This window comes from Pseudonocardia sp., from assembly GCF_035305885.1.
GTDB lineage: Bacteria > Actinomycetota > Actinomycetes > Mycobacteriales > Pseudonocardiaceae > Pseudonocardia.
Map to the genome: position 1 here is coordinate 1 of NZ_DATGOP010000084.1, position 45,857 is coordinate 45,857.

General features: G+C 73.9%; 48 protein-coding genes. 21 read left to right on the forward strand and 27 right to left on the reverse strand.

Annotated features, from left to right (window positions below):
- Together VKZ81_RS17725 and VKZ81_RS17730 are read left to right on the forward strand one after the other, a co-directional pair.
- Positions 1–754: alpha-L-arabinofuranosidase C-terminal domain-containing protein (locus tag VKZ81_RS17725; RefSeq protein WP_324242692.1), on the forward strand; the 754-nt coding region annotated here is incomplete at its 5' end.
- Between the two features lie 87 nt (positions 755–841).
- Positions 842–1,363 (forward strand): beta-class carbonic anhydrase, encoded by a 522-nt coding sequence (locus VKZ81_RS17730; RefSeq protein WP_324242693.1) that lies wholly within the window; start codon positions 842–844, stop codon positions 1,361–1,363.
- Between the two features lie 20 nt (positions 1,364–1,383).
- Here the strand turns inward: VKZ81_RS17730 and VKZ81_RS17735 are convergent, their stop codons facing one another.
- The 4 genes from VKZ81_RS17735 to VKZ81_RS17750 form a co-directional block, all read right to left on the reverse strand.
- The gene (locus tag VKZ81_RS17735; RefSeq protein WP_324242694.1) at positions 1,384–1,731 is read right to left on the reverse strand and encodes a hypothetical protein; all 348 of its coding nucleotides are present in this window, start codon (positions 1,729–1,731) and stop codon (positions 1,384–1,386) included.
- Positions 1,732–1,796: 65 nt separating this feature from the next.
- Complete coding sequence (locus VKZ81_RS17740) at positions 1,797–2,072, reverse strand: hypothetical protein (RefSeq protein WP_324242695.1); 276 nt, start codon at positions 2,070–2,072, stop codon at positions 1,797–1,799.
- Between the two features lie 130 nt (positions 2,073–2,202).
- Positions 2,203–3,888: a hypothetical protein gene (locus VKZ81_RS17745; RefSeq protein ID WP_324242696.1), complete on the reverse strand. Its 1,686-nt coding sequence runs from the start codon at positions 3,886–3,888 to the stop codon at positions 2,203–2,205.
- Positions 3,889–4,257: 369 nt separating this feature from the next.
- Complete coding sequence (locus VKZ81_RS17750; RefSeq protein ID WP_324242697.1) at positions 4,258–5,337, reverse strand: LacI family DNA-binding transcriptional regulator; 1,080 nt, start codon at positions 5,335–5,337, stop codon at positions 4,258–4,260.
- Positions 5,338–5,429: 92 nt separating this feature from the next.
- On the opposite strand from VKZ81_RS17750, the gene VKZ81_RS17755 reads away from it, so the two are divergent.
- From VKZ81_RS17755 to VKZ81_RS17790, 8 genes are read left to right on the forward strand one after another with little or no spacing between them, the layout of a single operon-like run.
- Positions 5,430–6,650, forward strand: coding sequence for an amino acid ABC transporter substrate-binding protein (locus VKZ81_RS17755; RefSeq protein ID WP_324242698.1), 1,221 nt, complete (start codon positions 5,430–5,432; stop codon positions 6,648–6,650).
- Positions 6,647–7,531, forward strand: coding sequence for a branched-chain amino acid ABC transporter permease (locus VKZ81_RS17760; protein ID WP_324242699.1), 885 nt, complete (start codon positions 6,647–6,649; stop codon positions 7,529–7,531). The genes VKZ81_RS17755 and VKZ81_RS17760 overlap by 4 nt, the downstream gene beginning before the upstream one ends.
- On the forward strand, positions 7,515–8,534 hold the full coding sequence (locus tag VKZ81_RS17765) for a branched-chain amino acid ABC transporter permease (protein WP_324242700.1): 1,020 nt from the start codon (positions 7,515–7,517) through the stop codon (positions 8,532–8,534). Before VKZ81_RS17760 ends, VKZ81_RS17765 begins: the two co-directional genes overlap by 17 nt.
- Positions 8,531–9,265 (forward strand): ABC transporter ATP-binding protein, encoded by a 735-nt coding sequence (locus tag VKZ81_RS17770; protein ID WP_324242701.1) that lies wholly within the window; start codon positions 8,531–8,533, stop codon positions 9,263–9,265. Before VKZ81_RS17765 ends, VKZ81_RS17770 begins: the two co-directional genes overlap by 4 nt.
- 4 nt (positions 9,266–9,269) lie before the next feature.
- Positions 9,270–10,022 carry an ABC transporter ATP-binding protein gene (locus VKZ81_RS17775; RefSeq protein WP_324242702.1) on the forward strand — a complete coding sequence of 251 codons (753 nt, stop codon included), beginning with the start codon at positions 9,270–9,272 and terminating at the stop codon, positions 10,020–10,022.
- Positions 10,023–10,027: 5 nt separating this feature from the next.
- Positions 10,028–11,164: a Gfo/Idh/MocA family protein gene (locus VKZ81_RS17780; RefSeq protein ID WP_324242703.1), complete on the forward strand. Its 1,137-nt coding sequence runs from the start codon at positions 10,028–10,030 to the stop codon at positions 11,162–11,164.
- The gene (locus VKZ81_RS17785) at positions 11,161–12,330 is read left to right on the forward strand and encodes a dihydrodipicolinate synthase family protein (RefSeq protein WP_324242704.1); all 1,170 of its coding nucleotides are present in this window, start codon (positions 11,161–11,163) and stop codon (positions 12,328–12,330) included. The genes VKZ81_RS17780 and VKZ81_RS17785 overlap by 4 nt, the downstream gene beginning before the upstream one ends.
- A complete protein-coding gene (locus VKZ81_RS17790; RefSeq protein ID WP_324242705.1) occupies positions 12,327–13,220 on the forward strand; it encodes a sugar phosphate isomerase/epimerase family protein in 894 nt (297 codons plus the stop codon). The genes VKZ81_RS17785 and VKZ81_RS17790 overlap by 4 nt, the downstream gene beginning before the upstream one ends.
- A gap of 12 nt (positions 13,221–13,232) precedes the next feature.
- Here VKZ81_RS17790 and VKZ81_RS17795 read toward each other — a convergent pair whose 3' ends face one another.
- The gene (locus VKZ81_RS17795; protein ID WP_324242706.1) at positions 13,233–13,625 is read right to left on the reverse strand and encodes a hypothetical protein; all 393 of its coding nucleotides are present in this window, start codon (positions 13,623–13,625) and stop codon (positions 13,233–13,235) included.
- A 180-nt stretch (positions 13,626–13,805) separates the two neighbouring features.
- Between VKZ81_RS17795 and VKZ81_RS17800 the strand changes: the two genes are divergently transcribed.
- Together VKZ81_RS17800 and VKZ81_RS17805 are read left to right on the forward strand one after the other, a co-directional pair.
- On the forward strand, positions 13,806–14,114 hold the full coding sequence (locus tag VKZ81_RS17800; protein WP_324242707.1) for a hypothetical protein: 309 nt from the start codon (positions 13,806–13,808) through the stop codon (positions 14,112–14,114).
- 224 nt (positions 14,115–14,338) lie between these two features.
- Positions 14,339–15,304, forward strand: a complete 966-nt coding sequence (locus tag VKZ81_RS17805) for an NADPH:quinone oxidoreductase family protein (RefSeq protein WP_324242708.1) — start codon at positions 14,339–14,341, stop codon at positions 15,302–15,304.
- Positions 15,305–15,389: 85 nt separating this feature from the next.
- Here the strand turns inward: VKZ81_RS17805 and VKZ81_RS17810 are convergent, their stop codons facing one another.
- Together VKZ81_RS17810 and VKZ81_RS17815 are read right to left on the reverse strand one after the other, a co-directional pair.
- On the reverse strand, positions 15,390–17,138 hold the full coding sequence (locus tag VKZ81_RS17810; RefSeq protein WP_324242709.1) for a BCCT family transporter: 1,749 nt from the start codon (positions 17,136–17,138) through the stop codon (positions 15,390–15,392).
- Between the two features lie 211 nt (positions 17,139–17,349).
- Positions 17,350–18,255 carry a proteasome assembly chaperone family protein gene (locus tag VKZ81_RS17815; protein ID WP_324242710.1) on the reverse strand — a complete coding sequence of 302 codons (906 nt, stop codon included), beginning with the start codon at positions 18,253–18,255 and terminating at the stop codon, positions 17,350–17,352.
- 122 nt (positions 18,256–18,377) lie between these two features.
- On the opposite strand from VKZ81_RS17815, the gene VKZ81_RS17820 reads away from it, so the two are divergent.
- Positions 18,378–19,691 carry an MFS transporter gene (locus VKZ81_RS17820; protein WP_324242711.1) on the forward strand — a complete coding sequence of 438 codons (1,314 nt, stop codon included), beginning with the start codon at positions 18,378–18,380 and terminating at the stop codon, positions 19,689–19,691.
- Between the two features lie 96 nt (positions 19,692–19,787).
- Positions 19,788–20,738, forward strand: a complete 951-nt coding sequence (locus tag VKZ81_RS17825; protein ID WP_324242712.1) for an ATP-binding protein — start codon at positions 19,788–19,790, stop codon at positions 20,736–20,738.
- A gap of 7 nt (positions 20,739–20,745) precedes the next feature.
- Here VKZ81_RS17825 and VKZ81_RS17830 read toward each other — a convergent pair whose 3' ends face one another.
- Together VKZ81_RS17830 and VKZ81_RS17835 are read right to left on the reverse strand one after the other, a co-directional pair.
- Entirely contained in the window at positions 20,746–21,408 is a 663-nt protein-coding gene (locus VKZ81_RS17830) for a PadR family transcriptional regulator (RefSeq protein WP_324242713.1), read from the reverse strand.
- Positions 21,409–21,530: 122 nt separating this feature from the next.
- On the reverse strand, positions 21,531–22,028 hold the full coding sequence (locus VKZ81_RS17835) for a hypothetical protein (RefSeq protein ID WP_324242714.1): 498 nt from the start codon (positions 22,026–22,028) through the stop codon (positions 21,531–21,533).
- 147 nt (positions 22,029–22,175) lie between these two features.
- On the opposite strand from VKZ81_RS17835, the gene VKZ81_RS17840 reads away from it, so the two are divergent.
- The gene (locus tag VKZ81_RS17840) at positions 22,176–22,541 is read left to right on the forward strand and encodes a YkvA family protein (RefSeq protein ID WP_324242715.1); all 366 of its coding nucleotides are present in this window, start codon (positions 22,176–22,178) and stop codon (positions 22,539–22,541) included.
- A 52-nt stretch (positions 22,542–22,593) separates the two neighbouring features.
- The gene (locus tag VKZ81_RS17845; RefSeq protein ID WP_324242716.1) at positions 22,594–22,980 is read left to right on the forward strand and encodes a tautomerase family protein; all 387 of its coding nucleotides are present in this window, start codon (positions 22,594–22,596) and stop codon (positions 22,978–22,980) included.
- Positions 22,981–23,237: 257 nt separating this feature from the next.
- Here VKZ81_RS17845 and VKZ81_RS17850 read toward each other — a convergent pair whose 3' ends face one another.
- The 9 genes from VKZ81_RS17850 to VKZ81_RS17890 all read right to left on the reverse strand — a co-directional run bounded on the left by VKZ81_RS17850 (position 23,238) and on the right by VKZ81_RS17890 (position 32,327).
- Positions 23,238–24,917, reverse strand: a complete 1,680-nt coding sequence (locus tag VKZ81_RS17850; RefSeq protein ID WP_324242717.1) for a hypothetical protein — start codon at positions 24,915–24,917, stop codon at positions 23,238–23,240.
- Between the two features lie 243 nt (positions 24,918–25,160).
- Positions 25,161–25,367, reverse strand: coding sequence for a hypothetical protein (locus VKZ81_RS17855; RefSeq protein ID WP_324242718.1), 207 nt, complete (start codon positions 25,365–25,367; stop codon positions 25,161–25,163).
- A gap of 116 nt (positions 25,368–25,483) precedes the next feature.
- Entirely contained in the window at positions 25,484–26,407 is a 924-nt protein-coding gene (locus VKZ81_RS17860) for a sulfite exporter TauE/SafE family protein (RefSeq protein ID WP_324242719.1), read from the reverse strand.
- Positions 26,408–26,824: 417 nt separating this feature from the next.
- Positions 26,825–27,583, reverse strand: coding sequence for a sirohydrochlorin chelatase (locus VKZ81_RS17865; RefSeq protein ID WP_324242720.1), 759 nt, complete (start codon positions 27,581–27,583; stop codon positions 26,825–26,827).
- On the reverse strand, positions 27,583–28,890 hold the full coding sequence (locus VKZ81_RS17870; protein WP_324242721.1) for a sulfate adenylyltransferase subunit 1: 1,308 nt from the start codon (positions 28,888–28,890) through the stop codon (positions 27,583–27,585). Before VKZ81_RS17870 ends, VKZ81_RS17865 begins: the two co-directional genes overlap by 1 nt.
- A 2-nt stretch (positions 28,891–28,892) precedes the next feature.
- On the reverse strand, positions 28,893–29,816 hold the full coding sequence (gene cysD, locus VKZ81_RS17875) for a sulfate adenylyltransferase subunit CysD (RefSeq protein ID WP_324242722.1): 924 nt from the start codon (positions 29,814–29,816) through the stop codon (positions 28,893–28,895).
- On the reverse strand, positions 29,813–30,514 hold the full coding sequence (locus VKZ81_RS17880) for a phosphoadenylyl-sulfate reductase (RefSeq protein ID WP_324242723.1): 702 nt from the start codon (positions 30,512–30,514) through the stop codon (positions 29,813–29,815). Before VKZ81_RS17880 ends, cysD begins: the two co-directional genes overlap by 4 nt.
- Positions 30,511–30,666 (reverse strand): PDDEXK family nuclease, encoded by a 156-nt coding sequence (locus tag VKZ81_RS17885; RefSeq protein WP_324242724.1) that lies wholly within the window; start codon positions 30,664–30,666, stop codon positions 30,511–30,513. The genes VKZ81_RS17880 and VKZ81_RS17885 overlap by 4 nt, the downstream gene beginning before the upstream one ends.
- Positions 30,663–32,327, reverse strand: coding sequence for a nitrite/sulfite reductase (locus tag VKZ81_RS17890; RefSeq protein ID WP_324242725.1), 1,665 nt, complete (start codon positions 32,325–32,327; stop codon positions 30,663–30,665). Before VKZ81_RS17890 ends, VKZ81_RS17885 begins: the two co-directional genes overlap by 4 nt.
- A 299-nt stretch (positions 32,328–32,626) precedes the next feature.
- Between VKZ81_RS17890 and VKZ81_RS17895 the strand changes: the two genes are divergently transcribed.
- From VKZ81_RS17895 to VKZ81_RS17905, 3 genes are all read left to right on the forward strand, one after another.
- Positions 32,627–33,262, forward strand: a complete 636-nt coding sequence (locus tag VKZ81_RS17895) for a hypothetical protein (protein ID WP_324242726.1) — start codon at positions 32,627–32,629, stop codon at positions 33,260–33,262.
- A gap of 31 nt (positions 33,263–33,293) precedes the next feature.
- Entirely contained in the window at positions 33,294–34,445 is a 1,152-nt protein-coding gene (hemW, locus tag VKZ81_RS17900; protein ID WP_324242727.1) for a radical SAM family heme chaperone HemW, read from the forward strand.
- A gap of 454 nt (positions 34,446–34,899) precedes the next feature.
- On the forward strand, positions 34,900–36,138 hold the full coding sequence (locus VKZ81_RS17905) for a DUF1565 domain-containing protein (RefSeq protein ID WP_324242728.1): 1,239 nt from the start codon (positions 34,900–34,902) through the stop codon (positions 36,136–36,138).
- On the opposite strand, the gene VKZ81_RS17910 is transcribed toward VKZ81_RS17905, so the two are convergent.
- Positions 36,119–36,598, reverse strand: coding sequence for a MarR family winged helix-turn-helix transcriptional regulator (locus VKZ81_RS17910; protein ID WP_324242739.1), 480 nt, complete (start codon positions 36,596–36,598; stop codon positions 36,119–36,121). The two genes, VKZ81_RS17905 and VKZ81_RS17910, sit on opposite strands and share 20 nt — an antisense overlap.
- Positions 36,599–36,708: 110 nt before the next feature.
- Between VKZ81_RS17910 and VKZ81_RS17915 the strand changes: the two genes are divergently transcribed.
- Positions 36,709–37,119: a DUF5313 family protein gene (locus VKZ81_RS17915; protein ID WP_324242729.1), complete on the forward strand. Its 411-nt coding sequence runs from the start codon at positions 36,709–36,711 to the stop codon at positions 37,117–37,119.
- A 4-nt stretch (positions 37,120–37,123) separates the two neighbouring features.
- Here VKZ81_RS17915 and VKZ81_RS17920 read toward each other — a convergent pair whose 3' ends face one another.
- The 8 genes from VKZ81_RS17920 to VKZ81_RS17955 form a co-directional block, all read right to left on the reverse strand.
- Positions 37,124–37,549 (reverse strand): nuclear transport factor 2 family protein, encoded by a 426-nt coding sequence (locus VKZ81_RS17920; protein WP_324242730.1) that lies wholly within the window; start codon positions 37,547–37,549, stop codon positions 37,124–37,126.
- Positions 37,550–37,562: 13 nt separating this feature from the next.
- Positions 37,563–38,402, reverse strand: coding sequence for a formate dehydrogenase accessory sulfurtransferase FdhD (gene fdhD, locus VKZ81_RS17925; protein WP_324242731.1), 840 nt, complete (start codon positions 38,400–38,402; stop codon positions 37,563–37,565).
- Positions 38,390–39,670 (reverse strand): molybdopterin molybdotransferase MoeA, encoded by a 1,281-nt coding sequence (locus VKZ81_RS17930; RefSeq protein WP_324242732.1) that lies wholly within the window; start codon positions 39,668–39,670, stop codon positions 38,390–38,392. Before VKZ81_RS17930 ends, fdhD begins: the two co-directional genes overlap by 13 nt.
- On the reverse strand, positions 39,667–39,891 hold the full coding sequence (locus VKZ81_RS17935) for a formate dehydrogenase subunit delta (protein ID WP_324242733.1): 225 nt from the start codon (positions 39,889–39,891) through the stop codon (positions 39,667–39,669). The genes VKZ81_RS17930 and VKZ81_RS17935 overlap by 4 nt, the downstream gene beginning before the upstream one ends.
- Positions 39,892–42,717, reverse strand: coding sequence for a formate dehydrogenase subunit alpha (gene fdhF / locus VKZ81_RS17940; RefSeq protein WP_324242734.1), 2,826 nt, complete (start codon positions 42,715–42,717; stop codon positions 39,892–39,894). It abuts the gene before it with no gap.
- Positions 42,714–44,219: a formate dehydrogenase beta subunit gene (locus tag VKZ81_RS17945; RefSeq protein ID WP_324242735.1), complete on the reverse strand. Its 1,506-nt coding sequence runs from the start codon at positions 44,217–44,219 to the stop codon at positions 42,714–42,716. The genes fdhF and VKZ81_RS17945 overlap by 4 nt, the downstream gene beginning before the upstream one ends.
- Positions 44,216–44,701, reverse strand: coding sequence for a formate dehydrogenase subunit gamma (locus VKZ81_RS17950; protein WP_324242736.1), 486 nt, complete (start codon positions 44,699–44,701; stop codon positions 44,216–44,218). Before VKZ81_RS17950 ends, VKZ81_RS17945 begins: the two co-directional genes overlap by 4 nt.
- A 69-nt stretch (positions 44,702–44,770) precedes the next feature.
- On the reverse strand, positions 44,771–45,340 hold the full coding sequence (locus VKZ81_RS17955) for a hypothetical protein (protein ID WP_324242737.1): 570 nt from the start codon (positions 45,338–45,340) through the stop codon (positions 44,771–44,773).
- Positions 45,341–45,425: 85 nt separating this feature from the next.
- On the opposite strand from VKZ81_RS17955, the gene VKZ81_RS17960 reads away from it, so the two are divergent.
- Positions 45,426–45,857: HrcA family transcriptional regulator (locus VKZ81_RS17960; protein ID WP_324242738.1), on the forward strand; the 432-nt coding region annotated here is incomplete at its 3' end.

A 45,857-nucleotide genomic window follows, 5' to 3' on the forward strand; every position in this document is an offset into this window, starting at 1 on the left:
CGCCCGCGACATGGACTCCTTCATCGAGTCCGTCGTCGCCACGGCCGACGCGGTGCGCGCCCGCGGCAAGCACCGCAAGCGCATCAACATCTCCTTCGACGAGTGGAACGTCTGGTACCAGTCGCGCCACCGCGAGTCCGCCATCGCCAAGGGCGAGAGCGAGTGGGAGGTGGCGCCGCGGGTGATCGAGGACGAGTACTCGATCACCGACGCCGTGGTCGTCGGAACCCTGCTCAACTCGCTGCTCCGCCACGGCGACCGGGTCACGGTGGCCTGCCAGGCGCAGCTGGTCAACGTGATCGGCCTGCTGCGCAGCGAGCCGGGCGGCCCGGCGTGGAAGCAGACGATCGCGCACCCGTTCGAGCAGGTCCGCAGGCGGGCAACGGGGGAGATCCTCGACGTCCAGGTCCGCAGCGACCGCTACGAGACGCCCAGCTTCGGCGACGTCGACCTGGTGGACGCGGCCGGCACCTGGGACGCCGAGGAGGGCGTCGTGTCGCTGTTCCTCGCCAACCGCGACCTGGCCGAGGCGGCGACGGTGGAGGTCGGGCTGCGCGGCTTCGGCGAGCTGCGGGTGCGGCACGCCGCGGTGCTCGCCGCGGCCGAGGGCCAGGACCGGCACACGACCAACGACGAGCAGCACCCCGACCGGGTCACCCTGCGCCCGCTCGACGGCGTCGGCGTCGAGGACGGCGCGGCCCACGTCGCGCTGCCGCCGCTGTCCTGGGCCGTCGTCCAGCTCGCCCGCCCCTGACGCCCGCCCGCCGGGCGGCACGTGACGATCCACCCAAATCGGGTGCACGGGCCGCCCGGACCGGGCTCGTCGTGGTTGATTGGTGCGGTGAGCGCCGAGGAGCTTCTCAAGCGGTACGAGGCGGGGGGTGGCCGCCTCGCCGCGGCCAGCGCGGAAGGGCTCGCCGTCCCCCCGTCGCTGCGCACCGCGGTCGTGACGTGCATGGACTCGCGGATCGACGTGTTCGCCCTGTTCGGGATGGACATCGGGGAGACCCACGTGCTGCGCAACGCCGGGGGCGTGGTCACCGACGACGTGATCCGCTCGCTGACGATCAGCCAGCGCAAGCTGGGCACGCGCGACGTGCTGCTCGTCCAGCACAACGGCTGTGGCCTGGCCACGTTCACCGACGACGAGTTCTGCGAGGAGCTCGCGGCGGAGACCGGGATGCGGCCGTCGTGGCGGACGCACGCGTTCCGCGACCCGGCCGAGAGCGTGCGGCGCGACATCGTCCAGCTGCGCCACGACCCGTTCCTGCACCCGGACACCCGGGTGCGCGGGTTCGTGCTCGACATCCACGCGGGCGTGCTCGACGAGATCGTCGTCGACGGCCCGCCGCCGCGGCGGTAGGCCGCGCGGTCACCCGGCGGTCAGGACCGCTCGCACTCGATGGTGATCCGCAGCTTCACGGTCCGGTTGGGGAACTCGGGCTTGATCTGGATGCCGGTGCCGTCCGCGCGCCGCGACCAATCGTCGATGAGGTCCTCGTCGTTGACCCGCCACTCGCGCATGATGTCCTCGTTGTGGCAGGTGACCTCGCAGACGCCGTCCTCGGTGCGGGGCACGATCCTGCGCTCCCCGTCGACGCGCGTCAGCGTCCAGGACCGGCTCACCTTGTAGAACTCGTCGGGGTCGTCGGCGGCGGCCACCCCCGGCGCGAGCAGGCCCGGTGCGAGCAGCACCGCGCCGGCGGCAACGGCCGCGATGATCGTGCGCATGGGCATCACCCGCTCGTGTCCCGCCGTGCTCGCCCAAGTGTGACGCACGTTGCTTGAGCCCGGTCTCAGCGGCTGACCGAGCCGGGGGTGGCCTCGGGCGGCGCCGACTCGGCCCCGGTCACCGCGCCACCGGTGCCGAGCAGCGCGAACGCGGCGGCCAGCAGGGCGAGGGCGATCGCGGCCACCGTCAGCTGCCCGTTCCGGGCCCGGCCGGGCGCGCCGCCCCGCGCGGCGGCCGCCTCGAGCTCGTCGGGGGCGGGTGGGCCGCTGCGCTGCGCCGGGACCTGCACCCAGTGCTTCGGCGCCCCGGACCAGTGGTGGTAGGGGTCGGGCGTGGCCACGTCGGCTCCTTCTTCGTCTGCACCGCTCGTCCGCACCGCGATCGGATGCGGGTGTTCGCATCCGTAGTCGCGCGGCGACGCCGCGGTGTCACGGGGTGGAGCCGGTGTCACCCGATGGGGTGGTGGCTCGCTAGGGGCGGGCGAGCCGCGCGTCGCACTCGACGCGGGGCTGGGCGCCGCTCGCGGGTGCCCGCAGGGCCGCGCTCACCCGCGCCCGCCCGCGGAGCTCCCGCCCCGGCGAGCCGCAGCGCGACAGCGCGAACAGGGCGAGCTCGCGGTGGGTCGGGTCCTCGACCCGCTGCAGGTAGCGCATGATCTCGTGGCTCGCGACGCGCCCGGGACGCGCCCGCACCCACGCGGTGAGCTCGGCCTCGGCCACCTCGCGGCGGACCCCGGCCATGCGCACGCAGACGTACTCGATGTCCTCGTCGGCGAGCTCGCCGACCAGCGGCGCGTGCACCCCGCGCTCGACGAGCATCTCCCGCACCGCCCAGATCCCGATCGGGGTGAGCGCCACCAGGGTGGGGTCGGGGTCGTCGCGCCCGGCGAGCGCGACCAGCTCGGCCATGTCCTCGCCGTTCTCCACGCACGGGGTCTCGGACAGGTGGACCGCGCCGAGCAGCTCCAGCGCGTCGAGCAGCGCGGTGACGTCGCGCCGCCACAGCCGGTGCTCCACGTCGCCCGCGAGGTCGTCGACGACGCAGCCCATCCGCTCGTTGACGGTGTCGCGCACCGCCCGGTGGAACCGCTCCACCGGGATGGGGTCGCCGCCCGCCTCGTAGAGCAGGTACAGCAGGATCGGGTAGGCCTCGCCGAGGCTCATCCCGAACAGCGACGGCGCCCCGTACACGTTGGTGCCGCCGAAGTGCTCGCCGATCCCGCCGATGGCCTCGAACGCGCGCTTCCACAGCTCGATCGGTCGCGACAGCAGCGGCGCCGCGCTGCGGACCTGCACCAGCCGCCCGCGCACCACCCGCACCAGCCGGGCCTCCTTCGCCCAGTGCATGAGCAGGGTGATCTCGGGCAGGTCGTCGGCGGTGCGGGCGCGGTCGCGGGAGAAGTGGTCGAGGTCGAGCGCGTCGGCGACGGCGCGGGCGTCCGACAGCAGCAGCCGCCCCTCGCGGGTGAGCGCGCGGCCCGCGCGCACCCACCGGGTGAAGGCGCGCAGCCGCGCGAGCGCGACCGAGGAGTCGGCGGCGGCGAGCAGCTGCGCCGCGTTCGGCGGCAGCACCGGCGGCAGCTGCGGCTGCGGCGGCTCCGGCTTCTCGTCGGCGTGCCTGCGCTGGATCTCCTCCAGCGCCGCGCGGTCGATCTCCAGCTCGCCCGCGTCGACCTGCTGCAGGAACTTCGCGACGGCGGCCGGGTCGGCGGTGGGCACGCCGTGGCGCAGCATCTGGACGGCCCAGAACGTCCCCAGGTCGTGGTTGCGCTCGTCGTCGAGGGCGTCGTGCAGGGCCGGGGTGGAGTCGCGGATCTGCTCGTGCAGCTCGGACGCGGGCGCCGAACGGGAGTCGAGCCACTCGTGGTCGTCGAGGAAGCCGATCAGGGCGTGCAGCGCGGTGGGGACGGCGTCGCGGTCGTCCTCGAGCAGCGCGACGGTGCGGGGGAACCAGACGGCGAGCGCGTCGGCGATGTGGCGTCTCGTCCAGTGGCCCAGCCGGCCGTCGACGCTGTGCTTGTGGTCGAGGGCGGCCGCCACCAGCGACGGCTCCACCGCGATCCCCCGCCTGCGGGCCCACGCGACGATGTGCAGCCGCAGGCGGTCACGGACGGCGGAGTACTCCTCCAGATCGTCGGGGCCGAACACGAGTCGCACTCGGCCAACCATGGCAGGTCCGAAAAGTTCCCGATCGAGGGGGCCCCCTACTGAAGATCGCCCGATGGGGTGGCGGCCGCTGACCGCGGCTGATGCGCCGAGGGGGCGGGAGCGGCGCGGCCCGCGCTCCGGCACCCGTCGTCGGACCGCGCGCCTGCTACGAGCCCGGCGTCCTGGTCCGATGCACCCCGCGGTGGCGGCACGCCTCCAGCGCGGCCTCCCACCTCGCGGGGTCGACGCCCTCGGGTGCGGGCGGGACGGCGCGACGGGTCACGGGCGGGCCGTCCGGTGGCGCGGGTCGGCCGCGGACCCTCGCCGCGGCCGGCGCCGACCCGTGCGGACGAAGCCGGGGATGAGCTCTCGGCGCGATCAGCGCGAGCTGGGCTTCGACCCGGCCGACGTCCCGGCGGGTCGACGGCCGCGCGGGGCCGGGCCGGTCGAGTCGCGCACGATCAGCTCGTGCCCGGTGTTCTTGCGCCGCCTGCGCGCGGACGGCGGCTTGAGCGCCATGGTCAGCGCCAGCTCTCCCATCTCGGTCATCGGCAGCCGCACGGTGGTGAGCCCGGGGGCGAGGTCGGCGGCGACCGCGACGTCGTCGATGGAGGCCACTGACACCTGCTGCGGTACCGCGATCCCGCGGGAGCGCAGCACCGACAGCACGCCGATCGCCATCAGGTCGTTCAGCGCGACGAGCGCGGTGAGGTCCGGGTGGTCGGCGAGCAGCTTCTCCGCCCCGCTCGCCCCGCCGTTGCGGGTGAAGTCGGTGTGCACGACCGGCACGTCGTCGAGCGTGAGCCCGTGCGGGGCGAGCGCCCGCCCGACGCCGGCGAGCCGGTCGGCCACGGTGGTGAGGATCGCAGGCCCGGCGATCACCCCGATCCGCCGGTGCCCGAGCTCGAGCAGGTGCGCGGCCACGGCGGCGCCGGCGGGCTCGTTGTCGGGCCGCACGGCGTCGGCGGAGAGGTGGTGGCGGCCGATCACGGCGACCCGCCCGCCGCTCTGCTGGAACGCGGTGAGCACGGCGTTGGACTCCGCCTGCAGCGCGGGGTCGGTGTAGCCGGAGCCGGCCACGATGATCGCGTCGGTGCGGTGGGCGATGAGCGTGCGGATCTGGTGCAGCTCGGCCTCGGGGTCGCGCCCCGAGTGGCAGATCTGCACGGTCAGCCCGCGCTGGGCGGCGACCCCGATGACCCCGCTCGCGATCTCCGAGAAGTAGGGGTCGCCGATCTCGTGCACGACCAGGCCGACGGTGGAGGTCGCGCCGCCCGCGAGCGTGCGCGCGTGGACGTTGGCGACGTAGCCCATCTGCATCGCCACCTCGCGCACGTGCGCGGCGACCGCCTCGCTGACGCCCGCGCGGCCCGCCAACGCCCGCGACGCCGTGGCGATCGAGACGCTCGCGCGCGCCGCGACGTCGGCGAGCCGGGGCGCCGAGCGGGGTTTGGGCATCGGTTCTCCTTGCCAGGCGGCGGGGGCGTCCGTAGTCTACGCAAACGCTTACGGAAAGCGCTTACGTTCCTCGACGAGGAGGAGATCCCCCGATGAACGCCCGCACCGCCCTCCGGCTGGGATGCCTCGCCGGTGCCGCTGCGCTGGTCCTCACCGCGTGTTCCGGCGGAGCTGGGACGGGCGGCGAGGACTCGTCCGACCCGATCACGATCGGCATCTCGCTGCCGCTCACCGGGGACTTCTCCGAACCGGGCAAGGGCGTCCAGCGCGGGTACGAGGCCTGGGCCGCCGCCGTGAACTCCTCCGGGGGCCTGCTGGGCAGGCAGGTCGAGCTGCGCATCCTCGACGACCAGTCCAACGCCGACCGCGTGGTGGCCGACTACGAGCAGCTCATCGCCCAGGACCAGGTCGACCTGGTGTTCGGGCCGTTCTCCACCCGCCTCGTCGTGCCCTCGGCGCGGGTGGCACAGGAATACGGGATGCTGTTCGTCGAGCCGGCGGGCGCCGCGGCCGAGGTGTTCGAGCAGGGCTTCGACAACCTCTTCTACGCCGCCCCCGCCGTCGCCAACGACCACTACAACCACCTGGCCGACGCGATCCTCGCCATGCCGGAGGGCGAGCGGCCCCGCACCGCGGCCTACGCCGCGATGGACGACCCGTTCGCGCAGGGCACGGCCTACGGGCTGAAGGAGAAGCTCGAGGCGGCGGGCATCCAGACCGTGGTCGACGAGGTCTACCCGCCCAACACCACCGACTTCTCCTCGATCGCGGCCCAGATCGCCGACTCGCAGGCCGACGTCGTGGTGGGCGGCACCCAGTACCAGGACGCGGTCAACCTGATCGTCGCGCTGCGCCAGCTGGGCTACCAGCCGAAGCTCGCCGCGTTCAGCACCGCCCCGACCAGCTCCGAGTTCGCCGAGGCCATCGGCGGGGCGACCGAGGGGATCGTCGCGCCCACCGGGTACACGCCCGAGGCGCCCTACCCGTCGAACGTCGAGTTCGTGCAGCGCTTCACCGCGCAGTTCGGCACGCCGCCCGGCGAGGACGAGGCGAACGCCTACACCACCGGGCAGGTCGTGGCCGCCGCCGTGGAGGCGGTCGGGTGCGCCGAGCAGGGCGAGTGCCAGCAGCGGCTGATCGACTGGCTGCGCACCAACACCGTGGAGACGGTCGTCGGCCCGCTGTCCTGGGACGCGCAGGGCCGCCCGCAGAGCGCCCACCTCATCCAGCAGTACGTCGACGGCCGGATCCGGATCGTGCTGCCGGCCGAGGCCGCCGAGGCCGGGTTCACCTACCCGAAGGCGCCCTGGTGAGCGGCTCCCTCCTCGTCCAGGGCCTCGTGCTCGGCATCCTGCTGGGCGGGCTCTACGCGCTGCTCGCCGCCGGGCTCACGCTGTACTTCGGCGTGATGCGGGTGGTGATGATCGCCCACGCCGCGTTCCTCGTGCTCGCCGCCTACCTCGCGTGGGACGCGAACGTGCGCTTCGGCGTCGACCCGCTGGCGTCGCTGATCGTCACCGTTCCGCTGTTCTTCGCCGTCGGCGTCGGGTTCCAGCGGCTGCTGATCGCCCGGCTGCGCCCGGCCACCGTGACGATGATGTCGGTCCTGCTGACGTTCGCCGTCGCCCTCGTCATCGAGGGGATGCTCGGGTTCGTCTACACCGGCACCCAGCGGCGGGTGCAGCTGTCCTACGGCGCGGCGAGCTTCGAGCTGTTCGGCGCCCAGGTCGCGGTGGTCAAGCTGATCGCGTTCGGGCTGGCGGCGCTGTCGCTGCTCGCGCTGTACCTGCTGCTCACCCGCACCCGGTTCGGGCAGGCTCTGCGCGCCACGATCCAGCACCCGCAGGCGGCCCGGCTGATCGGGATCGACACCGACAAGGTGGCGGGCTACGGCTTCGGGCTGGGCCTCGCCACGGCCGCGGTCGGCGGGGCGGCGCTGTCGCTGGACTCGACGATCTACCCGTCGCTGCACTGGCACTGGATCGGCCCGCTGATGGCGATCATCGTGGTCGGCGGGCTCGGCAGCATCCCGGGTGCGGCCGTCGCGGCGATGCTGCTCGGCATCGTGCAGAGCCTGCTGCAGCTGCCGCTCGGCACGACCTGGGCGCAGACGGTCTTCTACCTCGCGCTGTTCGTCACCCTGCTGGTGCGCCCGCAGGGCTTCTTCGGAGGTCGCCTTGCGCAGCGCTTCTAGCCGGGCCCACCGGTGGATCGCGCTCCTCGTCGGCGCGGCGGCGGTGCTGTCGTTCCCGCTCTGGAGCCCGAACCCCTACATCCTGTCCGCGGGCGTCGTGGTCCTGTCGTACGCGGTGCTGTCGACCTCGTGGAACTTCGTCGGCGGGTTCACCGGCTACGTGTCACTCGGCCACGCCGCCTGGTTCGGCCTCGGCGCCTACGGCACCGGCCTGCTGATCGTGCGGGCGGGCGTGCCGAGCTTCCTCGCGCTCGGCCTCGCGGGGCTGATCGTCGCGGCGCTCGCCGTGCCGATCGGGATCGCCGCGCTGCGGGTGCGCGGCGCCTCGTTCGTGATCGTCTCGATCGCGCTGGTGCTGGTGCTGCTGCTGGTGTTCCAGAGCTGGCGGGACTTCACCGGCGGCTCGGAGGGGCTGTCGGTGCCGCGGCCGTTCCCCGACCTGCTGCGCCCGCAGCACCACGCCGTCTTCTTCTACCTGTTCGCCGCGCTGCTGGCGGTCGCGCTGCTGGCCTGGTGGACGATCGACCGCTCCCGGTTCGGCCTCGGGCTCAAGGCGATCCGGGAGGACGAGGACAAGGCCCAGTCGCTCGGCGTGCCGACGTTCGCCTACAAGCTCGTGGCGTTCGTCGTCTCGGCCACGTTCACCGCGCTCGGCGGCGGGGTGTACGCGCTGTGGTTCGGCGACCTCGACCCGATCTTCCAGTTCTCCATCCTGCTCGGCTCCTACCTGGTGCTGATGGCGCTGCTGGGCGGGGTGCGGCACCTGTTCGGGCCCGCGCTGGGGGCGCTGGTCGTCGGCACCGCGATCGAGTACTTCAAGGTCTCCTACGGCGACACCCAATTCCACCTGGTCGCGACGGGGCTGCTGCTCGGGGCCGTCGTGCTGTTCATGCCCGACGGCGTGATCCCCGCCGGGCACGCGCTGCTCACCCGGTTCCGCCCGCAGCAGAGCTCGATCCGCGAGGTCACCGCGGCCGAGCTCAGGGAGCAGGTGAAGCTGTGACCCCGAACCTCGCGACGACCGGTCTCACCAAGTCCTTCGGCGGCGTCCGTGCCGTCGACCACGCCACCGTCGAGTTCCACGACGGGAAGATCAACGCGGTGATCGGGCCCAACGGCTCGGGCAAGACCACGTTCTTCAACTGCGTCACCGGGATGATCCGGCCCGACTCCGGCACCGTCCGCTACCGCGGCCGCGACATCACCGGCAAGGCGCCCCACCGGATCGCCGCGGCGGGCATCGGTCGCAGCTTCCAGCTCTGCCGGGTCTTCCCGCGCATGACCGTGCGGGAGAACGTGCTCGCCGCCGTCCGCCCGCGCGGCCTCGCCGGCCTGCTGCGCTCGGCGCACGACGAGGGCGACGTCGAGCGGGCGCGCGGCTGGCTGCGGCGGGTGGGCCTGGACCACCTCGAGGACGTCGAGGCCCGCAACCTCTCCTACGGCCAGCAGAAGCTGCTCGAGCTCGCCGGGGTGCTGATGGCCGACCCCGAGACGATCATGCTCGACGAGCCGGCGGGCGGGGTGAACCCCGCGCTGATCGACCGGATCGCCGTGCTCGTGCGCGAGCTCAACGCCGAGGGCCGGACCTTCATCGTCGTCGAGCACAACATGGAGCTCGTCATGAACCTGTCCGACCACGTGGTCGTGTTCGACCGCGGTCGGCCGATCGCCGAGGGCCCGCCGGACACCGTCCGCGCCGACCCGGCCGTGTTGGAGGCGTACCTCGGTGTCTAGCCCGGTGTCCGAAGAACCGCTTCTCGAGCTCCGCGACGTCGAGGCCGGCTACGGTCGCGCCGCGCTGGTGCTGCGCGGGCTCTCGGTCAGCGTCCCCGCGGGCCGCGTGGTCTGCCTGGTCGGCCCGAACGGGGCCGGCAAGTCCACCGTGCTGAAGGTGGCGAGCGGGATGCTCGTCCCGCGCTCGGGCAGCGTCCGCGTCGCGGGCCAGGACGTCACCGGCCATTCGCCGCAGCGCATGCTCGCCGCGGGCGTCGCCCACGTGCTGCAGGGCCACAGCGTGTTCCCCGAGATGACCGTGGCCGAGAACGTCACGCTCGGGGCCTACACCGTCTCCGACGAGGAGCGGGTGGCCGAGCGGATCGCGTTCGTGCAGGAGCTGTTCCCGGTCGTGCGCCAACGCTGGCGCTCGCTCGCCGGGCTGCTGTCGGGCGGGCAGCAGAAGCAGGTGGAGTTCGCCCGCTCGCTGATGGTGAGCCCCAAGGTGCTGCTGCTCGACGAGCCGTCCATGGGCCTCGACCCCAAGGCCACCGGCGTCGTGTTCGACCAGGTCCTCGCCATGCGCGAGGCGGGCCTGGCGATCCTGCTCGTCGAGCAGAACGCCCGCCGCGCCCTGGAGACCGCCGACCTCGGCTGCGTCCTCGACCTCGGCCGCGTCCACATCAGCGGCCCCGCCCCCGAGCTCCTCGCCGACCCGCAGCTCGCCGAGCTGTACCTCGGTGGACGTCCCGCAGTTCGACCGGAAGAAAGCAGGTAGTACGCATGCGCATCGTCATGAACGGCGTGACCGGGAGGATGGGCTACCGCCAGCACCTCGTGCGGTCCATCCTCGCGATCCGCGACGACGGCGGTGTGCTGCGGCCCGACGGCACCCGCCTCCCCGTCGAGCCGATCATCGTCGGCCGCAACCGGGAGAAGCTCACCGAGATCGCCCGCAAGCACGGCATCGAGACCGTGCACACCGACCTCGACGCCGCGCTCGCCGAGGACGACGTGCAGGTCTACTTCGACTCGCTCGTCACCAGCGAGCGCAAGAAGACGATCCTGCGCGCCATCGCCGCGGGCAAGCACGTCTACACCGAGAAGCCCATCGCGGAGTCCGTCGCCGAGGGCGAGGAGCTCGTCGAGGCCGCCCGCTCCGCGGGCATCGTCAACGGCGTCGTGCACGACAAGATCTACCTGCCCGGGCTGATCAAGCTGAAGCGGCTGATCGACTCCGGGTTCTTCGGGCGGATCCTGTCGGTCCGCGGCGAGTTCGGCTACTGGGTGTTCGAGGGCGACCTGATCCCCGCCCAGCGGCCCAGCTGGAACTACCGGGCCGAGGACGGCGGCGGCATCGTCCTCGACATGTACTGCCACTGGAACTACGTGCTCGAGCACCTGTTCGGTGGCGTCGAGGCCGTGATGACCAAGGCCGTCACCCACATCCCGCAGCGCTGGGACGAGAAGGGCCGCCCCTACCAGGCCACCGCCGACGACGCGGCCTACGGGATCTTCGAGCTGCCCGGCGGCGTCATCGCCCAGATCAACTCCTCGTGGGCGGTGCGGGTGGACCGCAAGGAGCTGGTGGAGTTCCAGGTGGACGGCACGCACGGCTCGGCGGTCGCGGGCCTGTTCGGCTGCCGCGTGCAGCACCGCGTCCGCACCCCGATGCCGGTGTGGAACCCGGACCTGCCGACCGAGCAGGACTTCCGCGCGCAGTGGGAGGAGGTCCCCGACAACCAGGAGTTCACCAACGGCTTCCGCGCGCAGTGGGAGCGGTTCCTGCTCGACGTCGAGGCGGGCCGCCCGCACCCCTACGACTTCGCAAGCGGCGTGCGCGGGCTGCGGCTGGTCGAGGCGGCGCTGCGCTCCAACGCCGAGGGCGTGCGGGTCGAGCTGCGCGGGGCGGCCCGATGACCGCCGTCGACACGAGCATCGAGCTGCCCGCCGCGGGCGGGGGCTGGCGCACCGTCGAGCTCGCCGCCCCGCGCCGGTGGGAGCCGCACCCCGGGCCGTACCGCAGCCGGGTGGCGTTCGCGGCCGCGCACGTCGTGGGCGACCCGTGGGGCGAGAACGTGCCGGGCGCGCCCGCCGTCGTCGACTGGGACTCGACGCTGGAGTTCCGCAGGCACCTGTTCTCCTACGGCCTCGGCGTGGCCGAGGCCATGGACACCGCCCAGCGCAACATGGGCCTCGACTGGCCCGCGGTGCAGGAGCTGGTGCGCCGCAGCGCCGAGCAGGCGCACGAGCACGGCGCCCGGATCGCCGCGGGCGCCGGCACCGATCACCGCGCCGAGCTCGCGACGGTGGACGACGTGCTCGCCGCCTACACCGAGCAGGTCGAGCACGTCGAGGGCACCGGCGCCCAGGTGATCCTCATGGCGTCGCGCCAGCTCGCCGCCGTGGCGGCGGGCCCGGACGACTACCTGCGCGTCTACTCCGAGCTGCTGCGCCAGGTGCGCGAGCCGGTGATCCTGCACTGGCTCGGCGAGGCGTTCGACCCGCAGCTCGCCGGCTACTGGGGCTCGTCGGACGTGGACGCGGCCACGACGACGTTCGTGCAGCTCGTCGAGGCCCACGCGGACAAGGTCGACGGCGTGAAGGTCTCGCTGCTGTCCGCGGAGCACGAGGTCGGGCTGCGCGCCCGGCTGCCCGAGGGCGTGCGGCTCTACACCGGCGACGACTTCCACTACCCGGAGCTGATCCGCGGCGACGGCACGCACCACTCCGACGCCCTGCTCGGCGCGTTCGCCGCGATCGCGCCGGCCGCGTCGGCGGCGCTGGCCGCGCTCGACGAGGGCGACCTGGAGCGCTACGACGCCGAGTTCGCCCCCACCCTGCCGCTGTCGCGGAAGGTGTTCGAGGCGCCGACCTTCTACTACAAGACCGGCATCGCGTTCCTGTCGTGGCTCTGCGGGCACCAGCCGGGGTTCACGATGGTGGGCGGGCTGCAGTCGGCCCGGTCGGTGGTGCACCTGTCGGAGGTGTTCGCGCTGGCCAACGCCGCCCGGCTGTTCCCGGACCCCGAGGCGGCGGCCGCGCGGATGCGCAGCCTGCTCAGCGTGGCCGGGGCGGTGCGGTGACCGCCCTCGACGTCCCGAGCGGGACCCCGGCGCGGGTCGACACGCCCGCCCCCGGCGACGCGCGGCTCGCCCGGCTCTCGCTCAACCAGCGCACCACCGCGAACTGGAGCCTCCGCGAGGCCGTCGAGGGCGCCGCCGCCGCGGGGCTGCCCGCGATCGGGCTGTGGCGCGAGCCGGTGGGCGAGGTCGGCGTGGAGACCGCCCGGCGCATCGTCGACGACGCCGGGCTGCGGGTGTCCTCGCTGTGCCGGGGCGGGTTCTTCACCGCCTCCGACCCGACCGAGCGGGCCAAGGCCCACGACGACAACCTGCGCGCCCTCGACGAGGCGGCCGCGCTCGGCACGACCGTGCTCGTGCTGGTCCCGGGCGGGTTGCCGCCCGGCGACAAGGACCTCGCCGGGGCCCGTCAGCGCGCCGCCGAGGCGGTCGCCGCGCTCGTGCCGGCCGCGGTCGAGCGCGGCGTGACGCTCGGGATCGAGCCGATGAACCCGATCTACGCCGCCGATCGCGGGGTCATCTCCACGCTCGCGCAGGCGCTCGACATCGCCGAGGGCTTCGCGCCGCACGAGGTCGGCGTCGTGGTCGACACGTTCCACCTGTGGTGGGAGCCCGGCGTGCCCGAGCAGCTCGCGCGGGCGGGGGAACGGATCGTGGCCTACCAGGTGTGCGACTGGATCACCCCGCTGCCGGCCGACTCGCTGCTCGCCCGCGGGATGATGGGCGACGGGCACATCGACTTCCCGGCCTTCACCCGGGCCGTCGCCGCGGCGGGCTACACCGGGGACGTGGAGGTCGAGATCTTCCACGCCGACGTGTGGGCGGCGCCGGGCGAGGAGGTGGTGGCCACGATGGCCCGCCGCTACGTGGAGCTGGTGCAGCCCCACCTGTGACGGGCGCGCCGCTCAGGCGTGGGAGCGGGACCGCACGGCCGCGGCGATCACCACCGCGATGAGCAGCAGCAGGACCAGCAGCACCGTCACCGGCAGCAGCAGCACCGCCAGCACGAGGGCGACGACGAGCGCGGCCTTCGCGCCGGGGTTGAGCGCGGAGAACGCGCCCACGATCGCGCCCCACACCGGGTTGCGGCCGGCGGCGGCCGCCCGGACGCCGCCGAACAGCGCGCCGATCTTGTAGCCGCCGCGGGCGGCGACGTCGTCGAGCGTCTGCGCCAGCCGCTCCACGGCGTCCAACGCGACGCCGAACGCGCGGTCGAGCACCGTGGCGAGGAGCTCGCGCAGCGCCGCCTTGAGCCGTTCGCCCGCGTCGGCCGGCTCCCACTCCGTGTCGGTGGTCATGCCGATCCCCTCCCGGTCGTCGAGCGGTGCGCGGGCGCGGCGCAGCCTGCCGGCGGCGTACCACCGGCGGAGATCGGCTATTCGGGAAGGCCGCACGGCGCGGTGCGTCGCAAGGCTTCCCCCGCGGGGGTGCTGGGCCTTACGGTCAGCGGTGATGCCCGTCACGTGAGGGGGAACGCCATGCACCCACACCGGCTGCAGCAGCTCGTGGCGTCCGTGCCGGACAGCGTGGACGCCGAGCAACGCGCGAGGCTCCTGGCGCACGTCCAGGCCTCCGACCGCTGCCGGGTGCGGATCGAGCGGGTGGGCGCCGAGCTGGAGCGGGCCCTGGACGGCGTCGGCAACTCCGACCGCGTCGTGGACCTCGTCGTGGAGCTGGACGGGCTGGAACGCGCCCAGCAGCGGGTGGACCGCAGGCTCACCGCGCTGATCGACGAGCTCACCAGCACGCCGCGGGCCGTGGCCTACGACGACGGCGTGCCCGCCTGAGCGGGCCGGATCACGCCGTGGCCCGGACGGCGTAGCCGCCGAGCGACGGCTCGAGCGCGGCGTAGCCGGCGCGACCTCGACGCAGTGCTGACCACCCGCGAGCGCATCCGGCAGATCGAGGCGAAGGGGCTGAGCAGGCTCCGCAGGCCCGCGCTGGCCGACCTGCTCGCCTGACGCGGGTTACTGTCCGGTCGGGAAGCTGTAGCCGACGAAGGGGTCAACGAGTGCGCGCGGTGCAGGTGGTGCGGTTGGACGGGCCGGGTGCGGTCGAGGTGCGTGATCTGCCCGAACCGCAGCGGGGGCCCGACCAGGTGCTGGTCGACGTGCGGGCGATCGGGGTCAACTTCCCCGACGTCCTGCAGACCAAGGGGCTCTACCAGTACCGGCCGGAGCTGCCGTTCATCCTCGGCTCCGAGGTGGCGGGCGTGGTGCGGGAGGCGCCGGAGGGCTCGTCGCTGCGCCCCGGCGACCGGGTCGCCGCCTTCACCTCCACCGGCGCGTTCGCCGAGGTGGTCGCCGCGCCCGCCGACCAGGTCCTGCCGCTGCCGGACGAGGTCGGCTTCGCGGCGGGCGCCTGCCTGCCGATGAACTACCTCACCGCCCACTTCGCCCTGCTCGTCCGCGGGCACCTGCGCGAGGGCCAGAAGGTGCTCGTGCAGGGCGCGGCGGGCGGGGTCGGCACCGCGGTGATCCAGCTCGCCGTCGCGCTCGGCGCCCGCGTGATCGCCGTGACCTCCACGCAGGAGAAGGCCGAGGTGGCCCGCGAGGCGGGCGCGCACGAGACCGTGCCCGCCGACGGCTTCAAGGACGCGGTCAAGGAGCTGACCGGCGGCGAGGGCGTCGACCTCGTGGTCGACCCGGTGGGCGGCGACCGCTTCATCGACTCGCTGCGCTGCCTCGCCCCCGAGGGCAAGCTGCTCGTGGTGGGCTTCACCGCGGGGGAGATCCCCACGGTGAAGGTCAACCGGCTGCTGCTCAACAACATCGACGTCGTCGGGGTCGGTTGGGGCGCCTTCGCCTCCCGCCGTCCCGGCTACATGCACCAGCAGTGGGCGGAGCTCGAGCCCCACCTGCGGTCGGGCGCGCTGAACCCGCTGATCAGCACCACCCTCCCGCTCGAGCGGGCCGCGAAGGCGCTGGCGATCATCGACGAGCGGCGCGTGACCGGGAAGGTCGTGCTGGAGCCCTGAGCACCCCCCCGGGGACCCCGAAGGCCCCGGTTCCGGTGGATCCCGGAACCGGGGCCTTCGTCGTCACGCCTGCGCGGGCGTCCGGTCAGCCCTCTGGGGCGTCCTTGGAGCGTCCGGCCCGCCCGTTGCGCACCGACTCCGGGGCCGGCTTGACGGCCACCACGAACTCGTCGCCGTAGGTCTTGGTGCCGTGCTCGACGGCCTGCTCCACGGCCGCGACGGCCCGCCGGTCCCGCTGCATCAGCGGGTCGTGGTACAGGTCCTTCGCCAGCGCGATGCACAGCGCGACCATCACGAGGGCGAACGGCGCCGCCGAGATGATCGTGATGTCGCGGATGCCGGTGAGCGCCTCGTCGGGGGCATCCTCACCGGCCTGGGCCGCGCCGACGGCGAGCATGATCGCCGCGATCGCGCCCATCACCACGCCCCAGAACACCACGACCCACCGGTCGGGCTCGATCGAGCCGCGCTGCGACAGCGTGCCGGTCACCACGGAGGCCGCGTCGGCACCGGAGACGAAGAAGATCGCGGTGAGCGTCATCGCGACGACGCTGACCACCCCGCCGAGCGGCAGCGAGTGCAGCAGCCCGAACAGCTGGCCCTCGAGGTTCGCGGACGCGAGGTCGGTGCCGCTGCGCTGCAGGTCGATCGCCGCACCGCCGAAGATCGCGAACCAGATCAGGCTCACCAGGCTCGGGATGAGCAGCACGCCGACGACGAACTGCTTGATGGTGCGGCCGCGGCTGATCCGGGCGATGAACATCCCGACGAACGGCGTCCAGGAGATCCACCAGGCCCAGTAGAAGACCGTCCACCCCGACAGCCATTCCGCGGTGGCGTCTCCGCCGGTCGCCGCCGTGCGCGCGGCCATCTGGGCCATGTCGCCGAAGTACTCGCCGATGGCGGTGGGGATCAGGTTGAGGATCAGGATCGTCGGGCCGGCCACGAACACGAAGACGGCGAGGACGCCCGCCAGCACCATGTTGATGTTCGACAGCCACTGGATGCCCTTGGCGACGCCGGACACCGCGGACGCGATGAACGCCAGCGTCAGGATGGCGATGATGGCGATGAGCAGCCCGATCGGGGCCTCGGGCAGGCCGTTGGCCTGCAGGCCCGCGCCGATCTGCAGCGTGCCGAGCCCGAGCGAGGCCGCCGAGCCGAACAGGGTCGCGAAGATCGCGAGGATGTCGACGAACTTGCCGAACGCCCCCTCGGTGCGCTGCTCCCCGAGGAGCGGGGCGAACGCCGAGCTGATCAGCGACCGGCGGCCGCGGCGGAACGTGCTGTAGGCGATGGCGAGCCCGACCACCGCGTAGATCGCCCACGGGTGCAGCGTCCAGTGGAACAGCGTCGTGGCCATCGCGACGTTCAGGGCCTCCGGCGACCCGGCCTCCACCGTGCCCGGCGGCGGGCTGGTGAAGTGCGAGAGCGGCTCGCCGACCCCGTAGAACATCAGGCCGATGCCCATGCCGGCGCTGAACATCATGGCGATCCAGGAGACCGTGCGGAACTCCGGCGCCTCGTCGTCGCGCCCCAGGGGGATCTTGCCGCGGCTGCTGTACGCGAGCCACAGCGCGAACACCACGAACCCGCTGGCCACCAGCACGAACGCCCAGCCGCCCACGTCCATGACCCCGGCGAGCACCGCGGAGGACACGGTGCTCAGGGTGTCGACGGAGGCGACGCCCCACACGATGAAGGCGACGACGAGGGTCGCGGCGATCCCGAAGATCCACCAGTCGATCGGTTGGCGCTGGTCAGCGGTAGTGGCCGGCGCCGTGGCGTCCGGCAGCGGCGTATCGGTCGTGTTGTCCTCTTTGTGAACAGTCATGCCTCATGGCTCCGGACCGGGCCCGAGCCTGCCCCCTTCCCACGACTCACGCTTGCGGCCACCCTCGATCCGCAGGGCGTGTTCCGCAACTCGTGAGGCCGAAAGGCGACCGGCTCGTTACGCGCACCATCTGCGGCGATGGGAGCCCCCATGATCATGGCCACAGGCCTGCGCCGCCACCGCAGCCGGTGATCCGCAACCCGCTGGTGACTCAGCCGTTGCCCTCGTCCTCCCCGCGCAGGAACCGCTCCACCTCGGCGGCGAGCTCGTCGGCGCTGGGCAGCTCGCCCGACAACCCCATGCTCGACCGCTCGGCGCGGCCCGAGGCGACCATGTCGTACTGCCGCTCGAGCGCCTCGACGACCTGCCGCACCTCCTCCGAGCCGGCCACCTGCTCGGCGATCTCCGCCTCGATGCGCTCGGCGGCCTTGGTGACGCTCTCGGTGGGCAGGTACAGCCCCGCGGCGAGGCCGACGTGGTCCAGCAGCACCCGTGCCGCCTGCGGGTACTCCGCTCGCGCGAGGTAGTGCGGCACGTGCACGGCGAAGCCCATCGCGTCCAGCCCGGCCTCGCCGAGCCGGTATTCCATCAGGCCGACGGCGCTGCCCGGCACGTGCGCCGTGGCGAACCACGCCTCGTGGCCCTCGGTCAGCTCGGGGCGCGTCCCGTGCACGGTGACGCCGATCGGGCGGGTGTGCGGCACCGCCATCGGGATCGCGGTCATGTTGATGACCAGCCGGATCCCGAACCTGCGCACGATCTGCTCGACGGCCGCGCAGAACCGCTCCCACTGCATGTCCGGCTCGGGGCCGGAGAGCAGCAGGTAACCGGTGTCCGCCGTGTCGGTGAGCGCGACGACGTCCAGCTCCGGCTTGCTGTAGGCGGCCCAGTGGTCGGTCTCGAACCTCAGCGGTGGGCGACGGGACCGGTAGTCGACGAGCTGGTCGACGTCGAAGCGCGCCACCAGGCGTGGCTCTCGGCCCTCCACGAGGGCCTCCACCGCCAGCCGGGCCGCGTTGCCCGCGTCCACGAACCCGTCCAGCGCCACGAGCAGCACGGGTTCGTCCAGGTGTGGCGCATCGGGCGCCACCTCGTACAGACCGGCCGGATCCAGCACGGCACACCTCCGCCTCTCGACGGGGCCACCCCGGCCCCGCCCAACGCACATCTCCTCCGTGCAACGTGAGTCTGCCCGCACAGCATCCCGTTTCCGCACGCCGCGGGGCACCATGGGGCGAGATGAAAACGCATCATCGCCCCTGGGTCGTCTGGTCGGTCGCATTGACCGCGTACCTGGTGGGCGTGATGCACCGCACGTCGTTCGGCGTGGCGGGCCTCGACGCCGCCGACCGCTTCCACGCGGCGCCCGCGGCGCTCGCCGGCTTCGTGGTGCTGCAGCTCGTGGTCTACGCGAGCCTGCAGATCCCGGTCGGCGTGCTGCTCGACCGGTTCGGCGCCCGGCGGCTCATCGTCGTCGGCGCGATCACGATGGCCGCGGGCCAGCTCGTGATGGCCGTCGCCACCGAGCTCCCGCTCGCGATCCTCGCGCGCGTGCTCGTCGGGGCCGGTGACGCGCTCACGTTCATCAGCGCGCTCTCGGTCGTCACGGCCTGGTTCCCGCCGCGGCGCGTGCCGCTGATGACCCAGCTGACCGGCCTGATCGGGCAGCTCGGTCAGGTGCTGTCCGCCGTGCCGCTCGCCGCGGTGCTGCACGGGCCCGGCTGGACGCCCGCGTTCATCTCGGCCGCTGCCCTCGGGTTGGCGGTGGGGCTCGCGGCGCTCGCCGTCGTGCGCGACCGGCCGCCGGGGGCGCCCGTCCCGCCGCGCGCGCCGTCGCCGCGCGAGGTGCTGCACGGGCTGGTCAGCTCGTGGCGGGAGCCGGGCACCCGGTTGGGCTTCTGGACGCACCTGGGCACCCAGTTCTCCGGCCAGGTCTTCGCGCTGATGTGGGGCGTTCCGTACCTGGTGGCGGGCCAGGGGTTCACGCCGGGCGAGGCGAGCGCGATGCTCACCCTGCTCGTCGTGGCCGGGATCGTCGCCGGGCCGCTGTTCGGCGAGTTCACCGCCCGGCACCCGCTGCGCCGGTCGTGGCTCGTGCTCTCGGTGTTGGCCGTGACGGCCGCCGTCTGGACGGCCGTGCTCGTCCTCCCGCCGCCCGCGCCGACGTGGCTGCTGTGCGTGCTCGTGGTCGTGCTGGCGCTGGGCGGGCCGACCTCGATGATCGGTTTCGACTACGCGCGCACGTTCAACCCCCACCACCGGCAGGGCACCGCGGTCGGGATCATCAACATGGCGGGTTTCTCCGCGACCCTCGCCGTCTCGCTGGCCGTCGGGGTGGTGCTGGAGATCGCCGGGCCGGGCGGCTACACGCCCGAGTCGTTCCGCGTGGCGTGGACCGTGCAGTACGCGGTGTGGGCGATCGGGCTCTGCGGCGTGCTCGTGTCGCGCAGCCGGGCCCGGCGGAAGATGGCGGCCGAGGGCGTCGTCGTGCCGCCGCTGCGCGCGGTCCTGGCCGCCCGGCGCGCCGAGGCGCGCAAGCGCGCCACCAGCTGAAACCTGTGATCGACAGCCCGGGACCCGCCCCGCTCACCCGATAGTGGCAATGATTATCATCTGCGCCAACATTCGGGACAGGCGACAGGAGGCGGCGTGCGGATCGCGTTCGTCGGCAAGGGCGGCAGCGGGAAGACGACATCGGCGGCGGTGTTCAGCCGGTACCTGGCCGAGCTCGGCAAGCCGGTTCTCGCCATCGACGCGGACATCAACCAGCACCTCGGCCAGGCGCTGGGCCACGACGGCCCGCCGCCTCGCGCGCTCGGCTCCGACCTGAAGTGGCTCAAGGACCACCTGCGGGGCAGCAACCCGCGGATCCCCAGCGCGGACGCGATGATCAAGACGACGCCGCCCGGCCGCGGGTCGCGCCTGCTCGACCTCGATCCCGAGGGCGAGCTGCTGGCCCGCTACTCCGCGGTGGCGGGCGGCGTGCGCTTCCTGGTGACGGGGGAGTTCGACGAGGCCGACATCGGCGTGTCCTGCTACCACTCGAAGACCGGCGCCGTGGAGCTGTACCTCAACCACCTCGTCGACGGCCCGGGCGAGTACATCGTGGTCGACATGACCGCGGGCGCCGACGCGTTCGCCTCCGGCCTGTTCACGCGGTTCGACCTGACCGTGCTCGTCAGCGAGCCCACCCGGCGCGGGGTCGGCGTGTACCGGCAGTACGCCGAGCACGCCCGCGGCCACGGCGTGCGGCTGCGGGTGCTCGGCAACAAGGTGGCCGACGCCGAGGATGCCGCCTACCTGCGCGAACAGGTCGGCGACGCGCTGCTCGGGTGGTTCGGCCAGTCGGCGTGGGTGCGTGCGGCGGAGCGGGGCGCGGTGGCGCCGGTCGGCACGCTCGAGCCGGAGAACCTCGCCGTGCTCGACGCGGTGCTCGCCGCGCTCGACGCGTGCGAGCGGGACTGGGTGGCCTACCACCGCGGCACGGTGGAGTTCCACCTGCGCAACGCGGCGGCCTGGGCCAACCGTGCGGTCGGGGCCGACCTGGCCGCACAGGTCGACCCCGACTTCGTCCCGGGGCTGCCCGCGGTCCGCGCCTGAGCGGCTCCTACTCGGCCAGCAGGCGGTAGATCGCCTTGCGGGCCTCGGTGATCGTGGTGGTGGCCGTCGCGATCTGCTCGGGCGTGCCGGCGGCCATCACCTGCGCCGCGGCCGCGTGCAGCTGGCCCAGCTGTTCCCACAGCTCGGTGACGTCCTCGTCGTCGGGGTCGCGGCCGACCGACGCCCACACGGCGTCGAGCTCGGTGCGGTGCTCGTCGACGTACCGCGTGCCCTCCTCGGTGAGGTGCACGACGCGCCGGCCCTCGGCCTGCTCGACGCGCACCAGGCCCTCGTCCTCCAGCTGGGAGAGCGTCGGGTAGACCGATCCGGGGCTCGGCCGCCAGAGGCCGCCGGTGCGCTCGGCGATCTCCTGGATGATCTCGTAGCCGTGCCGCGGCCGCTCCGCGACCAGCGCGAGCACCGCGATGCGGATGTCCCCGCGCGCCGTCCGGCGGCCGCGCCTGGGCCGCGGGCCGGGGAAGCCGCGCATGCCGGGCCCGAACGGCGGGCCGAAGCCGGGGCCGAACGGGTGCCTGCGGTGGCGGTGCCCGCGCGGGGGCTCCTGGCCCTCGCCCGGACCCGCGAACGGCGGCCCGTCCGGGTGGAACGGCCCTCGCCGCGGTCCACGCCTGCCGCGGAATCCGAACCAGGGGGTGTGCTGCTCGTCCATGTCCATCTCCTGTGTCACTCGTGAGCCATCGGACTAGCTTGTGTGCCATCACGATATATCGTGATAGTCGATACGACAAGGTGCGGCCGGGAGGGACGGGGAGCCGGCGGGTCCGACGGGGGTCAGCGGCGGGTGGTCGTCGCGCCCGTCGTGCAGTTGCGCTCGACGTAGGTGCGCACGCGCTCACCGGCCCCGGTGAACTCGGGGGAGTTGAGGCGGTTGGCCAGCTCGGGGTCGCGCGAGAGCGCCGACTGGTCGCCCCCGCTGGCGACGAGCGCGTCCAGCTGCAGGTCGAGGGCCTGCACCGTGCGCTCCACGTCCGTGCGGATCTCGTTCGGGGCGGAGTACACCATGTCCTGCCCGGACCTGCGGACCGCGGCGACGCTCCGCTCCAGCTCCTCGGGGGCCACCTGGCCCCGCGCCACGAGGCCGTTGAGCGGGCGGATCGCCTCCAGGTTGGCCTGCGCCGCGGCGCAGAACGGGCTCTGCGGGGCGGGGGCCCTGCGGGTGGGGTCGGGTGCGTCGGCGTCGGCCACCGAGGAACCGCCGCATCCGAGCAACACGCCGCCGATCGCGGTGACGAGGACGGCCGCCGCGCCGGCGCGCGAGATGAGGCCCATCGGAAGTCCCCCGGGATTCACGGACGTGGGTGCTCTGGCGGGAACAGTAGACCGCGCCCCCGCAGGTCCCTGTGAGGTGGGTGGCACCGTACCCGGTCCGGGCATCCGGGCGGGAACTCCGCGGGCCCCGCGCGCGTTGAAACGGCCGTGGCGAAAATCGGGCCGCGTCGAATCGCGGCGTTCACGGCACTGTGGCGCGCGATCGCGCAGTCGCGGCGCCCGGGCACGCCTGACCTGGGCGAGCGGCTGCGCGCCCTCCCGCGCATGCTGGCCAACGCCTTCTCCGGCCGCTACCCCGCCCTGTCCAAGGCCCGGCTCGGGCTGATCGTGCTGGCGCTGGCCTACCTGGTCTCGCCGGTCGACGCGGTGCCCGAGGTGCTCCTGCCGCTGCTGGGCTTCGTCGACGACGGCGTCATCGCGCTGTGGCTGGGCGGCACCTTCCTCGCCGAGACCGAGCGCTTCCTCGCCTGGGAGCGGGAGCAGCCCGTCGTCGTGGAGGTGCCGTCCGCCTGACCGCGGCGGCACGGATCTTGTTCGCCCCCCGGCGGCTCCCTACGGTGTGCGCATGCCGGTCCTGGAAGTCCACCTCGTCGAGGGGCTGCACACCCCGTCCCAGCACGCGGAGCTGCTCGTCGCGATGAGCACCCGCTACGCCGAGGTCACCGGGGTGCCGCGGGACCGCGTGCGCGCCCACGTCACGCTCCACCGCCCCGAGCTGTGGGCCAACGGCGGCATCCCGGCCGACGGCCGGTCGGCCCCCTACTTCACCGCCGTCGTGTTCGCCGACCAGCCCGCCGAGGTGCGGCGCAGGCTCCTGGGCGCGCTCACCGACCTGATCGTCGACGTGCTCGGCGTGGACCGGCGCCTCGTGCACGGCGAGGCCATCCCCGTGCAGCCCGACGACTGGGCCATCGGCGGGGTGTCGGCGGCCGCGCGCCGCGCGTACGCCTGACCTCGGCGTAGGCCGGCCGACGGCCAGCGGTCTCACCGCGGGTTCTGCAGAACCCGCCCTCGAGCGCAGCGGAACCGGGCGGGCGAGCGGCAGGGACCGGCGGGGCGATCGGGCACGCGCACCGGCCGCCGAATCATCGGGTCCCGCGGAACGACGCTCTCGGCTCCGGTCGCGCCCGCGGTCGGTTCCGCGGAACCGACCGGCAGGCCGCCACCGGGAAGCCGCCCCACGACGGCACCCGAGCCGGGAGGCGTGCCTCAGCCGGCCGTCCCCTGCTGCGCCGCCTGCCGCGTCCACGAGCCCCGCCGCAGCCACGCCCACAGGGCCGCCGCCCCGAGCAGGTAGACGCCCAGCAGCACGCCGAGCGCGCCCGCGCCCCCGCCGAGGGCGTCGGACGAGGGGCGGATCGCGAGGTGCACGAACGCGAAGCCGCCGATGCAGGCGAACAGCGCCCACAGGCCGGGGGACCAGCGCAGCAGGGCGGCGCCGGGCAGGAACGACAGCGGCACGAGCGCGAACAGCAGGTTGGCCGCGGAGCTGACCGCGGTGGCCGTCAACGCGGTGGCGACGGTGTCGGGGAGGAACGTGCCCGGCTCGCCGGCCAGGGCGACGAGCGGCTCGCGCACGATCCAGGCCGCGCCGCCGAGGGCGGTGAGGGCGGTCGCGGCGAGGGCGACGGCGGGCCCTTCCTCGTCCTCGCGCAGCGGGCGGGCGGTGCGGAACGCGATCAGGGTGCCGAGCACGAGCCCCGGCTCGAGCCCGAGCGCCCGGGAGAGCACCACGCCGACTGCGCCGAGCAGCAGGAACCCGGGGACCGGGCCGACGTGGCAGCGCACGCCCCACCACCGGGCCACGTACAGCAGCTGCGTGCCCTGCTGGGCGGCCGTGACGAGGACGAACGCGACCGCGAGCCCGACCAGCAGGGCCGGTGCGGACGCGTCGAAGGGGAACGCGGGCGTGAGGAACCCGAGCATCACGGCGCCGGCGAGCGCCGTGATCGCGACGGCGGCGAGGAACGCGACTGGGGCAGGCCGCTCACCCCCGGGCGGGACGCGCAGCCGCGCCAGCAGGGCCTCGATCCGGCCGGGCTCCTCGGCGGCCGCGCGGTTGAGCAGGCCGACGGGCAGGGCGAGCGCGGCGAGCAGCAGCAGCGTGAGAGCCAGGCTCGGCAGCACCGCGCCGAGGTGCCAGCGCGCCTCGACCGGGGACGGGAACGACGTGGCGAACGCGACGGCGGCCAGCTCGCCCGTGTGCTCCCCCTCCCCGGGGGCGGGCGCGGGCGGCGGCGGCGCGGGTGGGGCGACCGGCGGCCGCGGCTCCTCGGCGGGCGCGGTGGGCGGCGCGGCGAGGGCGCCGGTCCAGTCGAGGCCGCGGGAGTCCTCGCGGTCGACCGCGTCCCCGACGCCGGGCAGCACCGCGGCCCCGACGGCGGCCCCGGCCCCCGCGTCCGTCACCGGCGCCTTCCGCGTCGGGCGGGGCGTCGGCGGGGTGGTGGCGGCGACGACGGTCGTGTCCTCGTCGGACTCCTCATCGGACTCCTCATCGGACGCCGCGGCGGCGTCCTCGTCCGCCGACTCCTGCTCGTCGCGCGACTCGTCGGAGTCCGGCTCCTCCTCTTCGTCCTCGTCCTCTTCGTCCTCGTCCTCTTCGTCCTCGTCCTCTTCGTCCTCGTCCTCTTCGTCCTCGTCCTCGTCGTCGTCTTCGTCGTCGAGGCCGGGGAAGTCGGGGAAGTCCGGGAACTGCGGGTTGAGCAGGTTGCCCAGCGCGCGCTCGCGCGGCTCCTCGGGGCAGGAACGGTCGGACAGCAGGGCCTCGATCGCGCCGGGGTCGGCGCAGTCGTCGTCCGACCCCGCCAGCGCGGGGGCCGTGAGTCCGACGGCGATCAGGCCGACGACCGCACCCGCCAGCGCGGTACGGACCAGCGTGGCACTGCGCACCGTCATCTCCACCCGATCGACACGTTCCCCTCGGCCGGTTGGCCGAGCCACCGACGCCCGCACGTGGTGCAACGAGCCGGACCGATCGGGGTCACGATTCACCCGAAAGAGATCTTCAGTGAACCGCGTGTCGGGTCGACCCGCCGCGTCGGTCGGACGTCAGCGCCTCGACCCGGCCTCGAGCAGGGCGCGGATCTGGCCGACGATCAGCGGGGCGTCCTCGGCGTGGTCGCGGTGGGTCGATCAGCGCCGCGGCGGGTGCCGGTGCAGCGCGCTGCGGGCCAGCGCCAGCTCGTGCGCGACCTCGGCCGCGATGAGCTCGGCGTGCAGGGCCGACTCCTCGGCGGCGTGCAGCCCGAGGGCGCGGTGGCGGCGCACCAGCTCCTCGAGGGAGTTCAGCAGGCGCTCGGCGACGGAGCGGCGGACGGCGTCACGGGCGGGGCTGGACACGGGTGCCTCCTCGACGGGGTGGGACGGGCCGGGACGGGAGCGCGCCGCGCAACAGCGGTCGCTCGCGTCCCGGCCGTTGTCCCGGTCCCTGCGTCGGGTGAGCACCCGCCGCCCTCTCAGTCCCGCACGACGGTGGGGGTCGGCTCGGAGCCGGCGGTGGCCTCGGCGGGCTCCTCGGCGGCCACCTGCCGCAGCTTCGCCACGGCGATGGCCACCGCGGCGACCCAGACGCCCACGACCACCAGGTAGACGACGGTGCGGGCGCTGTCGGCCACGTCGAGCGCGCGCAGGATCGTGCGGGTGTTGGTCAGGACGATCAGGCCGCCGACCGCGGTGCCGAGCACCGTCGAGGGGATCTTCGTGACCAGCCACGCGGCCACCGGCGCGGCGAGCACGCCGCCGAGCAGGAGCCCGCCGACCGTGTAGGGGTCGAGCACCTCCGAGCCGAGCCCGACGAAGAACCCGATGCTCGCGGCGACGGCGACGAGGAACTCCGACGTGTCGACCGAACCGACCACGGTGCGCGGGGCGGTCTTGCCCGCGGTGAGCAGCGCCGGCGTGGCCACCGGGCCCCACCCGCCGCCGCCGGACGCGTCGACGAAGCCCGCGATCAGGCCCAGCGGGGAGAGGAACCGGGAGCGGTGCGGCGAGGTGCGCTCCTTCGACACCCGCGGCGGCCGCACCGAGAACCGCACGAGGATGTAGACGCCGAGCGCGAGCAACACGCCCGCCATGTACGGCGCGGCGTCCTCGGTGGACAGCGCCGACAGCACGGTGGCGCCGAGGAAGGCGCCGATCGCGCCGGGCACGCCGAGGCGCAGGACCAGCTTCCAGTCCACGTTGCCGAAGCGCCAGTGCGACGCACCCGCCGCGATCGTCGTGCCGACCTCGGCGAGGTGCACCGAGGCGCTGGCGGCGGCCGGGTTCGTGCCGAGGAGCAGCAGCAGCGACGTGGACGTGACGCCGTAGGCCATGCCGAGGGCGCCGTCGACGAGCTGGGCGCCGAAGCCCACGAGGGCGAAGACGATGAGTGTGCGCATGGGGAGGAGGGCTCCGGGTGGGAGGTGGGGCTGTCAGGGAGACGGGCGCACGACGACACGGCCGCGGGCGCGGCCCGGGATCGGTGCGGCGGGCGGGAGCGGGGAGGAGCTCAGCCGCGACAGAACTCGTCGAACGCGTGACAACGCCGGGAGGGCCAGAACCGTTCGAGGTCCGGCAGGAGGTTCGTCGTCATCGACGACCCACCCGCGAAGCGGGCGGGCGGCCGGGGCGGCGCGGTCGATGACACCACTCCATCGTGCGTTGTCGTCCGATCGACTACAAGCCGGTGTCCGCGCTGCGAGATCGCCCGCCAAATGTCCGGACTTCTGCAAAAGCGCAGGTCGGATCGCATGCGAATACGTCGGATCGGCAATCGTGACGAGCCTCTCGCGATGCGGTTTTCCGGCGCCCGCTATTTACGCGATGAGATGGCCCGGAATCGGCCGCGCGGCGATCCGGGTGTCGTAGCGGGCGAGGACCGCGCGGGCCACGTCCGGGTCGGCGCCGAGCGGCGCGCCGACGAGCGCCCCGGCCGCGGTCGCGTCGCGGACGATGCGGTCCGGCAACAGGCCCGGCGCGAGGATCCACTGCGCGACGGCCACCCGCCGCGCCCCGCTCGCTCTCAGCGCGGCCACCGCATCGGACACCGTCGGCGCGGTCGTCGTCGCGAACGCCGGACCGCCGCCGTGCCAGCCGAACCGGCGGGTCCAGCCCGCCACGACGTCGGCCACGGCGGCGTTCGCGGGCGCGTGCGACGAGCCGATCGCGGCGAGCACCACCCCGAGCCCGGGGTCGTGCAGCGGACCGGCGACCGCCTCGAGGCGGCGCAGCGCGGCCGCCGACAGGCCCCGGTGCCCGCCCAGCACCGGGCTGATCGCGATGTCCAGGCCCGGCAGCCGGGCGGCGGCCTGCGTGACCGCTCCCGGCACGTCGACGCTCGCGTGGAACGCGTGCCCGAGCAGCAGCGGCACGACCACCGCGCGGCGGTGCCCGTCGGCGGCGACGGCGTCGAGGACGTCCGGTAGCCGCGGCGCCGACAGGTCGAGGAAGGACAGGCGCACGTCCAACCCCGGCCGCTGCCTGCGCACCTCGGCGACCAGCTCGGCCACCGTGGCGGCCGAGCGCGGGTCGCGGCTGCCGTGCGCAACCGCGACGAGCGCCGGGGCGCGTCCCACTAGCCGGCCACCGCGAGCGGTGTGCCGACCAGCCCGGCGGCGAGCGTGCCGCCGGTGGGCGGGTCGATGAGCAGGAAGCTGCCGGTGGCGCGGATGTCGGCGTAGGCGTCGACGGGCAGCGGGTCCGCGGTGCGCAGCGAGGCGTGGGCGATGTCGTTGATCCCCAGCTCCTCGGGCGCCTGGTCCCAGGTCGGGACCTCGCTGTCCAGCGACAGCCGCTCCCCGACGGCGCCGACGATCACCTGCGTGGTGCGGGTGCCGTGCTTGAGCAGCAGCCGGGCGCCCGGGCGCAGCGGCTTCTCGGCGAGCCAGCACAGGGTGGCCTCCAGCTCGTCGGTGACGCGGGGCGGCTCGGCCGCCGAGGCGAGCACGTCGCCGCGGGAGATGTCGATGTCGTCGGTGAGCAGCACGGTGACGCTGCGGCCCGCCGTGGCGGACGCCAGCGGCCCGTCGGCGGTCTCGACGGCCGCCACCGTGGTGCGGACGCCGCTCGGCAGCACGACGACCTCGTCACCGGGCGCCACGGTGCCCGCGGCGACCTGCCCCGCGTAGCCGCGGTAGTCGTGCAGGTCGGGGCGGTCGGCGGTGCGCGGCCGGATCACGTACTGCACCGGCATGCGGAACGGCGCGTCCACCTCGGGCCCGGTGACCGGCACCGACTCGAGGTGCCCGAGCAGTGTCGGGCCCTCGTACCAGGGCGTGCGTGCGGAGCGCTCCACCACGTTGTCCCCGTCCAGCGCCGAGACCGGGATCGTGACCACGGCGTCGGCGGCGAACCCGAGCGAGCGGGCCAGCTCGTCGAAGTCCTTCTCGATCGCGCGGACCACGCCCTCGTCGAAGTCGACGAGGTCGATCTTGTTGATGGCCAGCACGAGCCGCGGGACGCGTAGCAGCGCGAGCACCGCCGCGTGCCTGCGGGTCTGCTCGACCACGCCGTTGCGGGCGTCGACGAGCAGCACCGCGAGCTCCGCGGTGGACGCCCCGGTCACCGTGTTGCGGGTGTACTGGACGTGGCCGGGGGTGTCGGCGAGCACGAACTCGCGCTTCGGGGTGCCGAAGTACCGGTACGCCACGTCGATCGTGATGCCCTGCTCGCGCTCGGCGCGCAGGCCGTCGACCAGCAGCGACAGGTCCGGCGTCGCGAGCCCCTTGTCGACCGAGGCGCGCTGCACGGCCTCGATCTGGTCGGCGAGCACCGACTTGGTGTCGTAGAGCAACCGGCCGACGAGCGTGGACTTGCCGTCGTCCACGCTGCCTGCGGTGGCGAAGCGGAGCAGATCCCTGGCCGCCGTCAGATCCTCGGACACCGTCAGAAGTACCCTTCCCGCTTCCGGTCCTCCATGGCGGCCTCGCTCAGCCGGTCGTCGGCGCGCGTGGCGCCGCGTTCGGTGAGCCGCGACGCCATGACCTCGGCGATCACCTCGTCGAGCGTGGTGGCGGTCGACTCGATCGCCCCGGTGCACGAGCCGTCGCCGACGGTGCGGTAGCGCACCGACTTCCGCACGAGCTCCTCGCCGCCCCGCGGCCCGCCCCACGGGCCCTCGGCGAGCCACATGCCGTCGCGGCGGAACACCTCGCGCTCGTGCGCGAAGTAGATCGACGGCAGCTCGATGCCCTCGCGCTTGATGTAGCGCCACACGTCGAGCTCGGTCCAGTTGGAGATCGGGAACACGCGCACGTGCTCGCCGGGGGCGTGGCGGCCGTTGTAGAGGTTCCACAGCTCGGGACGCTGCTTGCGCGGGTCCCAGCGGCCGAACGCGTCGCGCAGGCTCATGATCCGCTCCTTGGCCCGCGCGCGTTCCTCGTCGCGGCGCCCGCCGCCGAACACGGCGTCGAAGCGGTGCTCGTTGATCGTGTCGAGCAGCGGAACGGTCTGCAGCGGGTTGCGGGTGCCGTCCGGACGCTCGGTGAGCCTGCCGTCGTCGATCCAGTCCTGGACGTGCGCGACGACGAGCCGCAGCCCCAGCCGCTCGACGAGCCGGTCGCGGAAGTCGATGACCTCCGGGTAGTTGTGCCCGGTGTCGACGTGCAGCAGCGGGAACGGTACCGGCGCCGGCGCGAACGCCTTGACCGCCAGGTGCACCAGCACCGTGGAGTCCTTGCCGCCGGAGAACAGGATCACCGGCCGGTCGAACTCGCCCGCGACCTCGCGGAAGACGTGGATGGCCTCGGACTCCAGCGCCTCCAGCGCGTCCAGCGCCGACGCCCGGGCGACGGGCAGCGTGGCGGTCATGCGTGCAGCCCGCATTCGATCTTGCCGGTCCCCGCCCAGCGCCCCGAGCGCTTGTCCGCGCCCGGCAGCGGCTTCGCGGTGCACGGGGCGCAGCCGATCGACGGGTAGCCCTCGGAGACCAGCGGGTTCACCAGGATCCCGTGCTCGGCGATGTAGGCGTCCATCTCCTCGTCGGTCCACGCCGCGATCGGGTTGACCTTGACGAGGCCGAACTTCTCGTCGTAGGTGACGAGCGGGGTGTTCGCCCTGGTCGGCGCCTCGACCCGGCGCACGCCGGTGACCCACGCGTCGTAGCCCGCGAGCACGTTCTGCAGCGGCACGACCTTGCGCAGCGCGCAGCACCGGTTCGGGTCCCGGGCGAACAGGTCCTTGCCGAGCAGCGAGTCCTGCTCGGCCACCGTGTGCTCCGGGGTGGCGTTGACGATGCGGACGTCGTAGCCGGCCCCGACGGCGTCGCGGGTGCCGATCGTCTCGGCGAAGTGGTAGCCGGTGTCGAGGAACAGCACGTCCACGCCGGGCCGGGCCTTGGCGGCCAGGTCGACGAGCACCGCGTCCTGCATGTTCGACGCCACGATCATGCGGTCGTCGAACGTCTCGGCGGCCCAGGCGAGCACCTCGTGCGCGCCGGCCTGCGGGCCGAGCTCGCGCGCGCCGCGTTCGGCGATCGCACGCAGGTCGACTTCGGTTGCGATGCTCACCGGGAGACCTCCGGGACTCCGATACCGATCATCTTCAGCGAGAAGGTCCGCAGGCAGGCGGCGCAGTACCAGGCCCCGTGCCCGGCCTCGGACGGGCGCAGGTCCTCGTCCCCGCAGTAGGGGCAGTAGAACGGGACGGCTCGTTCACTCACTTGAGGTCGGCCTCCTCGGCCCGCATGACCCACTGCGCGAACCGCTCGCCCTCGCCGCGCTGCGCCACGAACCGGCGCACGACGCGCTCGACGTAGTCGCCCAGCTCGGCGCTGGTGACCTTCAGGCCGCGCAGCTTGCGCCCGAACCCGGCGTCGAGGCCGAGGCCGCCGCCGAGGTGCACCTGGAAGCCCTCGACCTGGTTGCCGTCGGCGTCGGTGACGATCTGGCCCTTGAGCCCGATGTCGGCCACCTGGGTGCGCGCGCAGGCGTTCGGGCAGCCGTTGAGGTGGATGGAGATCGGGACCTCGGGGCTCACGTCGGCCAGGCGCTGCTCCAGGTCCTCGACCAGGCGGATCGCCCGCTGCTTGGTCTCGACGATCGCGAGCTTGCAGAACTCGATGCCCGTGCAGGCCATCGTGGAGCGCCGCCACGGCGACGGGTCGACCTCCAGGCCGAGGCCCGCCAGCTCCGCGGACAGCGACTCGACGTTCTCGTCGGGGACGTCGAGCACCACGACCTTCTGCTGCGGCGTGAGCCGGACCCGCTGCGACCCCGCGGTCTCCGCGGCCTTCGCGAGCGCCACCAGCGTGGAGCCCGACACGCGGCCCGACGCGGGGGCCGCGCCCACGTAGTTGAGCCCGTCCTTCTGCTTGTGCACACCGACGTGGTCGAGCGGCAGCTCGGGGACCGGCGGCGCAGGCCCGTCGACGAGCTTGCGGCCGAGGTACTCCTCCTCCAGCACCCGGCGGAACTCGGTGGCGCCCCAGTCGGCGACCAGGAACTTCAGCCGGGCGCGGTGGCGCAGCCTGCGGTAGCCGTAGTCGCGGAAGATCGAGACGACCCCCGCCCACACGTCCGGGACGTCCTCGAGCGGCACCCAGGCGCCCAGCCGCTGCGCGATCTTCGGGTTGGTGGACAGGCCGCCGCCCACCCACAGGTCGAACCCGGGCCCGTGCTCGGGGTGCACGACGCCGACGAACGAGACGTCGTTGACCTCGTGGGCGATGTCGGGCAGGCCGGAGATCGCGGTCTTGAACTTGCGCGGCAGGTTCGAGAACTCCGGGCTGCCGATGTAGCGCTCGAGGATCTGCCGGATCGCCGGGGTGCCGTCGATGACCTCGTCGGCCGCGATCCCGGCCAGCGGCGAGCCGAGGATCACCCGGGGCGTGTCGCCGCAGGCCTCGGTGGTGCGCAGCCCGACCGCCTCCAGCTTCTGCCAGATCGCGGGCACGTCCTCGATCTCGATCCAGTGGTACTGGACGTTCTGGCGGTCGGTGATGTCCGCGGTGTCGCGGGCGTGGTCCTGGCTGATCTCGCCGACGGCCCGCAGCTGCTCGGTGGTCAGCGCGCCGCCGTCGATGCGGACCCGCAGCATGAAGTAGCGGTCGTCGAGCTCCTCGGGCTCCAGCGTCGCCGTGCGGCCGCCGTCGATGCCGGGGCGGCGCTGCGTGTAGAGGCCCCACCAGCGGAACCGACCGCGCAGGTCGGCGGGGTCGATCGAGTCGAAGCCGCGCTTGGCGTAGATGTTCTCGATGCGGGCACGGACGTTGAGCCCGTCGTCGTCCTTCTTCGTGCGCTCGTTGGGGTTGAGGGGCTCGCGGTGGCCCAGCTTCCACTGGCCTTCGCCGCGCTTGCGCTTCACGGGCGTGGTGGGGGGCAAGGCTCAAGCCTCCGGATCGCAGCACGGCCGAGCCGCGTGCGAAGACGCCGCGGCGGGGCTGGGTGCTGAGGTGGTGGGTCGGTGGGCGCGAGATCAGCGGGACCGACAGAGCGCGCTGCAAACCCGGCGCAGATCCACGTGGCGACGCGCCACGAGCCGCAGGGTCAGCGCATGCATAGGTGCAAGGGTGCCACTTGTCCGGTCCACGATCCATCGGTGTCCGCATGCTGGGAGCGGGCTCACACGCGGTGCGCCGAACGGGCCCCTGACCGGCGGGTCGCGCTCTAGGCTCCTCCGTCGTGGGGGCGAGGCGGATCGGGACCGAGATCGACCTGCGGGTCCGCACCGCGACCGGGCGCGTCATCCGGTGGACCGGGCACACCCTCGCCCTGCTGATCGCCGCGGGCGGCATCGCGTCCTTCTTCGTGGGGCCGGAGTCCCCGGCGGTGCGGGTGGTCGCGGGCGTCGCGGGCGTGCTGATCGTGCTGGTCTACGCGGTGGCGGGCTGGTGGCACCGCGGGCGGCCGCGCAGCCTGGTGATCGACCACGAGGGGATCCTGATCCGCAACGCGCGGGGCGCGCGCATCGCGCGGCTGGCCTGGACCGAGCTGTCCGGGGTCGGGCTCATGACGAACCAGGTCGCGCTCGAGCGCGAGCGGCGGGCTCCGCTGGAGCGCGTCTGGGCCGCGGTGCCGGTCTGGCTGGAGCTGTACCCCGCCGACGCGGCCGCCGTGGCGCGCCACCCGGGGCTGTCGGGGGCGTGGGGGCTCGGGGCGGGTACGGCGCCCGGCGAGCAGCAGCGGTGGCTGCTGCACCTGGGTGACACGCTGGGGCAGCGGCTCCCGATCGAGGAGGCGGTGCAGCGCTGGCGGCCGGAGCTGTGGCGGGGGCACCGGTCCGGCACGGTCGCGTTCGGCGGCCACGAGCGCCGCTGACCCGCGCCCGGAGCTGGCAGACTGGTCCTCCGTGCCGCCCTTCGGGATCTACGTCCACGTGCCGTTCTGCGCGGCGCGCTGCGGCTATTGCGACTTCAACACCTACACCCCCTCCGAGCTGGCCGGCTCCGGCGCGTCCCCGGACGGCTGGTTCACCGCCGTGCGCCGGGAGCTCGACCTGGCCGTGCGCACCGTCGGCCCGCGGCCGGTCGACACGGTGTTCGTCGGCGGCGGCACGCCCTCGCTGCTCGGCGCCGCCCGGCTGGGTGAGGTGCTGGACGCGATCCGGGACGCGTTCGGGCTGGCGCCGGGCGCGGAGGTCACCACCGAGTCCAACCCGGAGTCGACCTCCCCCGAGTTCTTCGCGGGGCTCGCCGAGGCGGGGTTCACCCGCGTGTCGCTGGGCATGCAGTCGGCCGCGCCGCACGTGCTGCGCGTCCTGGAACGCCGCCACACCCCCGGCCGCGCGGTCGCCGCCGCCCGGGAGGCCCGCGTCGCCGGGATCGGTCACGTGAACCTCGACCTGATCTACGCGACGCCCGGCGAGACCGACGACGACCTGCGCGCCTCGCTCGACGCCGTGCTCGAGGCGGGCGTCGACCACGTGTCCGCGTACTCCCTCATCGTCGAGGACGGCACCGCGCTCGCCCGCCGGGTGGCCCGCGGCGAGCTCCCCGCCCCCGACGACGACGTCGCCGCCGCCCGCTACGAGCTGATCGACGACCGGCTCACGGCCGCGGGTTTCGCCTGGTACGAGGTGTCGAACTGGGCGGCGTCGCCGGACGCGGTGTGCCGGCACAACACCGGGTACTGGGAGGACGGCGACTGGTGGGGCCTCGGCCCGGGTGCCCACTCCCACCTCGCGGGGGCCCGGTGGTGGAACGTCAAGCACCCGGCGCGCTACGCGGCGCTCCTCTCCGCGGGGGAGTCCCCCGAGGCCGACCGCGAGCTGCTCACCGAGGCCGAGCGGCACACCGAGCGCGTGATGCTGCGGCTGCGGCTCGCCTCCGGGCTGCCGCTCGACCTGCTCGACGAGGCGGGCGCCGCGGCCGCGGCCGGGGCGGCCGAGGACGGCCTGCTCGACCCGGCGCAGCTGGCCGCGGGCCGGGCGGTGCTCACCCGGCGCGGCCGCCTGCTCGCCGACCGCGTCGTGCAGCAGCTGCTGGTCGGGGCGCCCGTCTGAGCCGACCCCAGGTCGAGGTCGTCCGGGCACTCGACCGCGTCCGGGGCCCGGCCGGCGTGCTCGGTGAGCAGCTGGATCGCCCGTTGGGCGATCGCCTCCCCGTCGGCGATCCGGTAGGTCGACACCTGCAGCCCGAGAGGGCGCCCACCAGCACCGCGGCCGGCCCCGCGACCGCGGCGACCCGCATCCCGACCGTCGTCCGCATCGCGCCTTCCCTTCCCTCCTGCGGCACCCGGCGGGACGGCTTCTCGCGCAAGCAGGTCGAGGGGCCGATCCAGCGGGCGGTCACCGCGGCCGGGTGGACGTGGCGGGGCGTGTCCTTCCGGGTGCGAACCGCGGCCGGCTGCGAGATCACCCCATCGGCCCAGCCGCGATCGCGGCTTCACGCCGATAAGAGGGTGGCGCCGCCAGACTGCGTCCACCCCTGACCCACGGACATCGGACACCGGACCACATGAGCCCAACCCTCACGCCGAACAACCGCCGGACGCTCGCGATCGTGGGGATGGCGATCGCCGCGATCGCGATCCTGTCGCTGTTCGTGATCTTCCCGAGCAGGAGCGGTTCGGTCCCGGACCTCCCCCCGGACCCGGAGCCGGGGGCCCAGCAGATCTACGTCAGCCCGACCGGCGACGACACCAACGACGGGTCGGAGGCCGCGCCGCTGCGCACCATCCAGGCCGCGCTCGACGAGGTCGAGGCGGGCGGGGTGATCAACCTCGCGCCGGGGGAGTACCGCGAGACGATCACGACGCAGCGCGACGGCGAGCCCGGCGCGCCGATCACGATCAGGGGCCCGGAGACCGGCAAGGACCCGGCCGGGCGCAACCGGGCGGTGCTCTACGGCACGGGTCGCATCGTCAACATCGACCACAGCTACTACGTCCTCGAGGGCTTCACCATCGACGGGCAGGAGCGGCTGGACGGCGCGCAGCTGCCGACCGACCTCGGCGCGATCGACGCGTTCAAAGACGGCGTGCAGCCGCAGATCGAGGACAGCAAGCTGATCTACATCGGATCGGCCGACACGGCCACCGACGTCACCGGCATCACGATCCGCGACATGTTCCTCACCGAGGCGGGCACCGAGTGCGTGCGGCTGCGCAACAACGCCAACGGCAACACGATCGCCGACTCGGTGATCCAGTACTGCGGCCTGCGCGCCAGGCGCACCGGCGGCGACGACGATGACGACGAGCGCTTCGCCTACCACAACGGGGAGGGCGTCTACATCGGCACGAGCCCGAAGTCGGACAACCAGCCGATGGCCGACAACGACACCAGCTCGAACAACGTGATCACCGGCAACGTCATCCGGACGTTCGGCTCGGAGTGCCTCGACGTCAAGGAGAACGCGCACGACAACGTGTTCGAGAACAACGAGTGCTCGGCCAACACCGAGCCGCGGCGGTTCAACGGCAGCAACGTCGAGCTGCGCGGGCACGGCAACGTCGTGCGGGGCAACACGATCACCGACAGCGCGGGCTGGAACATCAAGATCCAGAGCGACGACGAGGACGACTACGACAACGGCGGGAACGTCGTCGAGAACAACACCCTCGCCGGTGCCGCGGCCGAGGCGGTGCGCATCGGGTCGGACGCCCGGCAGGGGGCGATGTGCGGCAACCGGGTCACGGCGAGCGCGCCCGTCGACGGGCCGTCGCCCGGCGACATCACCGCGCCGTGCCCGTGACCGCGCCCGGCGACTGAGCGGACCCGGCGCCGTCCCCCGGCGCGGTGCGGGTCGCCGCGATCACGGCGTCGAGCTCGGCGCGCAGGCGCTCCAGGTCGGCGAGCGGCAGGCCGAGCCGTTCCACGATCGCGGGCGGGATCCGTTCCGCCTCGGCGCGCAGCGCCCGCCCGCGGTCGGTGAGGCCGACCGCCAGCGTGCGTTCGTTGCCGCGCACCCGGTCGCGCGAGACCAGCCCGGCGGCCTCGAGCCGCTTCAGCAGCGGTGAGAGCGTGCCGGGGTCCAACGAGAGCACGGTGGCGAGCTCGGTGAGCGAGCGGGGCGACCGCTCCCACAGCGCCAGCATCACGAGGTACTGCGGGTGGGTGAGGCCCATCGGCTCGAGCAGCGGCCGGTAGAGCGCGATCACGTTGCGCGCGGCCACCGCGAGCGCGAAGCAGACCTGGCGGTCCAAGCGCAGCAGGTCGGCGTCGGTGCCGTCCTGGGCGCCCGTCTGGGCGGCGCCGTGGGCGCCGTCACGGTGCGGTTCGGCCACCCGACCAGCGTACGATACTTGGGACACCAACAGTTGGGATGATAAACGTGGCTCCTCGCCGTCCCGGCCCGCTGCGCTGGCTCGCGTACGCCTACGGAGCAGGCCTCCCGCCCGAGTACCGCGAGTGGGTGCTGCACGACGTCACCACGCGCACCTGGCAGATCCGGCACTTCTTCCGCGCGGTCGCCCAGCTCACCCCGCTGCTCGTGGTGCTCTACCTCGTGCTGCCGGGCCCGGCGTGGGCGCGGGGGTGCGCCGTGCTCGGCGGCGCGCTGATCGGCCTGTTCTACTCGATGGCCTACATGTACGAGTCGGCCGAACACCGCACCCTCAAGGCCGGCTACCCGCGCGGCACCAGCAAGCGCGTCCGCGAGGAGGCCGACGCGGAGGAACGCGCCGAGCGCGAGGCGCGCTACGCGGCCCGGTGGCGCCGCGACGAGACCACGTGAGGCATCAGGCGGGCGCCACGCGGTTCCAGAGGTCGGTGAACTCCACCGCGTCGAAGAACGCGATCACCTCGACGATCGCCTCCCCGGACAGCCGCAGGTACCAGGTGTAGGTGTTCTCGTACGGCTCGCCGTCGCGGGCGGTGGCACCCGCGTCGAACAGCGCGATCACCCAGTCCCCCTCGGAGAAGAGGGCGCGCACCCGCGGCCGCAGCGGGGTCTGCATGCGGGCGTTGAACGGGGCGACGACGGAGTCGAGGAACGCCCGGCGGCTCTCGTAGGTGCCCGACACGGGCGTGGTGCCGACGATCGTCCAGCTCGCGTCGTCGGCGAGGAGGTCGAACGGGCCACCCGTCCCCGCCGCCCAGGACTCGAACGCCGCCCGGATGCGATCCTTGTTCGCCTGCTCGGCCGCGAGGTCGCGCTCGCCCATGGGCGATCCCCTCTCACGAGGCGTGAGCGGCCTGAACCAGTCGCTCGCCGTGAGCGTAGACGTTCATCCGCCCGTCGCGGACGAAGCCGGCGAGGGTGAGGCCGCACTCGATCGCCAGCTCGACCGCGAGCGACGACGGCGCCGACACCGCCGCCAGCACCGGCACCCCCGCCATGACGGCCTTCTGGGCCAGCTCGAACGACGCGCGGCCCGACACGACGAGCACGCACCCGGCCGCGGGCACCCGGCCCTGCACGAGCGCCCACCCCAGCACCTTGTCGACGGCGTTGTGCCGCCCGACGTCCTCGCGCACCACCAGCGGCTCGCCCGCCGCGGTGAACAGGCCGGCCGCGTGCAGGCCCCCGGTGCTGTCGAAGACCCGCTGCCGCTCGCGCAGCACGTCCGGGAGGGTCGTGAGCACCTCGGGCGCGACCCGCACCGGGTCGTCGGCGGGCGAGTGCCGGGTGCGCAGCCGCACCGCGTCCAGCGACGCCTTGCCGCACACCCCGCACGAGGAGGTGGTGTAGAAGTTGCGCTCCACCCCGGTCTCGGGCGGCGCCACGCCCTCGGCGAGGCGGACGTCGAGCACGTTGTAGGTGTTGCGGCCGTCCTCGTCGCGGGAGCCGCAGTAGCGGGCGTCGCGGACGTCGTCCACGGCGCCGATCACGCCCTCGGTGAGCAGGAAGCCGTGCGCCAGCTCGACGTCGTGGCCGGGGGTCCGCATGGTGACGGCGAGGGCGCGGCCGCCGACGCGCAGCTCGAGGGGCTCCTCGACGGCGAGGGCGTCCGGGCGCCTGCTGGAACCGTCCGCGGTGAGCCGCAGCACCGGGCGGCGGGAGATCAGACGGCCCACGGGCGCGCTCCCGGGTCGAGCGGCAGCAGGCGGGCGGCGATCGCGTCGGCCGGGCCGGGGTCGACCACCGCGAAGGCGTCGGCGGCGGCCGCGCCGCGCAGCATCGCCGAACCCCCGTGCCCGACCGGGACCGCGCCCGACGGGTCGACGGTCACCGGCACGAGCCGGGTGTGCGCGGGGTGGCGGGGCGTCCCGCCGGGGACCGGAACCGCGGTGAGCCCCGGCAGCGGCTCGCCGCGCAGCCCGGCGAGCGCGGGCACCGCGACCGTCAGGAACGCGGCGAGCGCGGCGAGGGGGTTGCCCGGCAGGCCCACGACGAGCCTGCCGTCCAGGATGGCCAGCAGCTGGGGGTGTCCGGGGCGGCAGCGCACCCCGTCGACGACGAGCGCGGCGCCCAGCTCGCGCAGCACGGCCCGCAGGTGGTCGGCCGGCCCCACCGAGGAGGAGCCGGAGACGAGCACGAGGTCGGCGTCCGCGTCCGCGAGCGCGGCGCCCAGGAGCTGCCTGTGGTCGGGGACGGCCACGGGGTCGGCGAGCCGCCCGCCCGCGCGGGTGACGAGCCCGGGCAGCATCGGCCCGATCGCGTCGCGGACCTTCCCCGGCCCCGGACGCCCGCTGCGGACCAGCTCGTCCCCGGTGACGAGTGCGGCGACGCGGGGGTGCGGCCGCACGAGCAGGCGGTCGTACCCGAGCGCGGCGGCGAGCCCCAGCGCCGCCGGGGTCACCCGGGATCCGGCGGGCAGCACCTCCTCGCCCGCGGCGCACTCCTCGGCGGCGGGGCGGATGTGGCGGCCCGGCGGGGCGGCGCCGCGCAGCAGCTCGCCGTCGCGCACGGCGTCCTCGACGGCGAGCACGGCGGTCGCGCCCGCGGGCAGCGGGGCGCCCGTCACGATCGGGCAGGCCTCGCCCGTGGCGAGGGCGGGCCTCGCTTCAGGGGCGGGCCTCGCTTCAGGAAAGCCACATTCATGAACGTGGGCTTCCTGGATGTGGCTTTCCTGAAGTTCACGCACCCGCCACGGCGGCGGCCCGCTCACCGCGTAGCCGTCCATCGCCGAGCGGGGCACCGGCGGGTGGTCGGCCGGCGCGACCAGCGGGGCGGCCAACACGGTGCCGTCGGGGGCGGCGATGCCGACCGTGCCGCCGGGGTCGGCGATGCCGACCGTGCGCGGCGGCAGCGGTGCGGCGGCCGCGTGGGCGACCTCCCGCGCCGCGTCCCACGCGAGCATCCCGGTCCGGGCCGCGGTGGTCCGGACGTCCGCGGTGGTCATCGGACGCTCGCGGACCGCAGCTCTTCGGCCGCCCGCCGCGCGACCGGGTCGAGCCCGGCGCCGCCCGCGGCCAGGTGGGCGACGAGCGCGCTGCGCATCCGCGGCTCCCAGAACGACCGGATGTGCGCGGCGACCTGCCGCGCGGCCTCGTCGAGCGGCTTGTGCGCGAACTGGGCCGCGATGTCGTTGGCCAGCCGCACGTGGGGAGGGGTGGCGTCCATCTACTCACCCGCCGCCGGGACGGGGCGGGCGGTGAGCTCCTCGCGCACCGCCGCCTGCTCGGGGGCCAGCGCCACCTGCACGGCCGTCACCTTGTACTCGGGGCAGTTCGTCGCCCAGTCCGAGTTCTCGGTGGTGACGACGTTCGCGCCGGTGACCGGGTGGTGGAAGGTCGTGTAGCAGACCCCCACCGGCATCCGATCGGACAGGACCGCGCGCAGCGTGGTTCGCCCGACCCGGCTGGAGAGCACCACCATGTCGCCGTCGGAGATGCCGCGCTCCTCGGCGTCGTGCGGGTGCAGCTCCAGCACGTCCTCCGGGTGCCAGGCCACGTTGGCGGTCCGCCGGGTCTGCGCGCCCACGTTGTACTGGGTCAGGATGCGTCCCGTCGTGAGGATCAGCGGGAACCTGCGCGTGCTGCGCTCGCGCGTCGGGACGTAGGTGGTCTCGACGAACCGGCCCTTGCCGCGCACGAACCCGTCCACGTGCATGATCGGCGTGCCCTCGGGCGCCTCGTCGTGGCACGGCCACTGCACGCTGCCGACCCGGTCGAGCAGGTCGAACGAGACGCCGGCGAACGTCGGCGTGGTCAACGCGATCTCGTCCATGATCCGGGCCGCCGAGTCGTAGTGCATCGGGTAGCCCATGGCCTGGGCGATCTCGCAGACGATCTGCCACTCGTGCTTGCCGGTCCTGGGCGCCATCACCGGGCGCACGCGGTTGATGCGCCGCTCGGCGTTGGTGAACGTGCCGTCCTTCTCCAGGAACGACGTGCCGGGCAGCAGCACGTGCGCGAACTTGGCCGTCTCGTTCTCGAACAGGTCCTGCACGACGAGCAGGTCCAGCGCGGCGAGCGCGGCGTGCACGTGCTGGGTGTTCGGGTCGGACTGCGCGATGTCCTCGCCCTGCACGAACAGGCCGCGGAACGACCCGTCGAGCGCCGCGTCGAACATGTTCGGGATGCGCAGGCCGGGCTCGGGGAGGATCGGGGTGCCCCACAGCTCCTCGTAGATGCCGCGGACGTCGTCCTCGGCCACGTGCCGGTAGCCGGGCAGCTCGTGCGGGAACGAGCCCATGTCGCAGGAGCCCTGCACGTTGTTCTGCCCGCGCAGCGGGTTGACCCCGACGCCGTCGCGGCCGATGTTGCCGGTGGCCATCGCGAGGTTGGCCATGCCCATGACCATCGTCGAGCCCTGGCTGTGTTCGGTGACGCCGAGGCCGTAGTAGATGGCCGCGTTGCCCGCGGTCGCGTACAGCCGGGCGGCGGCGCGCAGCTCCTCGGCGGGCACGCCGGTGATGTCCTCGACCGCCTCCGGGCTGTGCTCGGGACGCGAGATGAACTCCTCCCACTCGGCGAAGCCCTCGCAACGCTCGGCCACGAACTCGCGGTCGACGAGCCCCTCGGCCACCACGACGTGCGCCATCGCGTTGACGACGGCGACGTTCGTGCCGGGGCGCAGGGCCAGGTGGTGGGCCGCCTCGACGTGCGGGGAGCGGACGAGGTCGATGCGTCGCGGGTCGACGACGATCAGCTTGGCGCCCTGGCGCAGCCGCCGCTTCATCCGGGAGGCGAACACCGGGTGCGCGTCGGTGGGGTTGGCACCGATCAGCAGGATCACGTCGGCCTTGGCCACGGACTTGAAGTCCTGCGTGCCCGCGGAGGTTCCGAACGTCTGCTTGAGGCCGTAGCCGGTGGGGGAGTGGCAGACGCGGGCGCACGTGTCGACGTTGTTGTTGCCGAACACGGCGCGGACCATCTTCTGGACCGCGTAGACCTCCTCGTTCGTGGTGCGCGACGAGGTGATCGCGCCGATCGAGCCGGTGCCGTGCTCGGCCTGGATCTCGCGCAGCCGCCGCGCGACGAACGAGATGGCCTCCTCCCAGCTCACCTCCCGCCACGGGTCGGTGAACGACTCGCGCACCCGCGGCGTGAGCACCCGGTCGGGATGGGTGGCGTAGCCGAAGGCGAACCGGCCCTTCACGCACGAGTGGCCCTCGTTCGCGCCGCCGTCCTTGTAGGGGACCATGCGGACGAGCTCGTCGCCGCGCAGCTCGGCCTTGAACGAACAGCCGACGCCGCAGTACGCGCAGGTGGTGACCACGCTGCGGGTCGGCATCCCCAGCTCGACCACCGACTTCTCCTGCAGCGTCGCCGTCGGGCACGCCTGCACGCAGGCGCCGCAGGAGACGCAGTCGGACTCGAAGAACGGCACGCCCGCGCCCGCCGCGACCTTCGAGTCGAAGCCGCGGCCCTCGATCGTCAGCGCGAGCGTGCCCTGGATCTCGTCGCAGGCGCGCACGCAGCGGGAGCAGACGATGCACTTCGAGGCGTCGAAGTCGAAGTAGGGGTTGGACGTGTCCTTCGGCGCGTCCATGTGGTTGGCGCCCGCGTCCACGCCGGAGCCGTAGCGCACCTCGCGCAGCCCGGTCACGCCCGCCATGTCCTGCAGCTCGCAGTCGCCGTTCGCCGAGCAGGTGAGGCAGTCGAGCGGGTGGTCGGAGATGTAGAGCTCCATCACGCCGCGGCGCAGCTTGGCGAGCTTGTCGGTCTGGGTGTGCACCACCATCCCGGGCGCGACCGGGGTGGTGCAGGAGGCGGGCGTGCCGCGCGCGCCGTCGATCTGCACGAGGCACAGCCGGCACGAGCCGAACGCCTCCAGCGAGTCGGTGGCGCACAGCTTCGGGATGTCGACGCCCGCGAGCTTGGCCGCCCGCATGACCGACGTGCCCGGCGGGACCGCCACCGGGATCCCGTCGACCGTGAGCTCCACGGTGGCGGCGCCCTCGCGGGCGGGCGTGCCGTGGTCCGGCTCCTTCAGCAGGCTCATCGCTGGAAGTCCTCCCCGAAGTGGCGCACCGCGCTGCGCACGGGCATGGGGGTCAGTCCGCCCATGGCGCAGAGCGACCCGTCGGTCATCAGCTCGCACAGGTCCTCGAGCAGCACGAGGTTCTTCTCCCGGTCCTGGCCGGAGCGGATGCGGTCGATCGTCTCGACGCCCCGCACCGCGCCCACGCGGCACGGCGTGCACTTGCCGCACGACTCCTCGGCGCAGAAGGAGAACGCGAAACGGGCCATCTCGGCCATGTCCACGGTGTCGTCGAAGACGACGACCCCGCCGTGGCCGAGCATCGCGCCCGCCTCGGCGAACGCCTCGTAGTCCAGCGGCAGGTCGAACCGATCCACCGGCAGGTAGGCGCCGAGCGGGCCGCCCACCTGCACCGCGCGCACCGGCCGCCCGGAGGCGGTGCCGCCGCCGAAGTCGTTCACCAGCTCGCCGAGGGTGATCCCGAACCCGGTCTCGACGATGCCGCCGCGCGCGACGTTGCCTGCGAGCTGGAACACGCTCGTGCCGCGCGAGCGCCCGACGCCGAGCGCGGCGTAGGAGGCCGGGCCGTCGGCGATGATCGCGGGCACCGAGGCCAGCGAGAGCACGTTGTTGACGACGGTCGGCCGCCCGAACAGGCCCTCGAGGGCGGGGATGGGTGGCTTGGCCCGCACCTGGCCGCGCTTGCCCTCGAGGCTTTCCAGCATCGAGGTCTCCTCGCCGCAGATGTAGGCGCCGGCCCCGACCCGGACCTGGATGTCGAAGGTGTGGTCGGAGCCGAGGATGCGCTCGCCGAGCCAGCCGCGCTCGCGGGCGATCTCGATCGCCACGGTCAGCGTTTCGACCGCGTCCGGGTACTCCGAGCGCAGGTAGACGTAGCCCTCGCTCGCCCCGACCGCGTGCGCGGCGATCGTCATGCCCTCGATGAGCGTGAACGGGTCGCCCTCGATGAGCATCCGGTCGGCGAACGTGCCCGAGTCGCCCTCGTCGGCGTTGCAGCAGACGAACTTGACGTCGGCATCGGCGGCGAGGACGGTGCGCCACTTGATCCCGGTGGGGAAGCCGGCCCCGCCGCGCCCGCGCAGCCCCGACTCGACGACCGCCTCGACCACGGCCGTCGGGCTGGTCCGGAGCGCGGCGCGCAGCCCGGCGAGCCCGCCGTGGGCCACGTAGTCGTCGGGGGAGAGCGGGTCGACGACCCCGACGCGGGCGAACGTCACCCGCTGCTGCCTGCGCATCCACGGCAGGTCCTCGACCAGACCGAGGTTCTCGCCGCGCCCGTCGAGCATGCCCGCGGCGACCAGCCCGTCGACGTCCTCGGGCGCCACCGGCCCGTACCCGACCCGGCCGGCCGGGGTCTCCACCTCGACCAGCGGCTCCAGCCAGAGCATGCCGCGCGAGCCGGTGCGCACCACGTCCGCGCCCGCGGCGGCGAGCCGCTCGGCGACCGCGTCCGCGCCGACCGACCGGGCGGCGGAGTCCCGGGGCACGTACACCCGTGTCACGGGGTCACCTCCCCGAGCAGCGCGTCGAGGCGGGCCGGGCTCACCCGGCCGTGCAGCGTGCCGTCGACCTGCACGGCGGGCCCGAGGGCGCAGTTGCCCAGGCAGAAGACCTCGTCGAGCGTGACCGCCCCGTCCGCGGTGGTCTCGCCGAACCCGACGCCGAGCCGTCGGCGAGCGTGCTCGCCCAGCGCCCGCGCCCCGACCGCCTGGCAGGCCTCCGCCTGGCAGATCCGCACGGTGGAGCTGCCGGAAGGGGCGCGGCGGAAGTCGCGGTAGAACGTGACGACGCCGTGCACCTCGGCGACGGACAGGTTGAGCACGTCGGCGATCACCGGGAGATCGGCCTGGTCGACGTGGCCGAGCTCCTCCTGCACGGCGTGGAGGATGGGGATGAGGGGGCCGCGGATGCCGCGCCGGGCCGTCGCGATCTCGCGCACCCGCTCCGCTCGCACCGCTGCGAGGTCGGTGACGTCCGTCGTCATACTGTAGACACTCGGGCGTCCACCTGCGGCGGGTCAAAACAATCTTGCTGATCCTTCGATAAACGACGTTTATCGAGCCCGCCGGTAGGCGCGCCCGCGCGGCGAGAGCCGGTAGCCCACCTCCAGGCTCTCGGTCAGCCCCAGCTCCTTGAGCTTGCGCACGTCCCGCTTGAACGACGGCGTGTCGCGGCCCATGCGGGCGGCGAGGTCGGGGGCGCGCACGCCCGGGTTCTGCGCGATCAGCTCCAGCACCGCGGCCGTCCACGGGCCGCGGGGCGAGGCGCGGTCCAGCCGTGCCAGCCGGGCGTCGAGCCCGGCGCGGTCGGCGGCCGACAGCCGCCGCTGCGCGCGCAGCGCGACCCGCGGGTCCGGCCCGGCCAGCCGCAGCCCGACGCGGTAGAGCGTGCCGTCCCCGCGCTGCGCCGCGAGGAGCGCGGCGAGGTCGGCGAACCCGGCCGCCCTCGCGTCCTCCGGCGTGAGCTCGGCCTCGTCGACCGGGTCGACGGAGGTGAACTCGAGCACGCCGACGGGCGTGCGCCGGGTGCCGCCCACGCGCACCCGCGGCCGGTCCCACCGCCGGAAGGCGAGCGTGACGGTGCCTGCGGCGACGGCCTCGAGCACGGGGCGGCGGATCAGCACACGCCACATCGTCCCCACGCTCGCAACCCGCGAGAACACATAGACTGGTGGAAGTTCACCAGGAGCATCACGGGGAGGAGCTGGCGTGAATGCCGACGAGCGTCGCTTCGCCGTGCTGAGGGCGATCGTCGCCGACTACGTCGCCACGCACGAGCCCGTCGGCTCCAAGATGATCGTCGAGCGGCACAACCTGGGCGTCTCGAGCGCCACCGTGCGCAACGACATGGCCGTCCTGGAGGACGAGGGGCTGATCGCGCAGCCGCACACGAGCGCGGGGCGCGTGCCCACCGACAAGGGCTACCGGCTGTTCGTCGACCGACTGGCCCAGGTCAAGCCGCTGTCGGGGGCCGAGCGGCGCGCCGTGCAGGCCTTCCTCGAAGGCGCCGTCGACCTCGACGACGTGCTGCGGCGCAGCGTGCGGCTGCTCGCCCAGCTCACCCGCCAGGTGGCCGTGGTCCAGTACCCCACGCTCACCCGCTCCACCGTGCGCCACTGCGAGATCGTGCTGCTCACGCCG

What these genes read in the sequence shown, in the direction of transcription:
- VKZ81_RS17950 (WP_324242736.1), bottom strand. Translation starts at nt 44,701, where the DNA reads ATGACGACGGACGTCACCGACCTCGCAGCGGTGCGAGCGGAGCGGGTG.
- VKZ81_RS17930 (WP_324242732.1), bottom strand. Translation starts at nt 39,670, where the DNA reads ATGACCACCGCGGACGTCCGGACCACCGCGGCCCGGACCGGGATGCTC.
- VKZ81_RS17860 (WP_324242719.1), bottom strand. Translation starts at nt 26,407, where the DNA reads ATGCGCACACTCATCGTCTTCGCCCTCGTGGGCTTCGGCGCCCAGCTC.
- VKZ81_RS17810 (WP_324242709.1), bottom strand. Translation starts at nt 17,138, where the DNA reads ATGACTGTTCACAAAGAGGACAACACGACCGATACGCCGCTGCCGGAC.
- VKZ81_RS17845 (WP_324242716.1), top strand. Translation starts at nt 22,594, where the DNA reads ATGCCGGTCCTGGAAGTCCACCTCGTCGAGGGGCTGCACACCCCGTCC.
- VKZ81_RS17800 (WP_324242707.1), top strand. Translation starts at nt 13,806, where the DNA reads ATGCACCCACACCGGCTGCAGCAGCTCGTGGCGTCCGTGCCGGACAGC.
- VKZ81_RS17755 (WP_324242698.1), top strand. Translation starts at nt 5,430, where the DNA reads ATGAACGCCCGCACCGCCCTCCGGCTGGGATGCCTCGCCGGTGCCGCT.
- VKZ81_RS17820 (WP_324242711.1), top strand. Translation starts at nt 18,378, where the DNA reads ATGAAAACGCATCATCGCCCCTGGGTCGTCTGGTCGGTCGCATTGACC.
- VKZ81_RS17905 (WP_324242728.1), top strand. Translation starts at nt 34,900, where the DNA reads ATGAGCCCAACCCTCACGCCGAACAACCGCCGGACGCTCGCGATCGTG.
- VKZ81_RS17935 (WP_324242733.1), bottom strand. Translation starts at nt 39,891, where the DNA reads ATGGACGCCACCCCTCCCCACGTGCGGCTGGCCAACGACATCGCGGCC.
- VKZ81_RS17750 (WP_324242697.1), bottom strand. Translation starts at nt 5,337, where the DNA reads ATGCCCAAACCCCGCTCGGCGCCCCGGCTCGCCGACGTCGCGGCGCGC.
- VKZ81_RS17920 (WP_324242730.1), bottom strand. Translation starts at nt 37,549, where the DNA reads ATGGGCGAGCGCGACCTCGCGGCCGAGCAGGCGAACAAGGATCGCATC.
- VKZ81_RS17835 (WP_324242714.1), bottom strand. Translation starts at nt 22,028, where the DNA reads ATGGGCCTCATCTCGCGCGCCGGCGCGGCGGCCGTCCTCGTCACCGCG.
- cysD (WP_324242722.1), bottom strand. Translation starts at nt 29,816, where the DNA reads ATGACCGCCACGCTGCCCGTCGCCCGGGCGTCGGCGCTGGACGCGCTG.
- VKZ81_RS17785 (WP_324242704.1), top strand. Translation starts at nt 11,161, where the DNA reads ATGACCGCCGTCGACACGAGCATCGAGCTGCCCGCCGCGGGCGGGGGC.
- VKZ81_RS17830 (WP_324242713.1), bottom strand. Translation starts at nt 21,408, where the DNA reads ATGGACGAGCAGCACACCCCCTGGTTCGGATTCCGCGGCAGGCGTGGA.
- VKZ81_RS17915 (WP_324242729.1), top strand. Translation starts at nt 36,709, where the DNA reads ATGATAAACGTGGCTCCTCGCCGTCCCGGCCCGCTGCGCTGGCTCGCG.
- VKZ81_RS17780 (WP_324242703.1), top strand. Translation starts at nt 10,028, where the DNA reads ATGCGCATCGTCATGAACGGCGTGACCGGGAGGATGGGCTACCGCCAG.
- fdhF (WP_324242734.1), bottom strand. Translation starts at nt 42,717, where the DNA reads ATGAGCCTGCTGAAGGAGCCGGACCACGGCACGCCCGCCCGCGAGGGC.
- VKZ81_RS17735 (WP_324242694.1), bottom strand. Translation starts at nt 1,731, where the DNA reads ATGCGCACGATCATCGCGGCCGTTGCCGCCGGCGCGGTGCTGCTCGCA.
- VKZ81_RS17795 (WP_324242706.1), bottom strand. Translation starts at nt 13,625, where the DNA reads ATGACCACCGACACGGAGTGGGAGCCGGCCGACGCGGGCGAACGGCTC.